Genomic DNA, 56,405 nt, shown 5'->3' with positions numbered 1-56,405 from the left:
ACCACCAGTACGCTCGTCGGTCCCCCGGCGGAGGCCGACGACGCTCCCCACACCACCAGGGCCAGCGCCGCTGTGAACGCGCCCATGCCCGCCGTCAGTTGTCGAATCCTGCCCTTCCACCCGCGCATCCGGACCCCCACTCGGCCGGTCGATCCCCCTGCGACCCGCCCACGAGCCGCCTGTCACTTCTGGTACACCGGCCGCCCCGCCGGGGTTCCCAGTCGGCGCACCACGAATTTCACGACGCGGGGGCACCGGGCTACCGGCCCGCCTCCTCGACCGCCTCCGCGATCTCCAGCGCCCGCGCCTTCGACGCCACCCCTTCCAGCCGCAGCGTCACCCCCTCACCGGCCCCGCCGCCGTGCGGCCACAGCAGCGTCGGCCCCGCCGTGCGCTCCTCCCGGGTGAACCGGTGACCGTCCGTGTCCACCAGCCAGAAGCTCAGCACGTGCGGCCGGGGGAACCACAGGACCGGCTCCGGCACCCCGTCCTCCTCGCCCAGCGACAGCCACTCCGGCTGCTCGCGCACGCTCTTGACGAAGGTGACGTCCAGGCGGGCCGGGAACTCGTCGAGACGGATCGTCCGCCCCTGCTCCCGCCAGCACAGACTCACCAGGAACCGCCCCCGCGGCAGCCCGCTCACCGTCACCGCGTCCGGAGCGCCCAGGGCCTTGGGCACCAGCGGCGCGAACCCGGCCCGCCGCTCCGCCTCGCCGAGCGACAGCGACCGCCCGCAGCCCGGCACCTCCGCGCCCGGCGAGGGCACCGCCGACGGGTCGTACCGCACCTCGACCCCGCCGAAGCCGAACCAGTCGATCACCGCCGCCCGCACCGGAGGCGTCAGCGTCAGCACCGTCAGCAGCCCGCACAGGGCCGCGACCAGCGACCGCCACCGCGCCCGCGTCCAGCGCCGGGCCGCCCGCAGCCGCGCGCCGGGGCCCGTCGGCCCGGCGGCCGGCACCGGCAGCTCCTCGGCGAGTATCCGCCCCAGCACCCGCTCGACCATCGACTCGGACTGCTCGGGCCCGCCCGGCCCGTCCAGGGACCGGCCGAAGGCCCGCAGCTCCTCCCGCAGCCGCTCGGCCTCGTCGTCGTACCGCTCACCCACGCCTCTCACCCCCTTCCCGGGGCCGGAAGTCCGGCAGCAGGCGCTCCAGCTTGCGCAGGGCGCGGTTCAGCCGCGACTTCACCGTGCCCCGGGGCCAGCCCAGGGCCTGGGCGGTCTCCCGCTCGTCCATCTCGAGCAGATAGCGGTAGGTGACGACCAGACGGTGCTCCTCGCTCAGCTTCTCCAGGGCGGACACCAGCGCCCCGCGGCGCTCCGTCTCCAGCGTCGCGACCGCCGGGTCCGTCGACTCCGGTATCACCGGTTCCGCCTCCATGAACGCCGCCTCCCGGTCGGCGAGGCCGTTCCGGCGCACGGCGGCGCGCACTGTGTTCCTCGTCTCATTGGCCACGATCGACAGCAGCCACGGCCGGAACGCCATGCCGTCCCGGAACCGGCCCAGCGCGCAGTACGCCTTGACGAAGGCCTGCTGCACCACGTCCTCCGCGTCCGCCCCCGCCCCGAGCGCGGCGGCCGCCCTGAGCGCGATGCCCGTATGGGCCCGCACCAGCTCCGCGTACGCCTCCGGCTCCCCGGCGCGTACGCGTGCGATCACCGCGGCCTCATCGACGATGCGGCCCCCCTCCCGCGTCCTCACGTCTTTGTTACACCGCCGGGGACGGATCGGTTCCCACCTGTTTCCGGTCGGTTCCGGACCGCCCCGCGGGACCTGAGAGAATAAGGAGCATGGCGACTGACCGACCCCGCGTGCTCTCCGGAATCCAGCCCACCGCAGGCTCGTTCCACCTCGGCAACTACCTCGGCGCCGTCCGTCAGTGGGTGGCCCTGCAGGAGACCCACGACGCGTTCTACATGGTCGTCGACCTGCACGCGATCACGGTCCCGCAGGACCCGAAGGAGCTGCGCGCCAACACCCGGCTGGCCACCGCCCAGCTGCTGGCCGCCGGCCTCGACCCGGACCGCTGCACGCTCTTCGTGCAGAGCCACGTGCCCGAGCACGCCCAGCTCGCCTGGGTCATGAACTGCCTCACCGGCTTCGGCGAGGCCTCCCGCATGACCCAGTTCAAGGACAAGTCCGCCAAGCAGGGCGCCGACCGCGCCTCCGTCGGCCTGTTCACGTACCCGGTCCTGCAGGTCGCGGACATCCTGCTCTACCAGGCCGACGAAGTGCCGGTGGGCGAGGACCAGCGCCAGCACATCGAGCTCACCCGCGACCTCGCCGATCGTTTCAACGGCCGGTTCGGCGAGACGTTCACGATGCCGAAGCCGTACATCCTCAAGGAGACGGCGAAGATCTACGACCTCCAGGACCCGGCGGTCAAGATGAGCAAGTCGGCGTCCACGCCGAAGGGCCTCATCAACCTCCTGGACGAGCCGAAGGCCACCGCCAAGAAGGTGAAGAGCGCGGTCACCGACACCGACACGGTCATCCGCTACGACGTCGTGGAGAAGCCCGGTGTGAGCAATCTCCTCACGATCTACTCGACCCTCACCGGAGCGGACATCCCCGAACTGGAGGAGAAGTACGCCGGCAAGGGCTACGGTGCGCTCAAGACGGACCTCGCCGAGGTCATGGTCGAATTCGTGACCCCCTTCAAGGAGCGCACCCAGCAGTACCTGGACGACCCCGAGACGCTGGACTCGATCCTGGCCAAGGGCGCGGAGAAGGCGCGTGCCGTCGCCGCGGAGACCCTCTCCCAGGCGTACGACCGGGTCGGCTTCCTGCCCGCCAAGCACTGACCCGCCGAGCACCGACCCGCCGAGTACCGGCCGCCGAGCACTGAACCGGCGCTGAACCGGCCCGCGGCGGCGATCCGCACCACCGCACAGCGCTGCACATCACTCCGGTTGCGCCTGCCCGCATCCGGGTCGTGGTCGTACAGTCGATAACCGGGTGACCGTTTCCGCGGTCACCCGGTGCTCACCGCAGCTTCACCGTCACGCTTCACCACAACGACAGGAGACGACGTGGGGACCGTAACGATCGGCGTGTCGATCGCGGTCCCGGAGCCTCACGGCAGCCGGCTTCAGCAGCTGCGCGCGGGTTTCGGCGACGCCGCGGCTCACGGTATCCCCACGCACGTCACCCTGCTGCCGCCGACCGGGATAGACGACGCCGACCTGCCGGCCGTCGAGGCGCATCTCGGCGAGGTCGCCGCGGCCGGCCGCCCGTTCCCGATGCGGCTGTCCGGCACCGGCACCTTCCGGCCGCTGTCGCCGGTGGTGTACGTGCGGGTCGTCGACGGCGGCGAGGCCTGCACCTGGCTGCAGAAGCAGGTCCGTGACGCCTCCGGCCCGGTCGCCCGCGAGCTGCAGTTCCCGTACCACCCGCACGTCACCGTGGCGCACGGCATCGGGGAGGCGGCCATGGACCGCGCCTTCGAGGAGCTCGCCGACTACGAGGCGGAGTGGCCCTGCACCGGCTTCGCGCTCTACGAGCAGGGCGCCGACGGGGTGTGGCGCAAGCTGCGCGAGTTCCCCTTCGGCACCGCGGTGGTGCCCCCGCAGTCCGGGAGCGTGGACCGGGGATCCGTCTCCGCCCGCTGAACACCTCCCGGCCGGAGCTCAGACCGGCAGCCGGCGGAACACTCCGCGCGGCAGGTGCCGTAGCGCCGACATCACCATCCGCAGCGTGCCCGGCACCCACACGGTCTCCGCGCGGCGCCGCAGCCCCAGCTCGACGGCCGCCGCGACCGCCTCCGGGGTGGTGGCCAGCGGCGCCTCGGGGAGCCCGGCGGTCATCCGCGTACGGACGAATCCGGGGCGTACGACCATGACGTGCACGCCCGTGCCGTACAGCGCGTCGCCGAGGCCCTGGGCGAAGGCGTCCAGGCCGGCCTTGCTGGAGCCGTAGATGAAGTTCGCGCGGCGGGCCCGCTCGCCCGCGACGGAGGACAGCACCACCAGGGAGCCGTGGCCCTGCGCCTGGAGGGCGCTCGCGCACACCAGGCCCGCCGAGACCGCACCGGTGTAGTTGGTCTGCGCGACCCGCACCGCGGCCCGGGGGTCCCGTTCGTCGTGGGCCTGGTCGCCCAGGGTGCCGAAGGCGAGCAGCACCATGTCGACGTCGCCCTCGGCGAAGACCTTGCCGAGCGTGTCCTCGTGGGCGGCCGGGTCGAGCGCGTCGAAGGCGACGGTGCGCACCTCGGCGCCGAGGCCGCGCAGCTTCTCGGCGGCCTCGTCCAGGCCGGGGGAGGGACGGCCGGCCAGCCACACCGTGCGGGTGCGGCGGGCGATCAGCCGCCGCGCGGTGGCCAGCGCGATTTCGGACGTGCCGCCGAGGACGAGCAGGGACTGGGGGAGGCCGAAGGCGTCCTTCATGACAGCTCCTAGCTAGAGGGTGCCTGGAGATGCAGGCGGCGGGCCAGGTCGGAGACGAACACCCCGCGCGGGTCCAGTTCGGCGCGCAGCGCGCGGAAGTCGTCCAGGCGGGGGTACATGGCCGCGAGCAGCTCCGGGCGCAGCCGGGAGTCCTTGGCGAGGTAGACGCGCCCGCCGGCGCCGGCGACCTCCTCGTCGAGTTCGTCGAGGAAGCCGCCGAGGCCGGGCAGCGAGGCCGGGATGTCCAGGGCCAGGGTCCAGCCCGGCACCGGGAAGGAGAGCCAGCCCGGGTCGGCCTCCCCGAACCGCTTGAGGACGGCGAGGAAGGACGGGCAGCGGCGCTCGGAGATCCGGCGCACGATCCGGCGCAGGGTGTCCTCCCGGCCGTGCCCGACGACGAACTGGTACTGCACGAAGCCGCCCCGGCCGTAGACGCGGTTCCAGTGCGGTACGCCGTCCAGGGGGTGGAAGAACGCGGGGATCCGCTGGAGGCGCCCCATCCGCGCGCGGGGCGCCTTGCGGTACCAGAGCTCGTTGAACAGCCCCACGGTGGTGCGGCTGAGCAGGCCCTCGGGGACGAAGGAGGGGGCGGCCGGGAGCCGGGAGGTGCGGAAGGAAAGGGGCTCCCCGCGCGCGCGGGCGCCCCGGGGCAGCGCGTCCAGGGGGGCGTGGTCGCCGCGCGTGAGCACCGCGCGGCCGGTGGCGGCGCCGCGGGCCAGCAGATCGATCCAGGCGACCGAGTAGCGGTAGCGGTGGTCGGTGTCGGCGAGGCGGGCCATCAGGTCGTCGAGGTCGCTCGCGCGCTCGGTGTCGACGGACATCAGCGAGGTCTCGACCGGCTGGAGCCGGATCGTCGCGGTGAGGATCACCCCGGTCAGGCCCATGCCGCCCGCGGTCGCCTCGAACAGCGGCGTGCCCGGCACGACCGTACGGACCCGGCCGTCGGCGGTGAGCAGCTCCAGGGAGAGCACATGGCGGGAGAAGGAGCCGGAGACGTGGTGGTTCTTGCCGTGGATGTCGGCGCCGACCGCCCCGCCGACGGTCACGTAGCGCGTGCCGGGAGTGACCGGCACGAACCAGCCGAGCGGCAGCAGCACCTCCATCAGCCGGTGCAGGGAGACGCCCGCGTCGCACAGCACGGTGCCGCCGTCGGCGTCGATCGCGTGCACGCGGTCCAGGCCCGTCATGTCGAGCACGGCACCGCCCGCGTTCTGGGCCGCGTCGCCGTACGCCCGTCCCAGCCCCCGCGCGATGCCTCCGCGGGCCCCGCACTCCCGCACGGCCCGGGCGGCCTCCTCGTACGTCCGTGGGCGGATCAGCCGGGCGGCGGTGGGAGCGGTACGGCCCCACCCCGTGACGGGAACGGTCTCGGCAGACATGACGGTGACCGTATCGCCCTTATGTGACTGGTTGGTTTTGAAACGTCACCCCCGTCCCTGAAACGGGTGATTAATGGGATGTCGCTCCCCGGTGACGGGAATTCGGGCCCGCCGGGCGTGAACAGTGAGTCCCCATGGACGAGCTCCACGACTCCCACGAGCCCCACGACTTCCCCCGCCCCCGCGGTCTCCACGGCATGGACCACCGGATCGTCTCGGCCCTCAGAGCGTGCGGCACGGACCCGCGCGTGGCCGGTGCCGCGCGGGCGCTGTCCCTGGCGGGGGAGCACGGGGCGGTGTGGCTCGTGGCGGGGCTGGCCGGAGCCGTCGTGGACCGTCCCCGGCGCGGCGCCTGGCTGCGTGGCACCGCGCTCACCGCGGGCGCCCACGCCGCCGGTTCGGTCGTGAAACGGGTCGTGCGCCGTCCGCGCCCCACGCACGTCGAACCCCTGGTCGACACGGTCGGCCGGCACTCCTTCCCCAGCTCGCACGCCACGTCCTCGGCGGCCGCCGCCGTCGCCTTCGGCGCGCTGGGCGCCCGCGCGGTGCCCCCGCTCGCCGCCGCCGTCTGCGTGTCCCGCCTGGTGGCCGGCGTCCACTACCCGTCGGACGTGGCGGCCGGAGCCGTCCTCGGCGCGCTCACGGCCCGCCTGGGCGCCCGCTGGATGACGGGAGGCCCCGCGTGACCCTCCTGCGCGAGCACGCCGACCGACGGCAGACCGCACCACCCGACAGGGGCGGCCTCCTCAAGGGCCTGCTGCTGACCGCGCGGCCCAAGCAGTGGGTCAAGAACGTCCTGGTGATCGCCGCCCCGGCAGCCGCCGGCGAGCTGTTCTCCGTCCACGCCCTGACCCGGCTCGCCCTGGTCTTCGTCCTGTTCACCGCCTGCGCCGCCGCCGTCTACCTCGTCAACGACGCGCGCGACGCCGACGCCGACCGCGCCCACCCCGTCAAGTGCCGCCGCCCGGTCGCCGCCGGGCAGGTCCCCGTGCCGGTCGCCTACGCCGCGGGGATCGCCCTCGGCGTCCTCGCGCCCGCCGTGGCGGTCCGGCTGTGCCCCCCGGAGGCCGCCGCGCTGCTGATCGCCTACCTCGCCGTGCAACTGGCGTACTGCGTCAGCCTCAAGCACGTCCTCGTCGTCGACCTCGTCGTCGTCACCACCGGCTTCGTGATGCGCGCGGTGATCGGCGGCCTCGCCCTCGGCATCCCCCTGTCCCGCTGGTTCCTCATCACCACCGGATTCGGCGCGCTGTTCATGGTCGCCGCCAAGCGTTACTCCGAAGCCGTGCAGATGACCGGGAAGGCGGGTGCCACGCGCGCGTTGCTCACCGAGTACACCACCGGCTACCTCCGCTTCGTCTGGCAGCTCGCCGCCGGCGTCGCCGTCCTCGGCTACTGCCTGTGGGCCCTGGAGGAAGGCGGCGTGCCGCACACCAGCGTGCTGCCCTGGCGGCAGCTTTCCGTGGTGGCCTTCGTCCTCGCCGTCCTCCGCTACGCCGTCTTCGCCGACCGCGGGACCGCCGGCGAACCCGAGGACGTGGTGCTGGGCGACCGCGCGCTCGCCGTCATCGGCCTGGTCTGGGCGGCGATGTACGCCCTGGCGGTGGCCGACTGGTGAGGAACCGTCCGGTGGGAGACGGGCCGGTGCGGAACCATCCGCTCCGCGCACCGGTCGCGGAGGTCCGGTTGCGGGGTACCGGGACATGGGTCTTCCGCGATGGGGGCAGGGTCGGATCATGGACTGGCTGAAAAGGCTTCCGGTCGTCGGGCCGTGGACGGCCCGGCTGATGCTCACGCACGCGTGGCGGTCGTACGAGCGTCTGGACCGGGTGCACTGGGCGCGACTGGCCGCCGCGATGACCTTCAGGAGTTTCGTCGCGCTCTTCCCGCTGCTCACCGTGGCCGCCGCGATCGGCGCCGCCACGCTCAGCCAGGACCAGCAGGACACCCTCCAGGACAAGATCACCGACCAGGTGCCCGGCATCTCCGACCAGCTGGACATCGGGGGCCTGGTGGAGAACGCCGGCACCGTCGGACTCATCGCCGGTGCCGTGCTGCTGTTCACCGGCATCAGCTGGGCCGGTTCCATGCGCGAATGCCTCCGCGCGGTGTGGGAACTGCCCGACGAGGAGGAGAACCCCCTCCTGCGCAAGGGCAAGGACCTGGGCGTCCTCGTCGGCCTGGGCGGCGCGGTCCTGATCACCCTGGGCGCCTCCGCCGTCGCCTCCGCGATGGTCGGCCGGATCAGCGACGCCATCGGGCTGGAGAAGGGCGGCTGGGGCGGGATCGTGCTGCAGACCGCGGCGTTCGCCGTCGCCGTCGGCGCCGACTTCCTGCTCCTGCTGTACGTCCTCACCCTGCTGCCCGGCGTCGAACCCGCCCGGCGCCGTCTGATCGTCGCCGCCCTCACCGGCGCGGTCGGCTTCGAACTGCTGAAGCTGCTGCTCAGCGGCTATATGCAGGGTGTGGCCACGAAGAGCATGTACGGCGCGTTCGGCGTCCCGGTGGCCCTGCTGCTGTGGATCAACTTCACCTCGAAACTGGTCCTGTTCTGCGCCGCCTGGACGGCGACGCGGAGCAGGCGGGACGAGGTCCCCGAGGTCACGGACGCGGGCGGCGACGCACCAGGTCCGGCAGCGGCCAGCGCCGGTTGACCAGGAAGGCGCCGCCCGCGAGCAGCACGACCACTCCGCCGGCGATGCCCAGCGCGACCCCGATGCCGTCGGTGCCGCCGCCCGACGCGGCACTCGCCACCGGCTTCGAACCGGCCGCGACGGCACCGTCCCCGGCGCCCCCGGCCTCCCCCGGGGAGGCGGACGGGCCCGGCCGGGGACTGGCCTGCGTCGCGCTCCTCGGCCCCACCAGCTCACCCACCGGCTCGACCTTTCCGGCCGCCTTGAAACCCCAGTCGAAGAGCTTCGCGGTCTCCTTGTAGACCTCGTTGCTCACGTTCTTCTGCGGGTTCATCACGGTGACCAGCAGCACCTTGCCGTCCCGCTCGGCGACACCGGTGAAGGTGGCGCCCGCGTTGGTGGTGTTGCCGTTCTTCACGCCGGCTATGCCCTGGTAGACCGGCACGTCGGTGTCGCCGGCCAGCAGCCGGTTGGTGTTCTGGATCTCGAAGGACCCGCGGACCTTCTTGCCCTTCTTGTTCTTCTTCGTCTCGCCGGGGAACTGCGCCCTGACCGTCGAGGCGTACTCCCGGAAGTCCTTCTTCTGCAGCCCGGAACGGGCGATCAGCGTCAGGTCGTACGCGGACGACACCTGCTTCGGGGCGTCGTAGCCGTCGGGGCTGACCACGTGGGTGTCGAGCGCCTGGAGCTCCTCGGCGTGCGCGTTCATCTCCTCGACGGTGTTCTCGACGCCGCCGTTCATCGCCGACAGCACGTGCACCGCGTCGTTGCCGGAGCGGAGGAAGACACCCAGCCACAGGTCGTGGACGGTGTACGTCTCGTCCTCCTTGACGCCGACCATGCTGGAACCGGAGCCGATGCCGGCCAGGTCCGACGGCTCGACCTTGTGCTCCGTGGTCCTCGGCCACTTCGGCAGCAGCGTGTCGGCGAACAGCATCTTCAGCGTGCTCGCCGGGGCCAGCCGCCAGTGCGCGTTGTGCGCGGCGAGCACCTCGCCCGACTCGGCGTCGGCGACGATCCAGGAGCGGGCCGACAGGTCCTTCGGCAGCACCGGCACCCCGCTCGCGAGGTTGACCTGCGTCCCCGCCTGGCCGAGCCGGGCGCCGCCCACCTTGGACATGTTCGCCGGGGGCGTGGCCGACGGACTCGTCGACGGCTTGGGGGCCGCGAGCGCGACGGGCGCGGTCAGCGCGGTGGACAGCAGGACGGCGGAGGCGACCAGCAGCGATCGCCGGACGGTGTTCTTGGGTGCGGGCACGACCGGAAACGTACATGCCATACCTGACGAAGTCCCGGGCAGGTCCCCACCCCGGGCAAGGAACCGGACACCGCCCGGTGATACTGGAGCAATGAAGCTCAGCCGCCCCGTTTCCTGGTTCCTGCTCGCCTTCGGGGTGTGGAGCTGGGTCATCTGGGTCACTTTCGTCAAGAACCTGGTCAAGGACAGCAGCGGACTCGCGTTCGAGGACGGGCACCCGACGGCGTACTTCTTCGTTCACCTGACGCTCGCCGTCGTCTCCTTCGTACTGGGGACGGTCATCGGGGGCATCGGGTTGCGCGGACTGCGCGCACTGAGCCGGACGTCACGGACGTCCTGACCGGGAACAGGGGAACTCCGCCTCGTGGCCATCGTTTTCGTACTCATCGCGCTGCTGGTCGTGGCCGTCCTGGTGACGGGCAACTGGTATGTGTGGCGGCGCCTGTTCCGGGACACCACGGAGGGTCCGGGCGCGGTGCGCCGCGCGGGCGCCGTGGTGATCGCCGGCGGCTGGGCGCTGACCGTCGGCGCCCTCGTCGCCGAGCGTGCCGGCGCCCCCTTCTGGCTCCAGCAGGTCCTGGCCTGGCCCGGCTTCCTGTGGCTGGCCCTGGCCCTGTACCTGCTGCTGGCGGTGCTCGCGGGCGAGCTGGTACGGCCGGTGCTGCGGCGGATCCTGGAGCGGCGGGCGCGGGTGTCGGAGGCGGCGGAGGCGGCGGCACCCATATCCGCACGGCCGGAGCCGATAGCGGCCGGGCAGGGCGCGGGACGCGGTCCCGGCGGTGGGACCGGTGGGACGGACGGCGAGACGGACGGGGGCGACCCGGCGGCCGACGGCGCCGTCGTCGGCCCGCGGGAGACGCCCGCCGCCCCCTCCCGGCGTCTGTTCGTCTCCCGCGTCGTCGGCGGGGCCGCCGCCGCGGCGGCCGTGGGGACCGTCGGCTACGGGACGTACGGCGTGCTGCGCGGGCCGCGCGTGAAGCGGGTCACCGTGCCGCTCGCCAAGCTTCCCCGCGCGGCGCACGGTTACCGCATCGCGGTGGTCAGCGACATCCACCTCGGGCCGGTGCTCGGGCGGGGCTTCGCGCAGAAGGTCGTCGACACGATCAACTCGACCCAGCCGGATCTGATCGCGGTCGTCGGTGACCTGGTGGACGGGAGCGTGAAGGACCTCGGCCCGGCCGCGGCTCCCCTGGCGCAGTTGAAGGCACGTCACGGGTCGTTCTTCGTCACCGGGAACCACGAGTACTTCTCCGGTGCCGAGCAGTGGGTCGAGGAGGTGCGGCGGCTCGGGCTGAACCCGCTGGAGAACGCCCGTACGGAGCTGCCGCACTTCGATCTGGCGGGGGTCAACGACGTGGCCGGTGAGGACGAGGGGCAGGGACCGGACTACGCGAAGGCGCTCGGGGACCGGGACCGGGGGCGGGCGTGTGTGTTGCTCGCACATCAGCCGGTGCAGATCCATGATGCCGTCGACCATGGTGTCGATCTTCAGCTGTCCGGGCACACCCACGGTGGGCAGCTGTTCCCCGGCAACCTCGTGGCCGGTCTGGCCAATCCCACGCTGGCGGGGCTCGACCGGTACGGGGACACCCAGCTGTACGTCAGCCGGGGGGCCGGTGCGTGGGGGCCGCCCACGCGGGTGGGGGCGCCGTCGGACATTACGGTGATCGAGTTGGCCTCCAAGCAGGCCTGACGGTGTGTCGGGGTGGGCCGGGGGTGGGTCTGCTCACCCGCGCCTGCGGGGTGCCGCTGCGCCCACCCGTGCCGCCCCAGCGGCACGACTGCCCGCAGTGGGGGAGGGGGAGCTGATGAGTCACGTTCGTGCAGCGCTTGTGCTGGTCGATCTGCAGCGGTGGATCGTCGACATGGCGTGGGAGCCGGTCGGCGGGGACGTCGTCGAGGCGTGCGGGCGGCTGCGTGACCACTTTTCGACGGTCGTCCTGGTTCGGTACGCGCGTGCCGACGGGGCGGACGGTGGGCCGGACGCCGTACCCGACCGGTTCGTGCCCGGCTGTGCGCCCCGCCCCGGCGACCACCTCGTGACCAAGCACGGCCTCGACGCCTTCGAGGGCACCGGGCTGGGCGGCGTACTGCGCCGCGAAGGGGTCGCCGAGATCGTGGTCGCCGGGCTGTCCACCGCGCACGGCGTCGCCGCGACGGCCGCGACCGCGCTGCGGCTGGGCTACGGCGTCGTCGTGGCCGAGGACGCCACCGCGAGCCCCGACGAGGCGCGGCACCGTGAGGCCCTCGACCGGCTGACCGCGCTCGGCGCACGCACCGTCCGGGTCGCGGACCTCACGGCCCCGCCGTCCGTCACTGACAGCTGACCGCCGTCGGCTTGACCACGTACACGATCCGGTGCTCGGCGTCCGCCGGCGGGCCGTCCAGCTTCATGCCGTACCGCTCGGCGAGCCGTGCGAAGAACTCGGCCGAGGAGTCGTCGTCGATCCGCACCACCTCGCCGCGGACCTCCAGGTAGCGGTAGGGCTGTTCGGGGTCGTGGACGGACACCGCGACCATCGGGTCGGCCGTGATGTTCTTGTACTTGTGGCGGACCGTGGTGTTGGTGAAGCGGATGTACTCGCCGTCCCAGGAGAACCACATGGGGTTCACCTGCGGGCCGCCGGCCGGGCGGATCGTGGCGAGGTGGCCGAAGAGCGGCCGTTCCAGCAGATCCCGGTGGCTTTCCGGAATGAGACTCATGCCGTGGGTGCCTGCGCTTTCTTCTCCGGTCGGTCGTGCCCGTACGTGCGTGGGCGTCCCTGTCGGTGCGCCACGGTACGCACGCCGGGCACGTGTCCGGGAGGCTTTCAGCCGGACGGGGAAACCGGCCGCCCGGCTTGGTCCTCCGACGGCCGCCCCCGACCGGACGGCACCCGCACGGGCGCCTCGTCGGGTTCCGGGCACGTTCCCGGCCGGGCCGGCAGTGTCACGGTCACCGCCAGCCCCTCGCCCGGCGCCGTCCGTACCGCCACCTCACCCCCGTGCGCCCGCACCACGCCCTGCACGATCGCCATGCCGAGACCGCTCCCCGCGCCCCCGCCCGCGCGGAAGAAGCGGTCGAAGACGCGCGCCGCGTCCTCCGCCGCGAGGCCCGGCCCGTCGTCCGCCACGGACAGCCGCACCACCCCGTCCGCGCGGACCACCCCGAGCCGTACCGCGACGTCCGCCGGAGTGTGCGTCCGTACATTGCCCAGCAGGTTCCCCAGGACCTGCCGCAGCCCCGACTCGTCCGCGCGCACCAGCACCGCACCGTCCGCGTCCACGGACACCGCCCGCTCCGGCTGCTGCACCCGCAGGTCCTCCGCCGCGTCCCGCACCAGCCGGCACACGTCCACGTTCCGCAGCCGCAGTTCGGGACGCTGGTCGAGGCGGGCCAGCACCAGCAGCTCGTCGACGAGCCGCCCCATGCGGTCGGACTCGGCCAGCATCCTGTCCCAGGCCCGCCTGCGCTCCGTCGGCTCCCGCAGCATCCCCCGGTCGTAGAGCTGGAGGTAGCCGCGTATCGCGGCCAGCGGCGTCCGCAGTTCGTGCGAGGCGTCGGCGACGAACCGCCGGAGCTGGGCCGCGCTGCGCTCGCGCGTGCGGTACGCCGACTCCACCTGCTGGAGCATCGAGTTGAGGGCGAGCCGCAACTGCTCCACCTCCAGGATCGGGTCCCGGCTGGAGGGCACCCGCCGGGTCAGATCGCCCTCCGCGATCGCCGACGAGGTCTCCACCATGTCCTCCAGCGGCCGCATCCGCCGCCGCACACTGAACATGGTCAGACAGGCCAGCAGCAGCAACAGCAGCGTCCCTATGGCCAGGTCGAACTTGACGGCCTTGGTGACACCGTCGTGCACCGCCTCGGTGGAGCCGGCGATCAGGATGTACGTGCCGTCCGCGAGCCGGGTGGCGGTGACGCGGTAGGCGGCGCCGCGCACGGTGACGTCGTGCGGCTCCGGGTCCTGGAGCAGGGTGCGCGCGTCGCCCACGGCGTCCGCCAGGTCGCGCTGGGTCTTCGTCGGTTCGAAGCCGAGGATGCCGACGGGCTCGCCCCGGCCGTCCACGGCGGCGAAGATCGAGTCCGGGTCGTCCTCCCGGTTCCAGTCCGGATCCACCCGGTCGCGGAAGAAGCTCAGCACGCTCAGCGAGTCGATCTGCCGCAGCGTCAGCTCCGAGCCGCCCAGCGACTCACGGGTCCGGGTCAGCTCCGTGTCGATCTGGTCCAGCAGGTAGTAGCGCATGCCCATCACGCTCACCGCGGTGGCCGCCACGATGCCGAGGGCCAGCAGCACCACGTTGGCCAGGGTCAGCTGCCCGCGCAGCGAGTGAACGCCCCGCCCGGGGCGCGGTTTCCGGATCGGGAGCCTCACGTCAGGCCGTACCCGACCCCGCGCCGGGTGGTGATCACCGGCGGGCCCAGGGCGTCGAGTTTGCGCCGCAGATAGCTGATGTAGGTCTCGACGACGGTCGACTCGGCCGGTGTGTGCTCGTACTGCCAGACGTGGCGCAGCAGTTGTTCCTTCGGCACGATCCGGCCGCCGTTGCGCACCAGGAAGCGCAGCAGCGCGTACTCGGTGGGGGTGAGCTCCACCGAGCGGCCCGCGCGGCGCACCGAGTACGTCGTCTCGTCCAGCTCCAGGTCGCCGTGGCGCAGCGGCGCCCGCTGCGGGAGCACGTCGGCGGGGCGGGTGCGGCGCAGTACGGCGGTGACCCGGGCGACGACCTCGTCGATGTTGAACGGCTTGGTGATGTAGTCGTCGCCGAAGCCGAGCGCGCCGACGACCTCGGCGGGCGCGTCCCGCGCGGTGAGGAACACCAGCGCCAGCTCCGGCCGCCGGGAGCGCAGTTCACGGCCGAGGGCGCGGCCGTCGCCGTCCGGCAGCATCACGTCGAGCAGGGCGCAGTCGATGGGGGTCCCCCCGCGCGAGCGTGTTCGAGCGTGGGGGAGGGTGTGCTCGGCCAGCGCGAGCGCCTCGCGGACCGTGCCCGCGGTCATGACCTCGAAACGGTGGTAGCGCAGGGCGATGGCGAGGACGTCCGCGATGCTCTCCTCGTCCTCCACGACCAGCACGGTGCCGGGAGCTGTCGTCATGCCCCCAGTATCGGTAGAACCCCCGTCGGTCGTACCGGTGTTCGCTTTGGAGTTCCTTGAGAGTCCCGCCCGAGTCGTATCCCCGCGCGGGTGCCGCCGTCGATTCTGCTGCCCAGGACCTGGGGGACCGACCGAGTGACGAAGGAGCGGACAAGTGGCGGTATTGGCACGCTGGTGCTATCGGCATCGGCTGGTGGTCCTGCTGGTGTGGGTGGGGGCGCTGCTCGGACTGGGGGTTTCGGCGAGCGGCGCGGGCACGAACTACGCGGAGGTCTTCTCGCTGCCGGACACCGACTCCAAGCGGGCGTACGACCTGATGGAGCGGGCGTTCCCGGAACGCGCCGGCGACACCGACACCGTGGTGTGGAAGGTCGACGAGGGCTCCGTGCGCGACGACTCCGTACGGTCCCGGATCGAGCCGGCGCTGACGGAGATCGGGCGCATGGAGGGCGTCGGCGCCGTCACCGACCCCTACGGCGAACAGGGCGCGGCGCAGATCAGCGAGGACGGGCGGATCGCCTACGCGCAGGTCACGTTCGCCGAGCAGGCGGACGCCGTGCCGAAGGAGCTGGTCCAGGACGTCGTCGACACCGCGCAGGGCGCCGCGCGCGACGGGCTCCAGGTGGAACTGGGCGGCCAGGCCATCACGCGCGTCCAGGAACCGCCGACGGGCACCGCCGAACTGGTCGGCATCCTGGCCGCCGCGATCGTGCTGTTCGTGGCCTTCGGGTCGCTCTTCGCGATGCTGCTGCCGATCGTGGTCGCCGTCTTCGGCGTCGGCACCGGCATGTTCGGCACCCAGCTCCTCAGCCACGTCACCAACGTCCCCGAACTCGCCACGCTGCTCTCCACACTGATCGGTCTCGGCGTCGGCATCGACTACGCCCTGTTCATCGTCACCCGGCACCGGCGCGGCATCCTGCGCGGTGCCGACCCGGAGGAGGCGGCGGTCACCGCCCTCAACACCTCCGGCCGCGCGGTGCTGTTCGCGGGCGGCACGGTGTGCATCGCGCTCGCCGGGATGCTGGTGACGAACCTGCGGTTCCTGGACGGCGTGGTCATCGGCACCACCCTCACCGTCGTGCTGAGCGTGCTCGCCGCCGTCACCCTGCTGCCCGCGCTGCTCGGCCTGCTCGGCCACCGGGTGCTCAGCCGCCGCCAGCGCCGCAGGCTCGCGGCCGAGGGCCCGGAGACCGAGAAGGTGAGCGGTCTCGCCGCGCGCTGGTCCGCGGGCGTCCAGCGCCGCCCGCGGTCCGTGGCCGTCCTGGCCGTGGTCCTGATGGCGGCGCTCGCGGTCCCGCTGCTGTCGCTGCGCCTGGGCACCGTGGACCAGGGCAACGACGACGCCTCCATGACCACCAGGAAGGCCTACGACCTGCTCGCCGAGGGCTTCGGGCCCGGCTTCAACGGGCCGCTGCAGGTGGTCGTGGACGGCGAGGCGTCCGACGGCCTGGTGACGGTCCTGGAGAAGACCGAGGGCGTCGCCCAGGTCGCCGCCGTACCGCCCGCGAACGGTGTCAGCGTCATCCAGGTCGTCCCCACCACGTCCCCGCAGGACGCGGAGACGGACCGGCTCATCGACACCCTGCGCGAGGACGTCATCCCGGGCGCGGGCGTGGAGGCCCACGTCGGCGGGGTGACCGCGGTGTCCAAGGACTTCGCGACGGTGACCGGCGAACGGCTGCCGCTGTTCATCGGCACGATCATCGGCCTGGGCTTCCTGCTCCTGCTGCTCGCGTTCCGTTCCCTGGTGGTGCCGCTGACGGCCGCCGTGATGAACCTGCTCGCGGCGGCGGCCTCCTTCGGCGTCCTGGTGATGATCTTCCAGTGGGGGTACGGCCTGGACCTGCTGGGCCTCGGCAAGGAGGGCCCCATCGCGTCCTTCCTGCCGATCATCATGCTGTCGCTGCTGTTCGGGCTCTCCATGGACTACCAGGTGTTCCTGGTGAGCCGGATGCACGAGGAGTGGGTGCACACCCGGGACAACGCCCGCGCGGTGCGCGTCGGCCTCGCGGAGACCAGCCGCGTCATCAACTCCGCGGCCCTGATCATGGTCTGCGTCTTCCTCGCCTTCGTGCTCAGCGGCGACTACGGCGCCGCCATGGCGGGCGTGGGGCTGGCCGCGGCGGTCGCCCTGGACGCGTTCATCCTGCGTACGGCACTGGTGCCGGCCGTGATGCACCTGCTCGGGAAGTCCAACTGGTGGCTGCCGGCCGGTCTGGAGAAGCGGCTGCCGCACCTGGCGGTGGAGCCGAAGGAGGAGGAGGACGCCGCGGCGCCCACGCCCTCCGGCGTTCCGGGCGGCCCCGCCTCGGTCGTCCACGGCTTCGTCCGCGCCGCCGACGGCGAACCCGTCGAGGGCGCGGCCGTCACCCTGCTGACCGCCGGCGGCCGCCAACTGGACCGTGTGCTCTCCCTCGCCGACGGCGCGTACATCGTCTCCGTGCCGGCCCCGGGCACCTATCTGCTCGCGGTCACGGCGGCCCCGTATGGCTCCCGTGCGGCACACGTGACCGTGGCGGACGGCCCGCTGGTGTACGACGTGGAACTCACCCCCGGTGAGGTGGACGCCGTCAACTGACGGTGCCGGGGCGTCCGCCGTCGGCGGGCGCCCCCTTCTCCCTCCTCGCCGGGTCCGGAAGCGCCTTCGTCATGCCGGGCAGGAACTCCGTGAACAGCTCGTGCACCTCGCGCACCAGGGGCCGCAGCACCCGGAAACGGGCCAGGGCGATGCCCCGCGCGGTGATCCGGGCGCCGCGCTCGGCCAGCCGGTAGCTGCGCTCCCGGCCCTCGGTGCGGTCGAAGATCCAGTACAGGACGAGCCCCATCTGGGACAGCCACATCAGCTCGGGCAGGATGTCCCGCAGCTCTTCGGGCACCTTGCTCTTCGTCCCGGCGAGCACCGCGCGGTGGACGCTGATCGCCTCCACGCGCGCGTGCTCCGACTCGGGGGAGAAGGGGCTGAGCGGACTGTCCGGGTCGGCGGCGTTCTTGAAGAACTGCACCGCGAACTCGTGGTACGGCGTGGCGATGTCCAGCCACGCCTTCAGCACGCCCGCGAGCCGGGCCTCCAGGTCGGTCTCCCGGCGCAGGACCTCACGGACGGCCACCTGGTGCTCGGCGGCGATCCGGTCGTAGAAGCCCTGGATCAGGTGTTCCTTGCCCTCGAAGTAGTAGTACGCGTTGCCGACGGAGACCCCCGCCTCCTTGGCGATGGCCCGCATGGTCGTCTTGTCGTACCCGCGCTCCTGGAACAGCCGCATGGCGGTCTCGAGGATCAGGGCGCGGGTCTGCTCGGACTTGCTGAGGGTGGCGCCGTCGTCGGGGCCGTCGTTCTTCGCGGGCACGGAAGGAGCCTAACGCCAGGGAGGGACCGCCCTACGGGGCGGTGCAGGTGCCCGCCCCGCAGCTCGGGGCGGTGTAGCTCCAGCCGTCGCGCGGATCGTACGTCCACCCGTCGCCCCGGCGGTACACGCCGCCGCCCCACCCGGACGCCATTCCGCGCCACCTGGCGGCGGCCAGCACCGCGCCCTTGGCGAGCCGGGCGCCGGCCGGGGTGCTCAGCCGGTGGGCCAGCCGCCGGTGCTCCCGCAGCGCCCACAGGGTGACGACCCAGGCGGCGGCGCCCCGGTACACCTGCCCGGCGTCACCCACCACGGTGATCTCCTCCAGGGTGGACCCGTGGTCGAGGCTGGGGAACCGGGCCCGTGCCGCCTCCGAGGCCGCCGGGACCAGCTCCAGGGGCACCAGTTGGGGCTGGCGCACCAGCCAGTCCCGTACGAAGGCGCACAGGGAGCACTCGGCGTCGTACAGCACGGTGAGCCGGCGGACCGGGACGCGCGCGGCGCCCCGGCCCTCGTGCGTGGCCGTCACGCCGCTCACGCCCCGGCCTGAGGGGCGGCCCAGCCCTGCGGCGGCACCGGCGGGACCTGCTCCCGCTCCATCACCCCGCGGCGCCGGATCCTGTTGAGCACGTACACGTTGCCCAGGTGCATCACGCCCAGCACCAGCAGCACCACGCCGAGCTTGGTCGACAGGGCCTCGAAGATGCCGCGCGTGTCGGCGATCGTCTCGTCGCCGCTCAGGTACAGCGCGACGAACCCGAGGTTGACGAGGTAGAAGCCGACCACCAGGAGGTGGTTGACGGCGTCGGCGAGCTTCTCGTTGCCGTGCAGCACGTCGGCGAGGAAGACCCGCCCGTTGCTGCTGAGCGTGCGAGCGACCCAGACGGTCAGCCCGATGCTGACGACGAGGTAGATGACGTAGGCGATGACCGTACGGTCCATGTCCCCCAGCCCTTCTTGAACGCGTTCAAAACGCTGACGGGGAAGACTCTAGACCCTTCTTTTGAACATGTTCAACTCGGCTGTGGGTGGGCCTCGTCACGGCCGTCGCCCCGGCCCGGGACGGTGGCTGTCAGTGGTGGCCCGTACCGTCGTCGCCATGGGAATCGTGACGTTCGTCGACGAGACGACGACGGGAGAGCGGCGCGCGGCCTGGGGCCTGGAGATCGCCGAGGAGCGGCTGACCGTGCGCGAGCTGATCAGGCGCCGGGTGTTCCAGGAGGTCGCCGAGTACAACGCCCGTACGCCGGAGGTGTTCCAGGGGCTCGTACGGCCGACGGACGCGGAGCGCTTCGTCAACGGCTACGCGCTCAGGGAGCCCCGCCGCATCGACCCGGAGGAACAGGCCGGGCTGGCGCTGCGGGCCTTCGCGGGCAACGGCTTCCTGGTCCTGGTGGGGGACCGTCAGGTCACCGACCCGGACCAGGAGGTCGACCTGCCGCTGGGCACCGAGGTCACGTTCCTGAAGCTCGTGCCGCTGGTGGGTGGCTGATGCGCACCCCGACGTCGCACCTGGCGCGGCTGCGCGACCGGATCGACGACGGTGACCCGGTCCGGGCCGCCGCCGAGGTGATGAAGGCGCTCGGCTCGCGCAGCGGCGGCTGGAGCGGGCAGTGGGACTCCGTCCTCGACGTGCTGCGGGACCTCCCGGCGGAGCACCGCCGCGAGCTGGTGCACGCCGTGGCCGACCACTTCGGCTCGGTCGGCGACGACCTGGAGGAACGCGGCCGCGTCCTCGCCCTGTGCCACCGCCTCCTCGACGGCGCGGCCGGCGACCCCCTCGTCGCCGAGCGCCGTGAGGCCCTGGACGAGGTGGGCCGGTGGCACTCGTTCTGGTACACCTCCCGCTTCGACGTGCTGGCCGAGGCGGAGCTGTCCGCGGGCCGCCCTCTCACCCCGGCCGTCGTGGCCGTCGTCCGTCGTTCGGCGTTGAACGCCGCCACCTGCAAGGAGCTGGCCCTGTTGGGGAAGAGCCTCACCGACCCGGTCCTCAACGTCGGCGAGCAGTGGTCCGAGCAGGCCCTGCGCGACGCCACAGGACCCGACTGGGAGGCCCTGCTCGCCCACGCCGCCACCGCCGACTCCTCCAAGCCCACCGCGGCGTGGGACGACCGGGCCCGCGCCCTCGTCGGCGCCCTCGGCACCGACCGGGTCCGCGAGACCGTCCTGTCCTGGCTCGCGCTGGTGGGCCGCCCCCGCACCCTGCCGCTGGTCCGCCCCGCGTACGGGCCGGACCCCAACGACACCTTCGACCCCTGCAACGCCACCGCCCTGCGCGGACTGGCCTGGCTGCTCTCCCTGCTGCCGCCGCACCCCGACACCGTCCGGGCGCTGGGCGCGCTGGTCGAGACGTCCCTCAGGAAGGTGGCGGGCCTCGGCCCCCGCAGCCCCAAGGTCGCGGGCGCCGCCGTCCTCGGGCTCGCCCGGACCGACGGCGAGGCCGCCCTCGCCGAACTCGCCCGGCTCGCCACCCGCGTGACGTTCAAGACCACCGCCAAGCTCCTCGACGCGGCCCTCCAGGAGCGGGCCGCCGCCCTCGGGCTCGGCCGCGAGGAGATCGAGGAGCTGGCCGTCCCGGCGTACGGGCTGACCGGGGTCGGCCGCGCGGAGCACCGGTTCGGCGACGCCACCGCCGTGCTGGAGGTGCACGGCACCCGCGCCCGGCTGACCTGGCGCAACGCGGCCGGCAAGACGGTGCGGAGCGTGCCCGCCGCGGTGAAGCGGGACCACGCCGAGGAGCTGAAGGAGCTCAAGGCCGCGGTCAAGGACGCCGACAGGATGCTCTCGGCGCAGAGCGAGCGCCTGGACCGCCTGTTCCTGGCCCGCCGCACCTGGTCCTACGCCGCCTGGCGCGAGCGCTACCTCGACCACCCCCTGGTCGGCACCCTGGCCCGCCGCCTGCTGTGGACGGTCGACGGCACGCCGGCCGGTTACGCGGACGGCGCCCTGCGCACCCTCGCCGACGATCCCGTGACCGGGGGCACCGAGGTCGCCCTGTGGCACCCGGTCGGCCGGGAACCCGCCGAGATCGTCGCCTGGCGGGACTGGCTGGAGCGGCACGGCGTCACCCAGCCGTTCAAGCAGGCCCACCGCGAGGTGTACCTGCTCACCGACGCCGAGCGCGCCACGCGCACGTACTCCAACCGCTTCGCGGCCCACGTCCTGCGCCAGCACCAGTTCCACTCCCTGGCGGCCGTCCGGGGCTGGCGCAACCAACTGCGGCTGTGCGTCGACGGTTCGGCACCGCCGGCCACCCGCGCCCTGCCCGCCTGGGGCCTGCGCGCCGAGTACTGGATCGAGGGCGACGGCCAGGAGCACGGCGTCGACACCACCGATTCCGGCACCTACCTGCGCCTGCGCACCGACCAGGTCCGCTTCTACCCGATCGACGCGCCCGGGAACTCGGCGCACTGCTACGGCGGCGAGTACTCGATGTGGCCGCGCGACGGACAGGAGCCCGTCGACCCGATTCCGCTGGAGGACATCCCGCCCCTGGTCCTCTCCGAAGTGCTGCGCGACGTCGACCTGTTCGTCGGAGTGGCCAGCGTCGGCAACGACCCCACCTGGCAGGACGGCGGTCCCGGCGGCCGCTTCGGGGCGTACTGGACGTCGTACGGCTTCGGCGAGCTGAACCAGAGCGCCCAGACCCGGCGCGCCCTGCTGGAGCGGCTGGTCCCCAGGCTGGCGATGGCCGACCGGTGCACCGTCGAGGGCCGCTTCCTGCACGTGAAGGGCGAACGCCACACCTACAAGATCCACCTGGGCTCGGGCAACATCCTCATGACCCCGAACGACCAGTACCTGTGCATCGTCCAGAAGTCCGACCCGGCCGCCCCGCAGGCGGGTTACCTCCCCTTCGAGGGGGACCGGATGCTGGCGGTGATCCTCAGCAAGGCGATGCTGCTGGCCGACGACACGGCCATCACGGACCCGACGATCCTGAGCCAGCTCTAGCCCTGATCGGGGGTCCGCTTCGCACGGCCGGCCTCCAGGATCTCGGTCACGTCCAGGGTGACCTTGGCTCCGATGGAGTCGGGGAGGGTGACCTGCTGGCCGGGGGAGTGGAAGCGGTGGGTGGCGTACTCGCTCTCGACCGGGTCGGTCAGGACGTGGATGCGCTGATGCTTGCGGTCGACGACGACGTAGACGGGGACCTTGGCCTCGGCGTAGGCGGCGACCTTGGTCTTGAGGTCGGTCTTCCAGTTGCTGGAAGTGACCTCCAGGACGAGGCGGAAGCAGACCGGGTCGTAGGAGTTGTTCTCGATGAGGTGGTCGTGGAAGTCCGCGTCCACCACCGCGAAGTCAGGGATTGCGTAGTCTTCGGTGTCGGTCGGCAGCCAGAGACCGATGCCCTGGACCACCTTGGAGTCCGCGCCGTGCAGGCCGGCGGTTGCGAACGGCAGAATGAGGTCGGTCAGGACTACGGCGTGCGGGCCGTCCGGTGGGGGGGACACGAGGATCTGGCCTCCGAGGATCTCGACGCGGTAGCCCGGAAGTCGGTCCATGAGACGGTTCGCCTCCGCGATCAGCGGGCGCTCGTCGTGGGGCCGCTCGACGGATGCTGCGGACATCGCGTGCCTCCTAGGGGCTGGTGTCGAGACCATCATCGTAGGGCGGAGGGCGCCCTCACGTCCGTCTCAGGCCCGTTCACCCGAACGTGTGGCATATGCCAGAGGGCCCCGTCTCCAGCGGAGACGGGGCCCTCACGGACCTGAGCGGACGACGTGCCTCAGTAGCGGCGCGTGATCAGCGCGCGCTTCACTTCGGCGATCGCCTTCGTGACCTCGATGCCGCGCGGGCAGGCGTCCGTGCAGTTGAAGGTCGTGCGGCAGCGCCAGACGCCGTCGCGGTCGTTGAGGATCTCCAGGCGCTGCTCGCCGGCCTCGTCACGCGAGTCGAAGATGAAGCGGTGCGCGTTGACGATGGCCGCCGGGCCGAAGTACTGCCCGTCGTTCCAGAACACCGGGCACGAGGACGTGCACGCGGCGCACAGGATGCACTTGGTCGTGTCGTCGAAGCGCTCGCGGTCCTCGGCGGACTGCAGCCGCTCGCGCGTCGGCTCGTTGGTCTCCTTCGTGATCAGGAAGGGCATCACGTCCCGGTACGCCTGGAAGAACGGCTCCATGTCCACGACCAGGTCCTTGAGGACCGTCAGGCCCTTGATGGCCTCGACCGTGATCGGCTTCTCGGGGTTGATGTCCTTGATCAGCGTCTTGCACGCCAGGCGGTTCTTGCCGTTGATCCGCATGGCGTCGGAGCCGCAGATGCCGTGGGCGCAGGAACGGCGGAAGGTCAGCGTGCCGTCCAGATCCCACTTGATCTTGTGCAGCGCGTCGAGGACGCGCTCCTTCGGGTCGATCTCCAGCTGGAAGTCTTCCCAGACCGCCTCGGCCGCGACCTCCGGGTTGAACCGGCGGATCCGCATCGTGACGGTGATGTACGGGGAGTCGGCGAAACCGGGCTCGGGGGAACCGGCCGCGTCCGCCTTGTCCAGAACAGGGGTAGCCATCAGTACTTACGCTCCATCGGCTGGTAGCGGGTCTGGACGACCGGCTTGTAGTCCAGACGGACGGTCTCGGTGCCGTCGGCGCCGACCTCGCGGTACGCCATCGTGTGGCGCATGAAGTTGACGTCGTCGCGGTTCGGGTAGTCCTCGCGGTAGTGACCGCCGCGGGACTCCTTGCGGGCGAGGGCGGACACCGCCATGACCTCGGCGAGGTCCAGCAGGTTGCCCAGCTCGATCGCTTCCAGCAGGTCCGTGTTGAACCGCTTGCCCTTGTCCTGGATGGCGACGTTCTTGTAGCGCTCGCGCAGCTCGGCGATCTTCTCGACCGCCGTCTTGATCGTCTGCTCGGTGCGGAACACCATGACGTTGGCGTCCATGGTCTCCTGCAGCTCACGGCGGATGGTGGCCACCCGCTCGTTGCCGGTGGAGGACCGCAGCCGCTCGATCTGCTCGACGACGAAGGACTCCGGGTTCTCCGGCAGCTCGACGAAGTCGGCCTTCTGGGAGTAGTCCGCCGCCGCGATACCGGCCCGCTTGCCGAACACGTTGATGTCCAGCAGCGAGTTGGTGCCCAGCCGGTTGGCGCCGTGCACGGACACGCAGGCGACCTCGCCGGCCGCGTACAGGCCCGGCACGACGGTGGTGTTGTCCGCCAGGACCTCACCCTCGACGTTGGTCGGGATGCCGCCCATCGCGTAGTGCGCGGTGGGCTGGATCGGGATCGGGTCCGTGTACGGCTCGATGCCGAGGTACGTCCGCGCGAACTCCGTGATGTCGGGCAGCTTGGCGTCGAGCTGCTCCGGCGGGAGGTGCGTGAGGTCCAGGTAGACGTGGTCGCCCTCGGGACCGCAGCCGCGGCCCTCGCGGATCTCCGTGTAGATGGAGCGCGAGACGACGTCACGCGAGGCGAGGTCCTTCATGACCGGCGCGTACTTCTCCATGAAGCGCTCGCCGTCCTTGTTGCGGAGGATGCCGCCCTCACCGCGGGCGCCCTCCGTCAGCAGGATGCCCATGCGCCAGATGCCGGTCGGGTGGAACTGGAAGAACTCCATGTCCTCCAGCGGCAGCCCGCGCCGGTACACGGCCGCCTGGCCGTCACCGGTGAGCGTGTGCGCGTTCGACGTCACCTTGAAGAACTTGCCGGTGCCGCCGGAGGCGTAGATCACGGACTTCGCCTGGAAGACGTGGATCTCACCGGTCGCCAGCTCGTACGCGACCACACCGGCCGACTTCTTGACGCCGTCGACCTCGGTGATGAGCTGGTCCAGGACGTAGAACTCGTTGAAGAACTCCACGCCCTCCTTGACGCAGTTCTGGTACAGCGTCTGGAGGATCATGTGACCGGTGCGGTCGGCCGCGTAGCAGGAGCGGCGGACCGGGGCCTCGCCGTGGTTGCGGCTGTGACCGCCGAAGCGGCGCTGGTCGATGGTGCCGTTCGGGGTCCGGTTGAACGGCAGGCCCATCTTCTCCAGGTCGAGGACGGAGTCGATGGCCTCCTTCGCCAGGATCTCGGCGGCGTCCTGGTCGACCAGGTAGTCACCGCCCTTGACCGTGTCGAAGGTGTGCCACTCCCAGTTGTCCTCCTCCACGTTGGCCAGCGCGGCGGCCATGCCGCCCTGCGCGGCGCCCGTGTGGGAGCGGGTGGGGTAGAGCTTCGTCAGGACGGCCGTGCGGCTGCGCTTCGTCGACTCGATGGCCGCGCGCATGCCCGCGCCGCCGGCGCCGACGATGACGGTGTCGTACTTGTGTACCTTCATGAGTTTCGCAGCCCCGTGCCTAGCGGATGTTCGGGTCGAAGGTGAAGATCACCAGCGTGCCCAGCAGGATGGTGAACACCGTGGCGGTGTAGAGCAGGCCCTTGAGCCACAGCCGGGTGTTCGGCCGCTCCGCGTAGTCGTTGATGACCGTGCGCAGACCGTTGGCGCCGTGCAGCATCGCCAGCCACAGCATCAGCAGGTCCCAGACCTGCCAGAACGGCGAGGCCCAGCGGCCGGCCACGAAGGCGAAGCCGATCTTGGAGACGCCGCCGTCCAGCACGAGCTGGATCAGCAGGTGGCCGATGACGAGGACGACCAGGACGACGCCGGACAGGCGCATGAACAGCCAGGCGGCCAGCTCGAAGTTGCCCCGGGTGGACTTCGGGGTCTTCTTCGTCCGCTTGCGCGGGGGCTCGATGACCGGCGCCGGGTTGTCGACGGAGTAGAGCGAGGCGCCCTCGACGGGGCCGATGCCCGAGGCGGAGGTTTCAGTCGTGGACATGGGCGTCAGCTCCCGAACAGTTCACGAGCGGCGTGGCCGAGGACGGGGTAGATCGCCCCGAGCATCAGCACGACCCAGATGGCGACGACGGTCCAGAGCATCTGCTTCTGGTAGCGGGCGCCCTTGGCCCAGAAGTCGACGGCGATGACACGCAGGCCGTTGAGCGCGTGGAACAGGATGGCGGCGACGAGGCCGTACTCCAGCAGCGCGACGATCGGCGTCTTGTACGTGGCCACGACGGTGTCGTAGGCCTCGGGGGACACCCGCACGAGAGCGGTGTCCAGCACGTGAACGAACAGGAAGAAGAAGATGAGGACGCCGGTGACTCGGTGAGCCACCCAGGACCACATTCCTTCCCGGCCGCGGTACAGCGTTCCAGCCGGCACGGAAGTTTCCTCCGGGAGCGGGGTTCGGGGCCGCGCCGGCTTTCCTTGTCGGTCGGGCCCGGCCGGGTACGGTCCACCGGCCCCCAGCATGTTAGCGACGGATGCCTGTGGTGTTTGCAGGGGGCCTGCCGGTGTGATCAAACTGGCACGCTTACGGGCTACCGGGGTGGCATCTGGGGTGGAGTATCCGGTTGTGTGCCGGGTGCGGCGCCGTCGCGGCCGGTCGCGCCCACGCGGCGGAGCCGCAGATCGTCACGGTCCCGCGCCCCTGAGGGCGTTCACCTGAGCGTGTTCACCAGTCTGCCCCGTGCCAGTCGGCGGAGTTCTTCCGCCGCCACCGCTCGTTCCTCGTCCGGATCGTTCGCCAAACGTGACCGGATGTCCGTCAGGACCCGGTCCAGGGCCTCTTCCTCGGGGACCCCGTCCAGGCAGATGACGAAGGCGTGGCCGAACTTGGTCTCGTACGCCGTGTGGGCCGCGGTCAGGGCCGTGTGGGCGGCGGAGTAGGTGTCGTCGGGGAGGGCGGGGCGGGGTTCGGCGGCCAGGGCCTCCGCCAGTTCCTTGGAGGAGAGGTCGTACGTCGCCTCGTCGGAGGCCGCCAGGAGGGACGGCAGGTCGGGGTAGGGGCGGTGGCCGGAGAGGCGCAGGGCCCAGCGCAGGCTGCGCAGGCAGGTCAGGAGGGCGCGCTCGGCGTCCTCGGCGGGAGCGGTGTTGAACCGCTCCAGCGCGGGCGTGGTGCCGGGCGCGCCGCGGGACTGTCCGGGTATGGCGACTCGGCCGGGGAGGTCTGGGAGACGGTGCGCAGGCAGCGTGGGTCCTCGTGGGCGTCGCGTGTGTGTCGGTGGAAGATGCTGTGAGAGTTGTGACGTCACGTTATCGAGTGAGTCCGAGACGTGTCCGATCGGTACCCCGAATTCACCCGGACGGCAGAGTTTGAGAACGGCTCGTCGACACCCTTCACTCGTTCGGGTCGTACGTTGGCTGGGTGAGTCAGCACAGGCAGCACGGGCAGCACCGGCAACCCAGGCAGCACCGGCGACGGGTGCTGGTCACGGCCGTCGCCGCGGGCGCGCTGGTGGCCGCGTCCGGCGTGGGTCTCGGACTCTGGGCGGCCTCGGACGACGACGGCTCGCCCGCGGGCTCGACGGCGGCGTCCTCCGCCGGGACCCCCGCCGCCGGTTCCGACGAGGCCGCCGGGACGACACCGGGCGGGAGCCCGAGCCCCGGCCGCACGTACCCCTTGTCCGAGGCGCCGCGCACCATACCCGCCGTACGCGACCACACCGCGGAGCGCGGTCCGGGCTGGCGTCCCGCGAAGGACCACCGGGTGGTCGTGGACGACCCCGCGCTGGCCGACGAGGGGCGCCTGATAGCCGGCGAGCTGGGACTGGCGTACGCGGGGGAGAAGGACGACCGGCGGGCCGGGGACCTGCGGCTGGAGCTGAACCGGGACGGGGGCGCGAACCCGGAGTCGTACACGATGACCGTGCGGGGCGGGAGCGTGACCGTGAGCGCCCCCGGTGAGCCGGGCGTGTTCTACGGCACCCGCACGCTCAAGCAGGAGATCGAGGGGGCCAAGACCGCCCCCGAGGGCGTGGTGCGCGACGAGCCCGCCAAGCAGCGGCGCGGGCTGATGCTGGACATCGCGCGCAAGCACTACGACGCCGGCTGGATCGAGGACCGGATCCGCGAGCTGGGCGATCTGAAGTTCAACGAGATCGGCCTGCACTTCTCCGACGACCAGGGCTTCCGCATCGAGTCCGACTCGCACCCGGAGATCGTCTCGGCGGACCACCTCACCAAGGCACAGGTCGAGAGGATCGTCGACCTCGCGGAGAGCCGGCACATCACCGTCGTCCCCGAGATCGACTCGCCCGGACACCTCGGCGCGGTCCTCGCCGCCCACCCGGACCTGCAACTGCGCGACGCGAACGGCCGCGCGGTGCGCGGCGCGATCGACATCTCCGAGGCCGGGGCCGCCGAGATCGTCGACGACCTGCTGAACGAGTACGCCGGGCTCTTCCCGGGCGGGCAGTGGCACCTGGGCGGCGACGAGTACCAGGCGCTGGTGGTGTCCGACCCCGAGGCGTCGTTCCCGGGCCTCGCCGCCGCCGCGCGGGAGAAGTACGGCTCCGGCGCGACCGTGGAGGACCTGACCACCGGCTGGCTCAACGACCGGGCGGCCACGGTCCGCGCCCACGACCGCACGCCCCGCGCGTGGAACGACGGCTTCTTCCGGGGCGGCTCCGTGCGGGCGGCCGAGGACATCCGGGTCGCCTACTGGACCGGCAAGGAGATCGGCGCCCGGCAGCCCGCGGAGTACCTGAGCGAGGGCCGCGAGGTCGTCAACTACAACGACGAGTTCCTCTACTACGTGCTCGGGGAGCCCCTGACCTTCGTCTACCCGACGGGGGAGCGGATCTACGAGCAGTGGACGCCGCTGGTGCTGCGCGGCACCACCGCCGTCCCCGAGCGGTACGACGACCAGATCCTCGGCGGGTCCTTCGCCGTCTGGGGCGACATCCCCGGGGCCCAGACCCAGGACCAGGTCGCGGACGGGATCCGGCTGCCGCTGGCGGCGACCGTCCAGAAGCTGTGGGACCCGGACGAGCCGGAGCTGTCGTGGGCGGAGTTCCGGGACCTGGCGGGCGAGCTGGACTGACGGCTCCCCGTCACGGGGGCGGATTGCCGCATACGGCTGCGAACCCCCGTACGACTGTGGTGGTGTTCTGGACAGGACGGAGAACCGACACAGCGGGGGAACACCGGCACATGGGCTACTGGGGGTATTTCGTCGTGGGCCGCGGGGAGCGGCCGCTCGCCGAGCTGGACACGCTGGCCGGTGCGGCCGGGGGCATGACCCTGCACACCTCGGCGCCCGACGGCTGGCAGGTGTGGGAGTACCCGGGCGGCCAGGGCGACATCGGGAACATGAACGACCTGGCCCGGGAGACCGGGGCGCCCGCGCTGTTCGGATACGTCATGGACAGCGACTGCGTGGTGGTGGAGGCGGCGTCACCGGAGAGCGGGGCGTGGACGACCTGTCTGGCGCGGGCCCACATGGCCGGTTACCTGGAGGGCCAGCGGGAGGGGCTCACGCTGGAGGACTACTTCCTGGATCCCTCCGACGCCGCCGAACGGGCCGTCTTCTGGGCCGAGGAGGCGGGGCGCACCGCCTCCGCCGAGGACCTGGCCGAGGTGCTGACCGCCGACCCCGACCCGATGGCCGAAAACCTCTTCTTCCGTCTGCTCGACCGGCTCGGTGTGGTGCCCCTGTGACACTCCGGGCCCGTCGCACGCAGTAAGGGGAAATGCGGGCTCCGTGAGGGATGGGGCACGTGAGGGCCTCGCCGGGGCCCGCGAGCATTCCTTGAGGAGGCGTGGATGAGCCTGGTGGAACTGATCGCACGGGCCGACGAGCGCGGGCTGGCCGTGAGCGGGTTGGCTTGTTTGGATCGGTGCGTGCCGCTGCTGGGCGGCGGTGACGAGGTGCTGCGGCCGCTGTGGGCGAGCCTCGCTCAGGCCGCGCCCGCCGGTGACTGGGCGCAGCGGCTGGAGCAGGCCCGCGGCACGCTGGACGCGGCGGCCGACGGCGCGGACGAGGCCGTCGCGCTCGCGCACCGGATGCTCGCCGGCGCCCCCGCGGAGCGGTCCGCCGCCGGGCTGCGGGAGTGGGCCGACGACTGCTCCGTCGCCGCGCTGCGGATCCACCGGCTGCTGGACGGCGCCGCCGAAGACGACTCCGGCCTCGCCGACGCCCGCCGTGACGGCCGCCCCGACGGCCTGTCACCGCTGCTCGCCGCCGAACTGCGCCGCCAGCTCACGGTCCTGGAGCTCCTCGCCGCCCACGGCCCGGGGGGCCTGCGCGGAGCCCTCGAGGTCTCGACGGAGGGGCGCCGGGTATTGCGCGCCGCGGTCTCCCGCCGCAGCCGCAGGGACACCTAGGGCCGCACGCCGGTGACGAAACGGTTCGCTGAAGCGCTTACCAGGATGTGACGACTGCGACGACTGTGACCACACAGCAGGAGACCAGGCCCTCGGCCGCGACCAAGCCGGTCCGCTGGGCGGCGGACGCGGTGGCGGCGATGCGCGAAGGGGCACGGCTGCGCCTCGACTACTCGGCGCGCAGTCTGTGGAGCGTCGACCGGGTGATCGAGGACATACGCCAGGAGGAGGCCCCGTTCGCCGCCGTGGAACTGGTGCTGCGCGGATTCGGCGCCTACGCCGGCGAGGTGATAGCCCGTCAGACCGGCGGCGAGTGGTGGTCCTCCGGCGGCGACCACTGGGTCCGCACCCCCGACGGTCACCTCTGGGACCCCATCGACGAGGCCCGCCGCTGCTACACGGGCGACGGCTCCCTCCGCCTGCTGTGCCGCGACGCGTCGGACGGGACGGCACGGACCTGACGGCCGTGCCGTCCGGTACGACGACGGCCGGGGCCCCGCATGGCGCGCGGGACCCCGGCCGTCGTCGTACCGGTGATGCGGCGTTACGGCGTCAGCGTCTGCCCGATCCGCACGTCCGCCGCCAGGCCGAGGGTGCCCTTGCCGAAGAGGTACGAGTCGCCGTAGCCGAGGCCCGAGCTGTTGCTCGGCAGGTACAGGATCGTGCCGTCCGACGTGTCCTCGCCCGCGCCGCCGATCGTCAGGTCCGCGCGGCCGTAGCCGGACAGGTCCGTCAGGGACACCGCGGAACCGAACAGGTCACCGGACTCCGCGGCGCCCCCGATGCCGGGGGTGTCCTGGGAGACGCCGATCGCGCCCGAGCCGGTCAGGCCGGAGGAGCTGCCGCGGAACAGGATCGACTGGCCCGCGTCCTTGCGGTTGGTGCCGCCACTGGTGAGGTCCTCGCGGGGGGCGCCGACCAGGGCGTCCGCGTAGCCGTCGCGGTTGAAGTCGCCGGCCGACACCGAGGTGCCCAGCTCGTCACCGGACTCGTTGGCGCCGGGGACGCCGGAGGTGTCCTGGTGGATGGTCCTCATGCCGGTGGTGGTGAACCCGGCCGACGTGCCCAGCACCATGACGATCCGCCCGCCCGGCGTCGTACCGCTGGACTCGGCGGCCACCGGCTGGCCGATGACGATGTCGTCGTAGCCGTTGTTGTCGAAGTCGCCCGCGGCGACGGAGCGTCCGCCCTTGACGGAGATGACGCCGGCCTTGGTCAGGCCGGACGCGGAGCCCGCGAAGCGGAGGATGCGGCCGATGCCGCCGGTGTCGCGGTAGTTGAGGGCGATGTCCGCGTAGCCGTCCCGGTTGAAGTCGCCGCTCGCGGCGTCCAGGTAGGAGACGGCGCCCGTGGCGCTGGTGAGCGTGCCGTACTCGGTGGTGCCGTCGGTGTGACGGGCGTTCCAGTTGCCGCCCCCTCCGGTGCCGGCCGCGAACACGTCCGCCTTGCCGTCACCGTTGAAGTCGCCGACGGCGACCGTGGTGCCGAACCTGGCGCCGGTCTCCGTGACACCCGTCGTGCCGTACGAGAAGCCGGTGTCCAGCTCCGGTCCGTACATCACCGCGACGCCGCCGCGGTCGGCGTCGCCGGTGGTGTCGTCCTCGCCGGGGATGCCGATCACGAGGTCGGCGTACCCGTCGCCGTTGACGTCGCCCCAGGCGGTGGAGGTGCCGAAGCCGTCACCGGACTCGTTGGAGCCGGGGACGCCGGCGCTGCTCTGGGTGATCGTCTTCTTCGCGGAGGTGACCGGGCCGTTCTTACCGCCCGGGACCACCGTCACGCTGCCGCCGCCCGAGGCCTTCGGAGTGCCGGCGACCAGGTCGGCGAGGCCGTCCCGGTTGTGGTCCGAGGTGGCCAGGGCGTGCGAGATGCCCGGGGTCTTGGCGAGCGAGGCGATCCGGGACAGCTTCGGGTACAGGTTCTCGCCGGGGCAGGCCGTGTAGTTGGTGTCCCGGTGGCCGAAGACCCGCGGCAGGGTGACCGACTCACCCTTGTCGATCTTGTTGCCGCTGTCGCCGGCCTCCGAACCGGAGGTCAGCGTGACCTTGCCGGTCGGGTCGATGCCGTACATGCCGAACTTCCAGGCGACGACCCGCGCGATCGAGTCCAGCGCGGCCCGGCTCGGGTGGGCGCTCTCGAAGTTGCCTATGTACGAGATGCCGAGCGTGTCGGTGTTGAAGCCGATGTCGTGCGCGCCGACCACCGGCAGGTCCATGCCGCCGCTGCGGCCCTCGAAGATCTGACCGCAGCGGTCGACGACGAAGTTGTAGCCGATGTCGTAGTAGCCGCGGGCGAAGTGCTCCTGCTGGATGGAGCGCATCCGGGCCCGCGAGTCGGCGCAGGAGACGCTGTTGTCGCTGTCGACGCCGGTGTGGTGGATGACGGCGGCCTTGATGTCGGTGCCGTAGCTCGGCGTGCCGTCGTAGTCCGTGGACGCGCCCCACTCGGCCTGCGTGATGACCGGCGGCTTCACGACCGTCGACGGGCGGGGCTCGGGGACGGTGGGCGTCGGCTCGGGGGACGTGGTGTCCGTGGCCGCCGTCTCCGGCGGGGTGCCGGTCGGTTCCGCGGACGTCGTGTCCGCGGGGGTGGCCGTCTCCGGGGCGGCCGGCTCCGTCGGCGTCCCGGTGGTCTGTGTCTCCGTCGGCGCCGGCTCCGTGGTCACCGGCGCCGTGGTCTCCGCCAGGAACGCGGCCGGCTCCATGTCCGCGACCGTCGGCGCGCCCTCGGGGTCCGTGCCCGGGTCGAGGAGCTTGACGTCCATGCCGGCAGGCTGACCGCCCACCTGGGTGCCGTCGGCGTTCACCACGCGCACCTCGACGCCGTCGGCGTCGTCGGTCCACAGCGACGCCGTGCCGCCGCGGGTCGCCGCCCGCTCGCCCTCCGCGCCGTCGGCCTGGTTCGGCTCGTCCTCCAGCTCCTGCCAGCCGGACCACTTGCCGGTCTCCAGGTCCCGGGTGCGCACCTCGGGCGTGCCCTTGGCGTCCGCCTCCGGGTTGTCCCAGGTCACCAGCACCGCGCTGAAGCGCTCCGTCTCCTGCCGGTCGAGACCCCGGCGGCCCCCGCCCCGGTTCTCCAGCTCCAGCGTGTGGACGCTCGGCTCGCGGGCCTCCTCACGCGGGTCGGCCGGCGCGGACGACGGATCGGCCACCGCGTACGTGACGACACCCGCGCCACTGAGCACGACTGCGCCGACGGTCAGCCAGGCCCGCCGTTTCAGGCCGAGCGGCTTGTACGCATGGGTCCTGCGTGGACTCAACTACCCCACCCCTAGAAAAAGCACATGGACACCACCTGTCCCACAGGTGGCACTCATCCAGCGCCGAGCGCGGGTCAAACGTCACACGTGGCGTCACCGGGCCCGTGCGTCCCCCCAGGAGCCTCGCGGACGTACGAGAAGCCGAAAGGTTGTATGCGCCCTGTGAGTTGACCGTGTGGTGATCGCCACGTCCGCGACACGTGATGATCACGGCCCGGCTTCCGCTTGGTTTCAAGGAGAATTCGAACGACTGCCCCAGTGGGGCGAGTTGAGGGGCGGTGTCGTATGGAGGCGGCAGACGAGTGGATACCGGATGCGGGGCGGATGCGGTCGTACGCGGCGGCCTTCGTCGCCCGTGCGACCGCCCGCGGCCGGCTTCCGCTGGACTACTCCGTGGCCAGCCTGCGCCTGGTCGACGCCCTGGTCGACGGGCTCCGCAAGGGCGGGGCGGACCGCGAGCGGGCGCACGACACGCTGTTCGACCTCGGCGCCTACGTCGGAGAGGTGCTCGTGCGCCGTGCGGGCGGGGCGTGGGTGGACCTCGACGAGCGGCAGCGCGCGTACTTCGGGCAGCCGGTCGGGGTCCGGATGCCCGACGGCCGGATCTGGAACCCGGTCGGCAAGGTGCACAACCGGTTCGAGGCGGGCGGCCCGCAGGAGTCGCTGGGGACCTTCTACCTGGTGTTGCACGGGCGGGCCAGGGGGACCGCCGCCTGACCATCGACACGGAAAGACATGGGGGATTCCCATCGTGGGGAAGCGCGACGGACGCGAGGAACGACATGGACGGGGGGAACGGTCCGGACGGGGGGAACGCCACGGACGCGGGGAGCGGCCCGTACGCGGGGAACGGTTTGAACGGGGGGAGCGGCACGGACACGGGGAGCGGGGGGAGCGGCACGGGCGCGGGGAGCGGTCCGGACGGGCGAGCGGTGGACCGGGGCGCCGGTCCGGCCGGGGCCGGTCCCGTGCCGGCGGGCCGCGCTGGACCCGGACCGCGCCGGCCGGGCTGGCCTTCGCCGTCGTGATGGTCGCCTCGGGCGCCGCCGTGGCCTACTACCAGGACCGGCACGCATCCGTGGCGGACGAGGCGCCCGTGGACGCGGGGGACATGCTGGAGGGCGGCACCGCGCAGCCCCGCGCGGAGCGGACTCCCCGCGCCTCCGAAAGCCCCGACCCCTCCACCTCCCCGTCCGCCGGCGCGTCCGCGTCCGCCTCCGCCTCCCCCTCGTCCACCGTCATCGACATCCCGGCCACCGGCCCCGGCACCTTCACCACCGCGCAGGCGGACGGCAGCGTCGTCGGTACGGGCGGCCGGATGCGGCGCTACAAGGTGCTGGTCGAGGACGGCATCGACGTGTCGGCGAGCGCGGCCGCGGCCGAGGTCTCCGACGTCCTCGCCGACCGCAGGGGCTGGACCCGCGACGGGGTGAACTCCTTCCAGCTCGTCAGCTCGGGCTCGTACGACTTCGTCGTGAAGATCGCCACGCCCGGCACCACGGACAAGATCTGTGGTGCCGCGGGCCTGCTGACGCGCGGTGAGGTCAACTGCAGCGTGGGCACGGACGTGGTGGTCAACCTCAAGCGGTGGGTGCTGGGCTCGCCCCAGTTCGACGGACCGATCGGCGAGTACCGCGCGCTGATCGTCAACCACGAGGTCGGCCACCGCATCGGACACGGCCACGAGACCTGCCCGGGGCCCGGACGCCCGGCCCCCGCGATGATGCAGCAGATCAAGGGACTGAAGGGCTGTGTCGCCAACGCCTGGCCGTACGACCGGGACGGCACCTATCTGGGCGGCCCCGCCGTTCCCTGACGTCGGGGCCGGGGCGGACCGGCGCGCCCGCGTGTGTGCCGCACGAGGCGTGTGACGAGCTGTGACACTTTCGTGGCGCCGGACGCTGATGACCGTGGGGGTGTGGGCGCTGCCGGACGTGCTCACATCAAGCGATAGCGGTGCGCTACGCGCTCGGTACGGACGAGGACAGTTCTTGGGCCACGGAGGGGAACCCCGCCGCGCACAGGCGTACGACGGGGAACTGGGCGCGGCCGTCGCGCGGGCCCAGAAGGGCGACGAGGCCGCCTTCGCCGTGGCCTACCGGCTCGTACAGCCCGGCCTGCTCGCCTATGTGCGCGGGCTCGTCGGGGACGACGCCGAGGACGTGATGTCGGACGCCTGGCTGGAGATAGCCCGCGACCTGGGGAGGTTCAAGGGCGACGGGGCCGGGTTCCGGGGCTGGACGGCGACCATCGCCCGGCACCGGGCGCTGGACCACCTGCGCCGGCAGCGGGTACGGCCCCGGCCCTCCACGCTGGAACAGGACGTCCTGGACCTGCCCGGACCACACAGCACCTACGACCAGGCCATGGAGGCCATGTCCACCGAGTACGCCCTCGAACTGGTCGGCGGGCTGCCGCGCGACCAGGCCGAGGCCGTGCTGCTGCGGGTGGTCGTCGGCCTCGACGGCCCCGCCGCCGCCCGCGTCCTCGGCAAGCGGCCGGGCGCGGTACGGACGGCCGCGTACCGGGGGCTGAAACGTTTGGCGAAGCAGCTCGGCGTCGAGAGTGTGACGGATGAGGCCTCGCGGACGCTGGGTGAGTCGACATGAACGTCGGCCGGGACGGCGGACACGGCGGGCGGCGCGACGGCGGCCGGCCCGGGCCGGCCGCACCCGGCGGCCCACGACGGCCCCCGAGGGCCGCAGGCTGAACAGGCCGGACATGCGGAACGTATCCGTCGGTCCGGGCGGTACCGCTTGTGCGGCCGGTCCACACGGGCGTGGCGGGCCGAGCGTGGGTATCAAGTGGAACGAGCAGGAACGGGAACGGACATGGGTGAACGGCAGAACGACGGCGGGCCGGCCGGCCGTCGGCGTGTGCACCCTGAGAGGGGCGCGCCGCCCGGGGCCGGCGGCTCGGACTCCGTCACGGGCGGGCGCCGGGTCGTCGACGACGCCGACCTGGAGGCGCTGCTCGCCGGCGCGCTGATCCGCCGCGGCGTGGACGCCGAGGCCGAGCAGCGGGCCGTCACCGCGTTCCTGGCCGCCCGGGAGTCGGGGGCGCACGGCGCGCGCACCCGGCGCCGGGACGACTGGCGGACCCGCCGGAGCCGGTTCGGCCGCCACTCGCTGAAGGCCACGCTCTCCGTGCTGGTCGCCGGTCTCACCCTGAGCGGGGTCGCGGTCGCCGGCATCGGCGTGACGGACTCCTCCACGGACGGCCCGGCGGAGGACGGCAAGGGCACCCACACCCCGTCGTCCGGCGCCACCGGCCCGTCCACCGACGGCTCGGCCGACCCGGACGCCGGACGTGACCGGCCGGACCCGGACCGTCCGGGGACCGCCCGGGACACCGAGGCCCACTGCCGCGCCTACGAGCAGGTGCGGGGGCGCGGCAAGGCGCTGGACTCGGCGACCTGGAAACGGCTGACACAGGCGGCGGGCGGCGCGGCGAACGTCGACGCCTACTGCGCCGGGCAGTCGGCGGGGACCGGGGCCGGGGCGCCGTCCGTCAACACCGGGGCGCCCGAGAAGAAGGACAACAATTCGGCCGACCGGTCCGGAAACGGCTCCTCGGGCAACGGGAGCGACAACGCCACGCGCGGAGCGGACAACGGCTCGGGGAGCGGTTCCGGAACTGCGGGCAACGGCTCGGGCGGCAGCACGGGGAAGCCTGGGGACCCTGGCGCCAAGCGTCCGTAATGCACTCCATGCAACCCTGTGACCAGGGGAGACGAAGAATCCGCGCACCTCGGCGCGCTCGCGCCGCTGCCGCCGAGGCAACGGCCGGAGCCGCCACCCCCCACAGGAGAGGCCCCGGCCGTCGCGCGGCACGGGCCGCGCGGCGACCCGTACTTCCTACAGCGCCATGGGTGCGTTTTCTGTCACACCCCCTGTGTCACGGGTTAATTGCATCTTGGGCGGACATGGACGGGCAGAGGATTCAGGCCGTAACGTGCCTTTCGCGCCAGGCCGCGACGGACACATGACCACGAACCGCCCGCGGCTCTGAGGCCGCAACCACTGATTGATCAACCACGACGGCGAGAACCCGGTCCGCGAGAGCGGCGCCGGTTTAGGCGCAGAAGGGCGCGCGCGTTTGCTGGGGGACGACGCGGAGCTGACCGCCGCGGTGCGTGCGGCACAGGACGGGGACGAGACCGCGTTCCGGACTGTGTACCGCGTCGTGCACCCGCGGCTGCTGGGATACGTACGGACGTTGGTCGGCGAGCCCGACGCCGAGGACGTGACGTCCGAGGCGTGGCTGCAGATCGCCCGTGACCTGGAACGCTTCACCGGCGACGCGGACCGGTTCCGCGGCTGGGCCGCCCGTATCGCCCGCAACCGCGCGCTGGACCACATACGCATGCGCGGACGCCGCCCCGCGATCGGCGGCGACGAGACCGAGCTCACCGGGCGGGCCGCCGAGTCCGACACCGCGGGCGAGGCCATCGAGGCGCTGGCCACCGACGGTGCGTTCTCCCTCATATCCAGGCTGCCGCAGGACCAGGCCGAGGCCGTCGTGCTGCGCGTGGTCGTGGGCCTCGACGCCAAGTCCGCCGCCGAGACACTGGGCAAACGACCGGGTGCCGTACGGACGGCCGCGCACCGGGGTCTGAGGCGTCTGGCCGAGCTGATCGGCGGCGATCCGGAAGCCCAACCGGAATCCGCCGGGGTGCTCGACGCCCTTCCTCCCCAGAGAGAACCACGCCGTCGTACGGTGACGTCCGCGAGTGTGACGCAGATGCGAACGCGGACACAGAAGGACATGTGATGGCCGATGAGCAGCACAGGTGGCTGGACCGCGGGACCGCGGAGCGCTTACTGAGCGGAGAGCCCCTGGAAACTGCCGATCCCGTCGCCCGTGACCAGGCCGGACGGCTCGCCGGAACACTGCGCGCACTCTCCGTGCCACCCCCTTCGGACGGCGGGGAACTCCCCGGAGAGGCGGCCGCCCTGGCCGCCTTCCGCAAGGCGCGCGAGGAGCGGGAGGGGCGGACCGAGGCGGCCCATGGTGGGGACCGGCCCGCCGGAACGCGCCCCTCCGACATCGGGGCGGTCCGTATCGGCGTCCCGCACGGTGATCGTTCCGGAACCGCGGACGAACCCCGACGGGGGCGTCCCCTGAGCCTCGGGCTGGCCGCCGCGCTGGTCGCCGGCATGGCCGGGGGCGTCGCGGTCCTGGCCGGAACCGGAGTCCTCTCCCCGCCCGACGGCTCCCGCTCCGACCCGGCCGCCTCCGTCACGGCCACCGCCACGCACCCCGAACGCCCCCTGGTGTCCCCTCCGCCCGAGGGCGCCGCACCGGGCGGAGCCACGCCCGAGGGCCGGCATCCCGGGAGTGCCGCCGGTACGGCCGAGGACGGCGGGGACGCCGACGGGTCCCGTGCGCCGGGGAAGCCCGATGCGGACACCGGTGACGGCGCGGTCCGTTCCGGCCGCGGGGGCAAGCAGATCGCCGCGGCCTGTCGCGCGTGGCGCGACGGCAAGGCGCTGAACGGCGAGCGCGAGCACCTCCTCGAGGAGGCGGCGGGCGGCTCCTCCCGCGTCGGCACGTACTGCGAGGACGTGCTGTCCACGTCGGACACCTCCGGCGCGTCCGGTACGACCGGCGCCGACGGGGGAGCCCGCAGCGGCAACGGGAACGGCAACGGGAACGGGAAGACCAACGGTCGGAGCGATGGCCAGGGCCAGGGCCAGGGCCAGGGCCAGGGACACGGGCAGGGGCAGGGACACGGGCAGGGCAACGGTGCCGACAACGGCAACGGCGGCAACAACGCCAAGAAGGACGACAACGGAAACGGTGGCGACAACGGCGACAACGGAAACGGCGGCGAGAAGAACCCGTGACACCGCCCCTGACCTGCCCGTTTATTGAGCGCTGAACTTTCCTCCCCGGCAGGTGTGACACTTTCGACCCTCGTGGCGCAGTAATGAGTGAGCCGACTGGTCATCGGCTGTCGCACGGAGCCGGGGTTCCCCCCGTACCCACGGCTCGTGCACCTCGGCGCGGGCGGGACACGTTCCCCCGGTCCCGCCCGCGCCCCGTCTCACCAGTGCACGACGACCTTGTCGCCGTCGCGCACCTGGTCGTACAGCCGCGCGATCGCCGCCTCGTCCCGTACGTTGACGCAGCCGTGCGAGGCTCCGGCGTATCCCCGCGCGGCGAAGTCGGCCGAGAAGTGCACGGCCTGGCCGCCGCTGAAGAACATGGCGTACGGCATGGGCGAGTCGTAGAGCGTGGACACATGGTGCCGGGACTTCCAGTAGACCTGGAAGACACCCTCACGGGTCGGCGTGTACTCGGAGCCGAAGCGCACCGGCATCGTCGACACCGTCCGCCCGTCGATCATCCAGCGCAGGGTGCGACTGGTCTTGCTGATGCACAGCACCCGCCCGGTCCGGCAGCGCGCGTCGGGGGCGTCGGCCGGCTGGCCGCCCATCAGATACAGCTCCCACTTGCCCGGCTCGCGCGTCATGCCGAGCAGCCGCTGCCAGGTGACGGAGTCGGTCACCCCGGTCCTCGGCAGTCCGCGCTTGCCCTGGAAGCCCCGGACCGCCTCCGCCGTCAGGTCGTCGTACGTCCCCGTCGGCCCGTGGAAGATCCAGGCGACCTGCCGCAGCCGGGCCTGGAGTTCGCGTACGTCGCGCCCGGAGTCACCGGGGGACCACAGCACGCGCGGTGCCGGGGCGCCGGGAGAAGGAGAGGACTTCCCGCCGTCGCCGTCCGGAGTCCGCGACGGGGATGGCGGCGCGGACGGCGACGCGGACGGCGTCCGGCCCGGCACCTCTATCCGCACCGGCGACCTGTGCTCCCCGCCCGCCCCGGCGGGCTGCACCGTACAGCCGGCCGTACCGCCCGCCGACGCGGCCAGGGCCGTCAGCGCCGCGACGGCCGTGATTCCCTTCCTCCCCATGCCCGTACTACGCACATCAGCCCCCCGTCGTCTCACCGGCCGCGCCCGGCCGTCACCGGAGATGTTCCCCGGACGTGACCCCCGACGAACAAAGGGGCATGGTGGTGATTGACCGGAAGGCGACCGCCGAGGTGGTGCTGTGAGCGGGGTCCCACCGCGGCTGTGAGGAAGGTCCCAGCGTGTGCCCCTCCACCGGGCCGCACGCGCACCGCTACAGTCCGTTGAAGGATCGGCCTGTACTGGCTAGTAACTTATGGGTACCGGGCGAGCGAATCGAGCAACGCTGCTCAGCGGGAGGCATCACACCATGGCGCGCGAGTCGGAGTCCGGTCTGCCCATCGAGCCGGTCTACGGGCCGGAGGCTCTCGAGGGCTGGGATCCGGCGGAGAGGCTGGGCGAGCCGGGGGCGTACCCCTTCACCCGGGGCGTGTACCCGACGATGTACACGGGCCGGCCCTGGACGATGCGCCAGTACGCCGGTTTCGGCACGGCGACGGAGTCCAACGCCCGCTACCAGCAGCTGATCGCCAACGGCACGATGGGCCTGTCGGTCGCCTTCGACCTGCCCACCCAGATGGGCCACGACTCCGACGCCCCCATCGCGCACGGCGAGGTCGGCAAGGTGGGGGTGGCCATCGACTCGGTGGACGACATGCGGGTGCTGTTCGGCGGCATCCCGCTGGACAAGGTCTCCACGTCGATGACGATCAACGCCCCCGCCGCCCTGCTCCTGCTCCTCTACCAACTGGTCGCCGAGGAGCAGGGCGTCCCGGCCGACAAGCTCACCGGCACGATCCAGAACGACGTGCTGAAGGAGTACATCGCGCGGGGCACCTACATCTTCCCGCCCAAGCCGTCGCTGCGGCTGATCGCCGACATCTTCAAGTACTGCCGGGCCGAGATCCCGAAGTGGAACACGATCTCGATCTCCGGCTACCACATGGCCGAGGCGGGCGCCTCACCCGCGCAGGAGATCGCCTTCACCCTCGCGGACGGCATCGAGTACGTCCGCACGGCGGTCGCGGCCGGCATGGACGTGGACGACTTCGCCCCGCGCCTGTCGTTCTTCTTCGTGGCCCGCACCACGATCCTGGAGGAGGTCGCCAAGTTCCGCGCGGCGCGCAGGATCTGGGCGCGGGTGATGAAGGAGGAGTTCGGCGCGAAGAACCCCAAGTCGCTGATGCTGCGCTTCCACACCCAGACGGCCGGGGTGCAGCTGACCGCCCAGCAGCCGGAGGTGAACCTGGTGCGCGTCGCCGTGCAGGGCCTGGGCGCGGTGCTCGGCGGCACCCAGTCGCTGCACACCAACTCCTTCGACGAGGCCATCGCGCTGCCCACCGACAAGTCCGCCCGGCTGGCGCTGCGCACCCAGCAGGTCCTCGCCTACGAGACGGACGTGACCGCGACCGTCGACCCGTTCGCCGGCTCCTACGTCGTCGAGAGGATGACCGACGACGTCGAGGCGGCGGCGCTGGAACTGATGGGCAAGGTCGAGGACCTCGGCGGCGCCGTCAACGCCATCGAACACGGCTTCCAGAAGAACGAGATCGAACGCTCCGCCTACCGCATCGCCCAGGAGACCGACTCCGGCGAGCGCGTCGTCGTCGGCGTCAACCGCTTCCAGCTCGACGCGGAGGAACCCTACGAGCCGCTGCGCGTCGACCCGGCCATCGAGGCCCAGCAGGCCGAACGCCTGGCGAAACTCCGCGCGGAACGCGACCAGCAGGCGGTCGACGCCGCCCTGACCGCCCTGAAGAAGGCGGCCGAAGGCGAGGACAACGTCCTCTACCCGATGAAGGACGCCCTCAAGGCCCGCGCCACCATCGGCGAAGTCTGCAACGCCCTGCGCGAGGTCTGGGGCACCTACGTGCCGAGCGACGCCTTCTGAACACCCGTTCTCGCCGGCTGAGACCCCTTGGAGGGAGTGTCGTACCCCCGTGCGACACTCCCTCCATGTTCGGCGTCATCGACCTCCCCACCTACCTGGCAGGACTGGTCCTCATCGTCCTGCTGCCCGGTCCCAACTCCCTGTACGTCCTCTCCGTCGCCGCCCGCAAGGGTGTCCGCACCGGCTATGCGGCGGCGGCCGGTGTCTTCACCGGGGACGCCGTCCTGATGACGCTGGCGGCGCTCGGCGCGGCCTCGGTGCTCACCACGACGCCGCTGCTGTTCCTGGTGGTGAAGTACGCCGGTGCCGCGTACCTGGCGTGGATGGCGTACGGCATGCTGCGCTCGGCGTGGAGCATGTGGAAGGCGCGGGGCGAGTCGACGGACCCGGCCGAGGCGCCCGCCGCCCCGTCCGCCGACGAGCGCCCCTACCGCCGCGCGCTGGTCGTGTCGCTGCTCAACCCGAAGGCGATCCTCTTCCTGATCTCCTTCTTCGTACAGTTCGTCGACCCCGGTTACGCCTACCCCGCGCTCTCCTTCGTCGTCCTCGGCGCCCTGCTCCAGACGGCCAGCTTCCTCTACCTGTCGCTGCTGATATTCGGCGGCACCCGCCTGGCCGACGCGTTCCGGCGCAGGCGGCGGCTGGCGGCCGGTGCCACCTCGGCGGCCGGCGCCCTGTTCCTGGGCTTCGCGGCGAAGCTGTCCCTGGCGAGCGCGTAGCGGTCAGCGCCCGCCGAACCGGGCCAGGTACTCCGGGAGCCCGGCCGGCGTGTCCCCCGCCCAGCCCACATAGCCGTCCGGACGGACGAGGAACAGCCCGGCCCCGTAGGTCTCGTGCGCCGGGCCGTGCACCAGTCGTACGGCGGCGGGCGGCGCGGGGGCGTCCGTGCCCAGCGCCAGCAGGGTCCAGTGGGGCCCCCGGAACGCGTCGAAGAGGCGCACGCCGTTCACCGTGGCGTCCGGGGCCCGGTCGCCCGCGCGCACCGGTCCGGGCGCCATCCGCGTCTCCTCGGTGAGCGTCGACGCGGGGTAGCCGAGGTCCAGTTGCCGGGTGGCCCCGCCCCGCCGTGTCTCACCCCGGTGGACGCTGGTGGACAGGTCCAGCATCTGCGCGGCGATCGGGCGCCGCTCCTCCTCGTACGTGTCCAGCAGCGCCGCCTCCGCCCCGCCGCCCAGGACCGCGCCCAGCTTCCAGCCCAGGTTGTAGGCGTCCTGGACGCTGGTGTTGAGGCCCTGGCCGCCGGCCGGGGAGTGCACGTGCGCCGCGTCGCCCGCGAGGAAGACCCGGCCCACCCGGAACCGGTCGGCGAGCGCGGTCCGCGGACGGAAGTCCGAGGCCCAGCGGACCTCCGTGACGTCCTCGGCGGCGAGGTGCGAACGGGCGGCGACGACCTGCCGTACGCCCTCCAGGGAGAGGTCCACCTCCGTGCCCTCCGCGAACCGGGCCATCAGCTGGAAGTCCTCCGTCCCGGCCAGCGGGCAGATCGCCAGGAGGTCCTCGGGTCCCTCGCCCTGGGGGAAGAAGTGCCAGTTGTCCCGGTCCAGGCCGGTGATCCGCACGTCCGCCACCAGCGTGGGGAACGGATCCACCTCCTCCCCGGTCATGCCGACGCCCACCGCCCGGCGCACCACCGAACGGCCCCCGTCCGCCGCGACGAGACACCGGGCGCGCACCGGCCCACCGGAGGCGAAGTGCGCGGTCACGCCCTCCGGGTCCTGGACCACGCCGGTGACCTCCCGGCCGAAGGCGACCTTGCCGCCGAGCTCCTCCAGGCGCTCCAGCAGGATCCGCTGGGTGCGCCACTGCGGGACCATCCACGGCTCGTTGTACGGCGAGTCCTCGCTCGGCTCGGCCGGTTCGGACATGTGGTGCTCGCCGAGCCGCTCGCCGTTCCGCCAGATCATGCCGACCGGGTAGCCGCCGCCCACCGCGTGGATCGCGTCCAGCACGCCCAGGTCGTCGAAGACCTCCATGGTGCGCGGCTGGAACCCCTTGCCGCGCGAGCCGGGGAACAGCCCGTCCGCCCGCTCCACCACCAGCGCGGGGATCCCGCGCCGGGCCAGGTCGATGCCGAGGGTGAGGCCGGTCGGTCCGGCGCCCACGATCAGCACATGGGTGTCGCTCATGATCAAGTCTCCTTAACGGTGTTAAGTGGCCTGCCCTGTGAGCGTGTCCCTAACGGTGTTAAGTTGTCAAGCGTGAGTTCGGAACGACGTGCCCCCCTGGACCGCCGACGGGTCGCCGACACGGCGCTGAGACTGCTGAACGAGGTCGGCCTGGACGGCCTGACGCTGCGCGCGATCGCCAGGGAACTGGACGTCAAGGCGCCCGCCCTCTACTGGCACTTCAAGGACAAGCAGGCGCTGCTCGACGAGATGGCGACGGAGATGTACCGCCGGATGGTCGCCCAGGGTTCACCCGCCCCGGACGACACCTGGCAGGAGCGGCTGCTCAAGGCCAACCGGAGCCTGCGCGCGGCGCTGCTCGCCTACCGCGACGGCGCGAAGGTGTTCAGCGGCTCACGCTTCACGGGGACCGAGCACGCCGAGCAGATGGAGGACATGCTGCGCCTGCTCACATCCGCCGGTTTCACCCTCGCCCGGGCCACCCGCGCGTTCAACACGACATATCTCTACACCCTCGGCTTCGTCACCGAGGAACAGGGCGTCCAGCCGCTGCCCGGCGAACGCCGGGAGGGCTTCGACCTGGCGGAACGCGCCCGCCTGATGGCCGACCACCCTCTCGCGGCCCAGGCGGGCAGGGAACTCTTCGAGAACTACGACCAGCGCTTCGAAGAGGGCCTCGCCCTGCTGATCGCGGGGATCGAGGCCCGGTACGGGACGCCTTGAGGTCAGGACGCCTTGAGGTCGGGACGCCCGCAGGAACGCCGAGCGCGCCGCCTCGCCGAGGCGGGCGAAGCGGGTGCCGCCCGTGAGGTGCTTGTCCAGCGCCTCCTCGATGCCCGGCCGTCCGGGGTCGCCGAAGTCGTTCGGGACGACGATTCCGCCCGGGGCGGTGATCTCCTCGGAGAAGTCCCGCCGGATCCGGGCGGCCACGCCCGCCGGACCGGCGAGGGCGAGGCCGGTGCGCACGGCGTGCTCGTCGGCCAAGGGCCCGGAGAGGCCGGCGCGCTGCGGGTCGCCGGGCTGGAACCGCACACCGGCGATCGGGTCGGCGGTCGTCATGCGCGGGCTGCGGCCGTCCCGCTCCGTCATCCGGGTCGGTCCGGTGGAGAACGGCAGCGTCATGACCGTGACCGGCAGGCCTGCCGGCGACCGTGGCGCCCCGCCCGGAGGCCGGCCGTCTCTCCCCGCGACCGGGCTCGACCGGACCGGTGACCACGAGGGAATGCCGCACGCCCGCAGCGGAACCGCCACCGGTGGACGGGTGCGCGGCACGCCGGAGCACGTCGGCGACTCCGCGGGCTTCTCGGCGGTCAGCGCTGCTTCGACAGTTGGGTCCGCAGGACCGGTGTCAGGGTTCTCTCCACGTACCGGTGCAGCAGCCACGCCAGCAGCAGCATCGCGGCCAGCGTCAGCGCGAAGGTGGGTGCCGACGGCACGTGCAGCGAGCGGTGCAGGGCATGGATCACCACCCAGCCCAGGTGCTCGTGAACCAGGTAGAAGGGATACGTCAGCGCCCCGGCCACAGTGAGCCAGCGCCAGTCCGCCCGGCTCAGCCACCCCAGTGCGATCGCCGCCACCGCCGCGAAGCCGAGGGCGACGACCAGGACGATGCCGAACGTGGTGCGGTGGGCGAAGGCGTCCGGGTCCGAGGCGTTCCACAGCTCGCCCACCGCGTAGTGCTGCCCGATCAGGAAGCTCACGACCGTGACGGCCCACGCGTGGGTGTCCCGCCGGTCGCGGTGGACGAGGTACAGGCCGATCCCGCCGATGAAGAACGGGGCGTACTCCGGCATCAGCACCAGGTCGAGGAGCGGCTCGTGCGCGGCCCGGGCGAGCACCGACGCCAGCAGCCAGCCGCCGCAGAACAGCAGGACCCGCCGACGGTTCGCGCCGGGCATGACGACGAACAGCGCGAAGAGCGCGTAGAAGCGGAGCTCCACCCACAGCGTCCAGCACACGCCCAGCACCCGGTCCGCGCCCAGCGGCTGCTGGAGCATCGTCAGGTTGACGAGGGCGTCGCTCGGCGACACGGCGTCATAGGTGACCACCGGCAGCGCGAACACAGCCGTGACCAGGACGACCGCCACCCAGTAGGCGGGCATCAGCCGGGACACGCGGGAGGCGAGGAACGACGTCAGGGTCCGTCCCCAGCCGCTCATGCAGATCACGAACCCGCTGATCACGAAGAAGACCTGGACCCCGAGGCAGCCGTACGAGAACAGCGTGTGCAGGGTCGGGAACTGGTGCTTGGGGGAGCTGCCCCAGGCGTCGGTGACGTAGCCGCCGCGTCCGCCGTAGTGGTACGCCGCCACCATCAGCGCGGCCACCAGCCGCAGCCCGTCCAGGGCGCGCAGCCGCCCCGGGGCGGCCTTCCCCGCCGTGGGGACCGGCGGGGGAGCGGCCGTGTCCGGCCGCGCTGTCGACATGCTCACGACCGTCTCGGTCATGCTCGTACCACTCCTCGGATCGCAGGGCGGCCGGTGCCGGTGCTCAGGACGCCCGCAGATACGCCGAGTGGGCGGCCTTGCCCAGGTAGGTGAAGCGGGTCTCGCCCTTCAGGTGGTCGTCCAGGGCCTCCTTGATGCCCGGCCAGTGGGGGTCGCCGTAGTCGTCCAGGACGACGACCCCGCCCGGCGCGGCGATCTCCTCGGCCCACTGCAGGTCCTGCGCGACGCCCTGGGCCGAGTGGTCGCCGTCCACGACGATCACGCCGTAGCGGCGGTCCGACACGGCCGCCCGGGTCTCGGGGTCCTCGGAGAACCCCCGCTGGATGCGGGCCGCCGCGCCCGCCGGACCGGCGAGGCCGAGGTTGGTGCGTACGGCCTGCTCGTCGACCGGGGCGCCGGTGGGGTCCGGGCGCTGGTCGGTGCCGGGCTGGAGCTGTACGCCGGCGAAGGGGTCGACGATGGTCAGGCTCGGGCTGCGGCCGTCGCGTTCCATCATGCGGACCAGCCCGGCGGAGAACATGCCGTACAGCGTGCCGATCTCGAGGATCTCGTCGTTCGGCGGGTCGAGCAGCGGGATCGTGCCGAGCTTGCCGCAGATGTTCATGGTGCCGCCCGCGATGCGGCCCACGCCCAGCGACTCCAGCGCGACGAGCAGACGGAAGGCGGCGGTGACGTTGCGCACGGCCGCGTCACGGTCCCCGGCCAGGTCCGCGACCTGGGCGTACAGGCGCTCCAGCGGGGCGTCGGCCACCATGCGGGAGATGCCGCGCCCGCGGGGGCCGAGGAGCAGCTCGAAGGTGAGCTGGCGGCGCCTGAGCTGCTCGACGTCCCGCACCAGCCGCTCGATGTCCGGTGCGGCGGCCGGTGCCCCCTGGCCGTCCGGGCGGCGGGCCGCCGAGCGGACCTGCCGCTCGATGCGCTGGTCGATGAGGTCGGCGACCGGGCGCAGCAGACGCCGGGAGACCGAACTGCGGAGCATGGAGCGGCTGTTCATGGACCAACGACCTCAATTCGTCGCGGAGTTCAGAGGCGTGTGATGTGTGCGGAAGACGCACGGGCGAATGCCGGTGCACAGGCTAGGCACTGGCCCGGCCGGCGGGCGCATGGCCGAGCGGGCCGTCAGGAGAACATCTGCGGAACGCGAGGTGTCGGGTCGACGGCACCTGTGCGTGCCCCGCCGTTCAGTCCGTCTTGCGCAGCCGCGCCGAGTGGTGGGACACCTGTGCCCTGATCGACTCCTTGCGGGCGATCTGGCGGATGGCACGTCCGCGTGCGCCGAGCAGGGCCGACACCCGGGCGATCTCCGCCCACACCCGGCCGCGGTCGCCGCCGGCGATCGCCGCCGCGGCCAGCAGCCGGCACGCCTCCTTGGTCTCGTTCCGGGCGGCGCGCAGTTCGGCCATGCCGATCAGCACGTCCACCGGCTGCCGGCGGCGCAGGATCTCGGTGCCCACCCGCAGCGCGTCCTCGACGTTGCCGGCGGTGGCGTGGCGCTTGAAGTCGTCGATGATGTGCCGGAGTTGCTGGGGGATCACCGCCCGCGGATCGCCGTACGCGTCGTCGTCCGCCGTGCCGGTGCTCTCCGCGTCCCCGGCGGCCCGCGGGCGCGGCACGTCTCCCGGTCCGGGAAGTCCCAGCGCGGCCGTCATCCGCGCGGTGAACGCGGGGATGTCGAACAGCTCCTCGACCTCCCGGTAGTCGTCCTCCGAGACCCGCTCGCCGAGCACCGCCCGCAGGGCCTCGAACGCCGCCTGAGGGGTGTAGTCGGCGAAGGACCGGTAGCCCGGCACCGAATCGAGCACCTCGTGCGAGCCCACCCGCCGGTAGGTGACCACCCGCAGCCGCTGCTGGACGGCCTCGACCACCGACAGCGGCATCGGGTCGTCGACGGAGGAGAGCAGGAAGACGTCGGAGGCGGCGAGTTCCTCCCGGACCCGGGCCCGTGACAGCGCGCCCGCCCAGGTCACCCGGTCGGAGATCAGGGTCGAGGAGGCGATCCGCGGGGTGCGGTGGCCGATCCACGCGAACCGCCACGGCAGCCCCTCGGTGTGGGCGAGTTCCGCGACCCGGGAGAAGAGGTCCAGGCCCTTGCGGTCCTGCATGGAGCCGACCATCACGATCCGGGGCTGCTCGTCCGGTACGGTCCGGGCCCGCGTCCGGTGGGCGTCCTGCGGAACGGTGTTGTAGACGACGACGGGGTCGGTCACTCCGAGCCCGCGGAACATGTCGGCCTGGGCGGTGGAGACGCACAACACCTGGACCTGTGGCAGGAGCCGGAGCATCTCCTTGTGGCGCAGGGTGTGGTGCTCCGCCTCGTAGGCCATGACGTGCTCGGTCTCATGGGCGTAGAGGAAGACTCTTCGGCCGTCGGACACCAGTTCGTCGACCAGTTCGTTGCCGATGGCGGAACGCCACAGCGGGGCCAGGCTGTTGATGAGGACGACATCGATGTCCCGCAGTGCTTCGAGGACGTCCTCGGTACGGCAGTAGGCGCTGAGGTCGATGTAGCGGACGTCCACGGGGGAGCGGGCGAGCAGTGCCTGGGTGTACGTCAGCACGGGGATCGCCACCCCGGTGACATAGCCGAAACCGAGGCCGAGCACGGCCAGCGAACGCGGCGGTGCCTGCCGGTCCCGTACGGCGCGCAGCGCCCGCTCGGCGCGGGTGCCGACCGGAGTGAGGGGGGCCGGGTCCGGAGCGGAGCCGGAACGCGGCCCGCGCACCTTCGCCTCCTTGACCACGGTGATGATCCGCTCGGCGACGTCGTCACGGAAGGTGAGGTAGTGGGTCAGCGGCTCGCCGGTGTTGTTGCCGGCGAACTTGCCGGTGGTGTGCAACTGCCCCACCACGTCCACCAGTTCGCCGACGCTGCCGACGTTGCGCAGCAGTGCGTGGTTGACGGCCGGGAAGACGATGTTCAGCGGTGGCGGGCTGAACAGCACCAGCGGGACACCGGCCCGCAAGGTTTGCAGATAGGTCGTGGAGAAGAAGGTGACGGCCAGGTCGAAGGCTTCCAGGCCGGTCGCGTCCACGAGCGTCGATTCGTCCAGGACGGTGACCCCGGGGAGCGTGCCCAGCCACTCCAGGTGCCCGGAGAGGGTCGAGGGGTGCGGTTTGATCGCGACCTCGCCGAACTCGGTGAGCGCCTCGCAGGCCGACTTCAGGTACTCGCGGTGCCGGCCGGCCGGCAGTTTGCGCTGATCGCCCAGCGGCTGGTCGAGGACGATGATCCGCAGCGGCTCCCGGGCGGGGCGCGCGGGTCGGGGCGCGGGATTGTGCGCGGCCCGCACCAGGTCGGGATCGTCGCTGTGGCCGAGCGCGCCGGTGATGTGGACGACCGGGTCCGCGTCCGCCGTGCGGTACAGCAGGTGGTGGGCGGTCGCCGGGCCCCACACGCACACGGCGGCCGGGTCGGTGGAGCCGTAGTACCAGTTCTGGTCCCGGAGGCCGGGGCCGAGCTTCTTGTAGTGGAAGTCGAGGTGGCCGTCCTGTACGAGGACCACCGGCAGGGTCCCGTTGAGGGCGTCGGCGACCCTGCTGCCGCGCTGCGACCGGTCGTTGAAGAGGATCAGCCGGTCGATGGACTCGGTCCGCACGAACTCGGAGACCCGGGGGCCTATGTCCTCCAGGAACTGCGCGTGCCCGAGGCTCTCCTCCTCCCGGAACAGATTGCGGACCCGTGTGCCGTCGAGCCGGGCCGAGGCCTCCTCGTCGATCCACCGCCCCACGTCTCCGTCGAGGTCGGCGGTGACCAGCAGGAAGGAGCAGTCCTCCGAGCCCGGGGCGCTCAGCAGCCGTGAGGTCAGACCGACTCCGTTGCGGTTCTCGATGAAGACGGCGATACGCATAGACAACCAGCCCAGTCCGCAGGGTCTGTGGTGCACAGAAAGTGCACAAAGATGTGTGATTTTCCGATGGAATTCCTGAGGAGATCATGGCACGAGGCGCGGCGACCAAAGGGTGAAGGGAGAATGAACGAAAGGCGGTTCCGGGGGCGGTTAACCGTCCGTTCATGTACTCCATGCCGGGCATTGGTTCACCGTTTGATCGAGCGCCGGATGGCCCGGGCCCGCCGCACCACTTTACGGGCCGTGGAACTGCGCGGCAGGAACGCCAGCCGCTCCGGAATTCCACCGGGCAGTCCCAGCGACGTCAGCCGCCGCTTCCTGAAATACCGCCAGGTGCGGGCGTTCAGCCGGTCACGCAGATACTCCTCGGCCGCAGGCCGCAGCTCCGCCAGGATTTTCGGCTGCATCACGAAACCGACCGTCCGCACCAGCGCGGCGAGCGCGTCGGTGTCCAAGCCCGGCCGCCCCTCGGCGGCGTCGGCCGGCTCCGGCAGCAGCGCGTCGACGATCGTGACGGGGACACGGTTGCTGTTCTCGTACGGCGCCAGCCGGTCCAGCAGCGTCTCCGTGCCCACCCGGGCCACCGGCAGACCGTACAGCCGGGACGCGGTGAGCAGGGCCGTGGAGAAGCAGCCGACGACCAGCGCCGGGCGCATCCGCTGGTACAACACCTCCGCCAGGACCGGCGTGTCGAGGACGGTGAGGCCGACGCCGAGCTTCTCCGCCTCCTGCTCCAGGGTGCGGGCGAACCGGGCCGGGGCCGTGGGATGCGGCTTGAAGACCACCCGGTCGTGACCGAGGCCGACGACACTCCTCAGCATCCGCACATGCAGGTCCTCCTCCTCTTCCGCGGAGAGGATGCCCAGCGCCGACAGGTACTGGCCCAGCAGCAGTGCGGGACTCTCCACCTCGGGCAGCCCGGCACCGGTCTTGACGAGTTCGGCCAGCACCCGCGTGAACGCCTCCGTCGGCACCAGCTCCGGCTCCACCCCGAACTCGGTCAGGAGCAGTGGCCTCAGGCCCGGCACCAGATCGAGGTGGAGCAGCCGCTCCACGCGCGTGCCCACCAGTGGATCGATCTTGTTGCGGGTGGGGCCGTAGCTCATCAGCCCGTCCGCGTAGACGGTGACGGGCGCGTCGGTGAAGATCTGTGCCACGCCGAGCGCCGGGTTGACCTGGATCGACTCCACGGCGAGCGTCACATCGTCGTCGCCCAGACTCCAGGCCAGCCGCAGATACCGCTCCCACATCGGGACGTCGTCCGGGCGTGGCGCCCAGGCTCCCGGGTGATACGGGAAGATCGCCTCGTTCCACGAGACCACGTCGTCGAACCGGGCGCGCAGCCGCTCGAACCCCGGCATTCCGTCCACCGCCGGTGTCGTCTCCGGCGTCGCCGCGTTGTTGGACACCAGCAGGACGCGCCGCTCGGCCGGCGCGAAGCACCCCGCGTCCAGGGCGGCGGCCAGCGTGGCGGTGCCGTACAACGTCGACACCATGAAGATCTGCGTGGTCACGCGGCCACCTCCGGGGCCGGCGCGGGACGGCGGCGCAGCCGGCGCAGCCGGGTCGCCCGCGCGGTGTCCATCGACGCCAGCGCGTCGTCGAGCACGTCCTGAGGCATCCGCCGCAGCGCGGCCGTGCTCATCGCCTTCAGTTTCCGGGCCACGGGTGCCTCGAACCTTTCGATGGAACCGAGATGGTGGGAGATGATCGCGCAGTACGTGCGCACCGCCTTCGGCAGCAGGCGCGCCGCCTCGGGGTCGGCGGCGGTCTCCTCCACCACCTGGTCGAAGGCGCGGATGAAGTCGAGCTGCCGGGCGTCCCCGATCTGCGTCAGCGACGAGGAGACCCCGCGCCGGTAGAAGACGCCGAGCAGGCCGGTCACCGCGAAGGACTCTGCCTCCCGGTGCAGCCTCCAGATCCACGGACGGTCCTCGGCGGTGCGCAGTCCGTCGGTGAAGTGCAGCAGGCCGCGATCGGCCAGCCGACGGTGGTAGACGCCGGCCCAGGCGTACGCGTAGTCGACGGAGGTGGTGCGGTGGGCGGGCAGGATGGCCTCGCGCGGGGACAGCACCACGTTCCGGCGGCCGTGCGGCACCCGGTGCACGGAACGCTCCCGCGCCGTGCACTGCACATGATCCGTGCGCACGAAGTCGCAGCCCAGCCGTTCGATCACGCCGACCAGCCGGTCGTAGTGGCCGGGCGCCAGCCAGTCGTCGCCGTCCAGGAACGTCAGGTACTCCCCGCGGGCGGCGTCGATGCCGGTGTTGCGGGCGGTCGCCAGCCCGCCGTTCCGTTCGTGTCTCACCAGCACGGCCCCCGGCAGTTCGGGCTCCGCGCGCGCGAGGAGATCGGCGGTCCCGTCGGTGGAGCAGTCGTCGACGAGAATGAATTCGAAGTCGTCGCGCGCGTTCGCACGCAGACTCCGCAGGGCATCGGGGACGTATCGCCGGACGTTGTAGAACGGCACGATGACGGAGAGCTTGGGCACGCGACGGACGTTAGGCGACGGCCCGGCATGCGGATTTACCCGCATCTTGATCCCGGGTGAACGACGCGTGACGAAGCCGTGAAGCGCATTCTTTTCCGGGCGCCGGGCGGCCCGATTCGTCATTCGGCGGTGTGCTGTTAACCGTTTGTTGCATTCGGGTTGGGCGGTTCCTAGGAATCGATTCCTAGCGTCTTCGACGTGCCAGCAAGTGCAACGAAGCCTCTCAGGGTCGCGGTCCTCGCGGATTCCGACACCCGGTGGAAATGGGGCGCGCTCACCGCGGACCGCGTCGCGCCGCGGGACGTCCGCCTCGACGGATTCCTGCTGCGGGGCCGCGCCACCCCCACCGCCCGCCAGCTCGGCGAGGTCGGCGTCACCGCGGACTCGCTCCGCGAGGTCACCGCCGTCGAGTTCCTGCGCGCGATGCGCGAGGAGTCGTACGACCTCCTCGTGCTCGCCCTGGTCGGCGGCGGTGTGCAGGCGATGCTGCACGGACTCAAGCGCGCCTGGGAGGACCGGCCGAGGCGGCCCGTCGTCGTCACCGGATACGTCGGCGTCGTCTACGAGAAGCTCGCCGACGGCCTGCTGCTGCGCCACGGCGCCGACCTGGTGCTCGCCAACTCCCGCCAGGACGCGGACCGTTTCCGCGCCGTGTACGAAGGGGTGGGCGCCGACGCCTCGTCGGTGACCGAGGTCGCGCTGCCGTTCCTCGGCGGAGCCGCGTACGAGGGCGAACACGACCCCTCCGCGAAGCAAGGGCGCAGGCCCTACACGGTCGTGTTCGCCGCCCAGCCCTCCGTCCCGGACAGCCGCAGGGACCGTACGTACCTGCTGGACCGGCTGGTGCGGCACGCCCGCCGGCACCCCGAGCGCGAGGTGCTGCTGAAGCTGCGCTCCAAGCCCGGCGAACACACCACGCACATCGAGGAACTGCCCTACCAGAAGCTCGCCCAGCGGCAGGACCTGCCGCCCAACTTCCGCCTGGTCTACGGGCACATGGGCGAGGTCCTCGACCGGACCGACCTCCTCGTCACGGTCAGCTCCACGGCCGCCCTGGAGTCGCTGCACCGCCGCGTCCCCACCGTGGTCCTCACCGACCTCGGCATCCGGGAAGCCCTCGGCAACCACCACTTCGTCGGCTCCGGCTGCCTCGCCTCCTGGGACCAGCTCGACGCGGGACACCGCCCGGAGCCGGACCCGGAGTGGGTGGCCCGGCAGGGGGTCGCGGTGGGCGGCTCGTACGAGACGGCCTTCGACGCGGCCCGCGAACGCATCGCCGAACTGCTCGGCCGGCCCGGCGGACTGCCGCCCCTCACCCCGTACTACACGCCCGTCACCGCGCCCGGCTATCTGCCCGGCATCCTCGCCCGTCACCACCTCGGCCCGGACGGCACCCCGCTGCCCGGCGCGCCCGCCGCCGACCGGGAGCCCGGACCGGTCCGGCAGATCGTGCGCCGGGCGGCGCGCGGCGCCTACCGGCACGGAGTGCAGCGCGTGGCCCCGGTGATCCGACGGATGGGCGAACTGTGACCGGACCGACCCCCGCTCGAGGAGCTGATCCCATGCCCACCTCCCCTGCCGTACGCCGGGTACTCGCCGTGATCCCCGCGCGCGGCGGCTCCAAGGGCGTACCCGCGAAGAACCTCGCCCCCGTCGGGGGCGTCCCCCTGGTGGCACGCGCCGTGCGCGAGTGCCTCGCCTCCCGGTACGTCACGGACGTCGTCGTCTCCACCGACGACCAGGCCATCGCGGCCGCCGCCCGGCAGGCCGGCGCCGAGGTCGTGCTGCGGCCCGCCGCCATCGCCGGCGACACCGCCACCTCCGAGGCCGCCGTCCTGCACGCCATGGACACCCACGAGACCCTGCACGGCGCCCCCGTGGACGTCGTCCTGCTCGTACAGTGCACCAGCCCCTTCCTGCTCCGCGAGGACATCGACGGGGTGGCCGCCGCGATCACCGACCAGGGCGCCGACACAGCGGTGACGGTCGCCCCGTTCCACGGCTTCGTCTGGCGCGACGGGGCGGACGGGGCGGCCCCGTCCACCCCGGCCGGCGAGGCGACCGCTCACGGCACCGACCGGGCCCCCTCCGCCGACGCGGCCGCCGCCGGGGGCCACGGCGTCAACCACGACAAGTCCTTCCGCCCCCGCCGCCAGGACCGCCCCCAGGACCTCCTGGAGACCGGTGCCGCCTACGCCATGGACGCGGCCGGTTTCCGCGCGCACAAGCACCGCTTCTTCGGCCGCACCGAACTCGTCCGCACCGACCCGGCCCGCGTGCTGGAGATCGACGACCCGCACGATCTCGCACGGGCCCGCGCCCTCGCCCCGCTCTTCGACGCGGAGCGGCCCGGCGCCCTCCCGACCGCCGACGACATCGACGCGGTCGTCCTCGACTTCGACGGCACCCAGACCGACGACCGGGTGCTGATCGACTCCGACGGACGGGAGTTCGTCTCCGTGCACCGCGGGGACGGACTCGGCATCGCGGCCCTGCGCCGCAGCGGCCTCAAGCTGCTCATCCTGTCCACGGAACAGAACCCGGTCGTCGCCGCCCGCGCACGCAAGCTCAAGATCCCCGTGCTGCACGGCATCGACCGCAAGGACCTCGCACTCAAGCAGTGGTGCGAGGAACAGGGCACCGCGCCCGAGCGCGTGCTCTACGTCGGCAACGACGTCAACGACCTCCCGTGCTTCGCCCTCGTCGGCTGGCCCGTGGCGGTCGCGAGCGCCCACGACGTCGTACGCGGCGCCGCACGCGCGGTCACCACCCTCCCCGGCGGTGACGGCGCGATCCGGGAGATCGCCGGCTGGATCCTCGGTCCCTCTCTCGATTCCCTCCCCAAGTAAGGAAACGCCAGGTCATGAGCACCAACTCCCGCATCCGCACCTTCGGTACCCGCGAGGCCGGCCCCGGCCGCCCCGTCTACGTCACCGGCGAGATCGGCATCAACCACAACGGTGACATCGAGAACGCCTTCAAGCTGATCGACGCCGCCGCCGAGGCCGGCTGCGACGCGGTCAAGTTCCAGAAGCGCACCCCCGAGATCTGCACCCCGCGCGACCAGTGGGACATCGAGCGCGACACCCCCTGGGGCCGGATGACGTACATCGACTACCGCCACCGCGTGGAGTTCGGCGAGGACGAGTACCGCCAGATCGACGAGTACTGCAAGGAGAAGGGGATCGACTGGTTCGCCTCCCCGTGGGACACCGAGGCCGTCGCCTTCCTGGAGAAGTTCGACGTCCCCGCCCAC

53 protein-coding genes (2 of these 53 running past the window's edge) are annotated in these 56,405 nt (G+C 72.2%); 27 read left to right on the top strand and 26 right to left on the bottom strand.

The window, feature by feature from the left end; all coding sequences use genetic code 11:
• The 3 genes from ACZ62B_RS06780 to ACZ62B_RS06770 form a co-directional block, all read right to left on the bottom strand.
• A protein-coding gene (locus ACZ62B_RS06780; protein WP_469689373.1) for a hypothetical protein crosses the window boundary here: on the bottom strand, positions 1–86 show its start. It extends 625 nt beyond the left edge of the window; only the first 86 of its 711 coding nucleotides appear in the window; the start codon lies at positions 84–86; its stop codon lies beyond the left edge, outside the window.
• Between the two features lie 173 nt (positions 87–259).
• Entirely contained in the window at positions 260–1,108 is an 849-nt protein-coding gene (locus ACZ62B_RS06775) for a hypothetical protein (protein ID WP_469689372.1), read from the bottom strand.
• Complete coding sequence (locus ACZ62B_RS06770) at positions 1,101–1,661, bottom strand: RNA polymerase sigma factor (protein WP_468726374.1); 561 nt, start codon at positions 1,659–1,661, stop codon at positions 1,101–1,103. The genes ACZ62B_RS06775 and ACZ62B_RS06770 overlap by 8 nt, the downstream gene beginning before the upstream one ends.
• A 152-nt stretch (positions 1,662–1,813) precedes the next feature.
• Here ACZ62B_RS06770 and trpS point away from each other — a divergent pair, with 152 nt between their 5' ends.
• Positions 1,814–2,806 carry a tryptophan--tRNA ligase gene (gene trpS / locus ACZ62B_RS06765; RefSeq protein ID WP_382052954.1) on the top strand — a complete coding sequence of 331 codons (993 nt, stop codon included), beginning with the start codon at positions 1,814–1,816 and terminating at the stop codon, positions 2,804–2,806.
• A 228-nt stretch (positions 2,807–3,034) separates the two neighbouring features.
• On the top strand, positions 3,035–3,613 hold the full coding sequence (locus ACZ62B_RS06760) for a 2'-5' RNA ligase family protein (protein ID WP_469689371.1): 579 nt from the start codon (positions 3,035–3,037) through the stop codon (positions 3,611–3,613).
• Positions 3,614–3,631: 18 nt separating this feature from the next.
• Here ACZ62B_RS06760 and ACZ62B_RS06755 read toward each other — a convergent pair whose 3' ends face one another.
• Together ACZ62B_RS06755 and ACZ62B_RS06750 are read right to left on the bottom strand one after the other, a co-directional pair.
• Positions 3,632–4,387 (bottom strand): decaprenylphospho-beta-D-erythro-pentofuranosid-2-ulose 2-reductase, encoded by a 756-nt coding sequence (locus tag ACZ62B_RS06755; protein WP_344557694.1) that lies wholly within the window; start codon positions 4,385–4,387, stop codon positions 3,632–3,634.
• Positions 4,388–4,395: 8 nt separating this feature from the next.
• Positions 4,396–5,766, bottom strand: coding sequence for an FAD-binding protein (locus ACZ62B_RS06750; protein ID WP_468882831.1), 1,371 nt, complete (start codon positions 5,764–5,766; stop codon positions 4,396–4,398).
• Positions 5,767–5,900: 134 nt separating this feature from the next.
• Here ACZ62B_RS06750 and ACZ62B_RS06745 point away from each other — a divergent pair, with 134 nt between their 5' ends.
• The 3 genes from ACZ62B_RS06745 to ACZ62B_RS06735 all read left to right on the top strand — a co-directional run bounded on the left by ACZ62B_RS06745 (position 5,901) and on the right by ACZ62B_RS06735 (position 8,420).
• Positions 5,901–6,452 carry a phosphatase PAP2 family protein gene (locus ACZ62B_RS06745; RefSeq protein ID WP_344557690.1) on the top strand — a complete coding sequence of 184 codons (552 nt, stop codon included), beginning with the start codon at positions 5,901–5,903 and terminating at the stop codon, positions 6,450–6,452.
• Positions 6,449–7,384 (top strand): decaprenyl-phosphate phosphoribosyltransferase, encoded by a 936-nt coding sequence (locus tag ACZ62B_RS06740; RefSeq protein ID WP_344557688.1) that lies wholly within the window; start codon positions 6,449–6,451, stop codon positions 7,382–7,384. Before ACZ62B_RS06745 ends, ACZ62B_RS06740 begins: the two co-directional genes overlap by 4 nt.
• 118 nt (positions 7,385–7,502) lie before the next feature.
• Positions 7,503–8,420, top strand: coding sequence for a YihY/virulence factor BrkB family protein (locus tag ACZ62B_RS06735; RefSeq protein WP_468882835.1), 918 nt, complete (start codon positions 7,503–7,505; stop codon positions 8,418–8,420).
• Here the strand turns inward: ACZ62B_RS06735 and ACZ62B_RS06730 are convergent.
• Positions 8,368–9,657: a D-alanyl-D-alanine carboxypeptidase family protein gene (locus ACZ62B_RS06730; protein ID WP_468882836.1), complete on the bottom strand. Its 1,290-nt coding sequence runs from the start codon at positions 9,655–9,657 to the stop codon at positions 8,368–8,370. The genes ACZ62B_RS06735 and ACZ62B_RS06730 overlap by 53 nt on opposite strands.
• Positions 9,658–9,748: 91 nt before the next feature.
• Between ACZ62B_RS06730 and ACZ62B_RS06725 the strand changes: the two genes are divergently transcribed.
• From ACZ62B_RS06725 to ACZ62B_RS06715, 3 genes are all read left to right on the top strand, one after another.
• Positions 9,749–9,997, top strand: coding sequence for an SCO4848 family membrane protein (locus ACZ62B_RS06725; RefSeq protein ID WP_030829790.1), 249 nt, complete (start codon positions 9,749–9,751; stop codon positions 9,995–9,997).
• A gap of 24 nt (positions 9,998–10,021) precedes the next feature.
• A complete protein-coding gene (locus ACZ62B_RS06720) occupies positions 10,022–11,350 on the top strand; it encodes a metallophosphoesterase (protein WP_468882839.1) in 1,329 nt (442 codons plus the stop codon).
• Positions 11,351–11,465: 115 nt separating this feature from the next.
• Positions 11,466–11,984: a cysteine hydrolase family protein gene (locus tag ACZ62B_RS06715; protein WP_468882841.1), complete on the top strand. Its 519-nt coding sequence runs from the start codon at positions 11,466–11,468 to the stop codon at positions 11,982–11,984.
• On the opposite strand, the gene ACZ62B_RS06710 is transcribed toward ACZ62B_RS06715, so the two are convergent.
• The 3 genes from ACZ62B_RS06710 to ACZ62B_RS06700 all read right to left on the bottom strand — a co-directional run bounded on the left by ACZ62B_RS06710 (position 11,971) and on the right by ACZ62B_RS06700 (position 14,734).
• Positions 11,971–12,360 carry a PPOX class F420-dependent oxidoreductase gene (locus ACZ62B_RS06710; protein ID WP_344557678.1) on the bottom strand — a complete coding sequence of 130 codons (390 nt, stop codon included), beginning with the start codon at positions 12,358–12,360 and terminating at the stop codon, positions 11,971–11,973. The two genes, ACZ62B_RS06715 and ACZ62B_RS06710, sit on opposite strands and share 14 nt — an antisense overlap.
• Before the next feature lie 107 nt (positions 12,361–12,467).
• The gene (locus ACZ62B_RS06705; RefSeq protein WP_344557676.1) at positions 12,468–14,012 is read right to left on the bottom strand and encodes a sensor histidine kinase; all 1,545 of its coding nucleotides are present in this window, start codon (positions 14,010–14,012) and stop codon (positions 12,468–12,470) included.
• Complete coding sequence (locus tag ACZ62B_RS06700) at positions 14,009–14,734, bottom strand: response regulator transcription factor (RefSeq protein ID WP_468882844.1); 726 nt, start codon at positions 14,732–14,734, stop codon at positions 14,009–14,011. Before ACZ62B_RS06700 ends, ACZ62B_RS06705 begins: the two co-directional genes overlap by 4 nt.
• A gap of 163 nt (positions 14,735–14,897) precedes the next feature.
• Between ACZ62B_RS06700 and ACZ62B_RS06695 the strand changes: the two genes are divergently transcribed.
• The gene (locus ACZ62B_RS06695) at positions 14,898–17,315 is read left to right on the top strand and encodes an MMPL family transporter (RefSeq protein WP_344558057.1); all 2,418 of its coding nucleotides are present in this window, start codon (positions 14,898–14,900) and stop codon (positions 17,313–17,315) included.
• Here the strand turns inward: ACZ62B_RS06695 and ACZ62B_RS06690 are convergent.
• From ACZ62B_RS06690 to ACZ62B_RS06680, 3 genes are read right to left on the bottom strand one after another with little or no spacing between them, the layout of a single operon-like run.
• Entirely contained in the window at positions 17,308–18,081 is a 774-nt protein-coding gene (locus ACZ62B_RS06690) for a TetR/AcrR family transcriptional regulator (RefSeq protein ID WP_344557672.1), read from the bottom strand. The genes ACZ62B_RS06695 and ACZ62B_RS06690 overlap by 8 nt on opposite strands.
• 31 nt (positions 18,082–18,112) lie before the next feature.
• Positions 18,113–18,616: a thiol-disulfide oxidoreductase DCC family protein gene (locus ACZ62B_RS06685; RefSeq protein WP_469689370.1), complete on the bottom strand. Its 504-nt coding sequence runs from the start codon at positions 18,614–18,616 to the stop codon at positions 18,113–18,115.
• The gene (locus tag ACZ62B_RS06680; RefSeq protein ID WP_344557668.1) at positions 18,613–19,020 is read right to left on the bottom strand and encodes a hypothetical protein; all 408 of its coding nucleotides are present in this window, start codon (positions 19,018–19,020) and stop codon (positions 18,613–18,615) included. Before ACZ62B_RS06680 ends, ACZ62B_RS06685 begins: the two co-directional genes overlap by 4 nt.
• 157 nt (positions 19,021–19,177) lie before the next feature.
• Here ACZ62B_RS06680 and ACZ62B_RS06675 point away from each other — a divergent pair, with 157 nt between their 5' ends.
• Positions 19,178–19,570 carry a hypothetical protein gene (locus ACZ62B_RS06675; RefSeq protein WP_469689369.1) on the top strand — a complete coding sequence of 131 codons (393 nt, stop codon included), beginning with the start codon at positions 19,178–19,180 and terminating at the stop codon, positions 19,568–19,570.
• Positions 19,570–22,032, top strand: a complete 2,463-nt coding sequence (locus ACZ62B_RS06670; RefSeq protein ID WP_469689368.1) for a DUF4132 domain-containing protein — start codon at positions 19,570–19,572, stop codon at positions 22,030–22,032. Before ACZ62B_RS06675 ends, ACZ62B_RS06670 begins: the two co-directional genes overlap by 1 nt.
• Here the strand turns inward: ACZ62B_RS06670 and ACZ62B_RS06665 are convergent.
• The 6 genes from ACZ62B_RS06665 to ACZ62B_RS06640 all read right to left on the bottom strand — a co-directional run bounded on the left by ACZ62B_RS06665 (position 22,029) and on the right by ACZ62B_RS06640 (position 27,101).
• Positions 22,029–22,649 carry a Uma2 family endonuclease gene (locus ACZ62B_RS06665; RefSeq protein WP_469689367.1) on the bottom strand — a complete coding sequence of 207 codons (621 nt, stop codon included), beginning with the start codon at positions 22,647–22,649 and terminating at the stop codon, positions 22,029–22,031. The genes ACZ62B_RS06670 and ACZ62B_RS06665 overlap by 4 nt on opposite strands.
• A 158-nt stretch (positions 22,650–22,807) precedes the next feature.
• Positions 22,808–23,587 (bottom strand): succinate dehydrogenase iron-sulfur subunit, encoded by a 780-nt coding sequence (locus ACZ62B_RS06660; RefSeq protein ID WP_344557652.1) that lies wholly within the window; start codon positions 23,585–23,587, stop codon positions 22,808–22,810.
• Complete coding sequence (sdhA, locus tag ACZ62B_RS06655; protein WP_344557650.1) at positions 23,587–25,341, bottom strand: succinate dehydrogenase flavoprotein subunit; 1,755 nt, start codon at positions 25,339–25,341, stop codon at positions 23,587–23,589. The genes ACZ62B_RS06660 and sdhA overlap by 1 nt, the downstream gene beginning before the upstream one ends.
• A 19-nt stretch (positions 25,342–25,360) precedes the next feature.
• A complete protein-coding gene (locus ACZ62B_RS06650; RefSeq protein ID WP_344557640.1) occupies positions 25,361–25,843 on the bottom strand; it encodes a succinate dehydrogenase hydrophobic membrane anchor subunit in 483 nt (160 codons plus the stop codon).
• Between the two features lie 5 nt (positions 25,844–25,848).
• The gene (gene sdhC / locus ACZ62B_RS06645; protein WP_073932619.1) at positions 25,849–26,229 is read right to left on the bottom strand and encodes a succinate dehydrogenase, cytochrome b556 subunit; all 381 of its coding nucleotides are present in this window, start codon (positions 26,227–26,229) and stop codon (positions 25,849–25,851) included.
• 278 nt (positions 26,230–26,507) lie between these two features.
• A complete protein-coding gene (locus tag ACZ62B_RS06640) occupies positions 26,508–27,101 on the bottom strand; it encodes a 2-oxo-4-hydroxy-4-carboxy-5-ureidoimidazoline decarboxylase (RefSeq protein WP_344557637.1) in 594 nt (197 codons plus the stop codon).
• A gap of 173 nt (positions 27,102–27,274) precedes the next feature.
• Here ACZ62B_RS06640 and ACZ62B_RS06635 point away from each other — a divergent pair, with 173 nt between their 5' ends.
• The 4 genes from ACZ62B_RS06635 (at position 27,275) to ACZ62B_RS06620 (ending at position 30,635) form a co-directional block, all read left to right on the top strand.
• Positions 27,275–28,891 carry a beta-N-acetylhexosaminidase gene (locus ACZ62B_RS06635; protein ID WP_469689390.1) on the top strand — a complete coding sequence of 539 codons (1,617 nt, stop codon included), beginning with the start codon at positions 27,275–27,277 and terminating at the stop codon, positions 28,889–28,891.
• A gap of 110 nt (positions 28,892–29,001) precedes the next feature.
• On the top strand, positions 29,002–29,508 hold the full coding sequence (locus ACZ62B_RS06630) for a hypothetical protein (protein WP_344557636.1): 507 nt from the start codon (positions 29,002–29,004) through the stop codon (positions 29,506–29,508).
• A 105-nt stretch (positions 29,509–29,613) separates the two neighbouring features.
• Positions 29,614–30,174, top strand: a complete 561-nt coding sequence (locus tag ACZ62B_RS06625) for a hypothetical protein (protein ID WP_344557634.1) — start codon at positions 29,614–29,616, stop codon at positions 30,172–30,174.
• 65 nt (positions 30,175–30,239) lie between these two features.
• On the top strand, positions 30,240–30,635 hold the full coding sequence (locus ACZ62B_RS06620) for a hypothetical protein (protein ID WP_344557632.1): 396 nt from the start codon (positions 30,240–30,242) through the stop codon (positions 30,633–30,635).
• An 83-nt stretch (positions 30,636–30,718) separates the two neighbouring features.
• On the opposite strand, the gene ACZ62B_RS06615 is transcribed toward ACZ62B_RS06620, so the two are convergent.
• Entirely contained in the window at positions 30,719–33,433 is a 2,715-nt protein-coding gene (locus tag ACZ62B_RS06615) for an FG-GAP-like repeat-containing protein (protein WP_469689366.1), read from the bottom strand.
• A gap of 285 nt (positions 33,434–33,718) precedes the next feature.
• On the opposite strand from ACZ62B_RS06615, the gene ACZ62B_RS06610 reads away from it, so the two are divergent.
• From ACZ62B_RS06610 to ACZ62B_RS06585, 6 genes are all read left to right on the top strand, one after another.
• On the top strand, positions 33,719–34,150 hold the full coding sequence (locus tag ACZ62B_RS06610) for a hypothetical protein (protein ID WP_344557628.1): 432 nt from the start codon (positions 33,719–33,721) through the stop codon (positions 34,148–34,150).
• Between the two features lie 307 nt (positions 34,151–34,457).
• Complete coding sequence (locus ACZ62B_RS06605; RefSeq protein WP_468888001.1) at positions 34,458–35,249, top strand: DUF3152 domain-containing protein; 792 nt, start codon at positions 34,458–34,460, stop codon at positions 35,247–35,249.
• A 175-nt stretch (positions 35,250–35,424) separates the two neighbouring features.
• Positions 35,425–36,042 carry an RNA polymerase sigma factor gene (locus ACZ62B_RS06600; RefSeq protein WP_344557626.1) on the top strand — a complete coding sequence of 206 codons (618 nt, stop codon included), beginning with the start codon at positions 35,425–35,427 and terminating at the stop codon, positions 36,040–36,042.
• 222 nt (positions 36,043–36,264) lie between these two features.
• On the top strand, positions 36,265–37,134 hold the full coding sequence (locus tag ACZ62B_RS06595; protein WP_469689365.1) for a hypothetical protein: 870 nt from the start codon (positions 36,265–36,267) through the stop codon (positions 37,132–37,134).
• Positions 37,135–37,531: 397 nt separating this feature from the next.
• On the top strand, positions 37,532–38,206 hold the full coding sequence (locus tag ACZ62B_RS06590) for an RNA polymerase sigma factor (RefSeq protein ID WP_344557622.1): 675 nt from the start codon (positions 37,532–37,534) through the stop codon (positions 38,204–38,206).
• Positions 38,206–39,282 carry a hypothetical protein gene (locus ACZ62B_RS06585; RefSeq protein WP_468888005.1) on the top strand — a complete coding sequence of 359 codons (1,077 nt, stop codon included), beginning with the start codon at positions 38,206–38,208 and terminating at the stop codon, positions 39,280–39,282. Before ACZ62B_RS06590 ends, ACZ62B_RS06585 begins: the two co-directional genes overlap by 1 nt.
• Positions 39,283–39,482: 200 nt before the next feature.
• Here ACZ62B_RS06585 and ACZ62B_RS06580 read toward each other — a convergent pair whose 3' ends face one another.
• On the bottom strand, positions 39,483–40,349 hold the full coding sequence (locus tag ACZ62B_RS06580; RefSeq protein ID WP_344557618.1) for a L,D-transpeptidase family protein: 867 nt from the start codon (positions 40,347–40,349) through the stop codon (positions 39,483–39,485).
• A 307-nt stretch (positions 40,350–40,656) separates the two neighbouring features.
• Between ACZ62B_RS06580 and ACZ62B_RS06575 the strand changes: the two genes are divergently transcribed.
• Positions 40,657–42,237, top strand: coding sequence for an acyl-CoA mutase large subunit family protein (locus ACZ62B_RS06575; RefSeq protein WP_344557616.1), 1,581 nt, complete (start codon positions 40,657–40,659; stop codon positions 42,235–42,237).
• Positions 42,238–42,302: 65 nt separating this feature from the next.
• Positions 42,303–42,956 (top strand): leucine efflux protein LeuE, encoded by a 654-nt coding sequence (leuE, locus tag ACZ62B_RS06570; protein WP_344557614.1) that lies wholly within the window; start codon positions 42,303–42,305, stop codon positions 42,954–42,956.
• A gap of 3 nt (positions 42,957–42,959) precedes the next feature.
• On the opposite strand, the gene ACZ62B_RS06565 is transcribed toward leuE, so the two are convergent.
• A complete protein-coding gene (locus ACZ62B_RS06565) occupies positions 42,960–44,363 on the bottom strand; it encodes an FAD-dependent oxidoreductase (protein WP_469689364.1) in 1,404 nt (467 codons plus the stop codon).
• Between the two features lie 72 nt (positions 44,364–44,435).
• On the opposite strand from ACZ62B_RS06565, the gene ACZ62B_RS06560 reads away from it, so the two are divergent.
• Positions 44,436–45,086, top strand: a complete 651-nt coding sequence (locus tag ACZ62B_RS06560) for a TetR/AcrR family transcriptional regulator C-terminal domain-containing protein (protein WP_344557610.1) — start codon at positions 44,436–44,438, stop codon at positions 45,084–45,086.
• A gap of 587 nt (positions 45,087–45,673) precedes the next feature.
• On the opposite strand, the gene ACZ62B_RS06555 is transcribed toward ACZ62B_RS06560, so the two are convergent.
• The 5 genes from ACZ62B_RS06555 to ACZ62B_RS06535 form a co-directional block, all read right to left on the bottom strand.
• Entirely contained in the window at positions 45,674–46,810 is a 1,137-nt protein-coding gene (locus ACZ62B_RS06555; RefSeq protein WP_344557606.1) for an acyltransferase family protein, read from the bottom strand.
• Positions 46,811–46,853: 43 nt separating this feature from the next.
• Positions 46,854–47,804, bottom strand: a complete 951-nt coding sequence (locus ACZ62B_RS06550) for a class I SAM-dependent methyltransferase (protein WP_344557604.1) — start codon at positions 47,802–47,804, stop codon at positions 46,854–46,856.
• A 187-nt stretch (positions 47,805–47,991) separates the two neighbouring features.
• Positions 47,992–50,658 carry a glycosyltransferase family 4 protein gene (locus tag ACZ62B_RS06545; protein WP_468725207.1) on the bottom strand — a complete coding sequence of 889 codons (2,667 nt, stop codon included), beginning with the start codon at positions 50,656–50,658 and terminating at the stop codon, positions 47,992–47,994.
• Between the two features lie 188 nt (positions 50,659–50,846).
• Positions 50,847–52,172, bottom strand: coding sequence for an alpha-2,8-polysialyltransferase family protein (locus tag ACZ62B_RS06540; protein ID WP_344557596.1), 1,326 nt, complete (start codon positions 52,170–52,172; stop codon positions 50,847–50,849).
• A complete protein-coding gene (locus tag ACZ62B_RS06535) occupies positions 52,169–53,149 on the bottom strand; it encodes a glycosyltransferase family 2 protein (protein WP_344557594.1) in 981 nt (326 codons plus the stop codon). Before ACZ62B_RS06535 ends, ACZ62B_RS06540 begins: the two co-directional genes overlap by 4 nt.
• Before the next feature lie 198 nt (positions 53,150–53,347).
• On the opposite strand from ACZ62B_RS06535, the gene ACZ62B_RS06530 reads away from it, so the two are divergent.
• The 3 genes in view from ACZ62B_RS06530 to ACZ62B_RS06520 are tightly spaced (at most 32 nt apart) and all read left to right on the top strand, a layout consistent with a single transcriptional unit that may run on beyond the window.
• Entirely contained in the window at positions 53,348–54,679 is a 1,332-nt protein-coding gene (locus tag ACZ62B_RS06530; RefSeq protein ID WP_468725136.1) for a DUF6716 putative glycosyltransferase, read from the top strand.
• A gap of 32 nt (positions 54,680–54,711) precedes the next feature.
• Complete coding sequence (locus ACZ62B_RS06525) at positions 54,712–55,998, top strand: N-acylneuraminate cytidylyltransferase (protein ID WP_344557590.1); 1,287 nt, start codon at positions 54,712–54,714, stop codon at positions 55,996–55,998.
• Positions 55,999–56,012: 14 nt separating this feature from the next.
• On the top strand, positions 56,013–56,405 hold the start of the coding sequence (locus ACZ62B_RS06520) for an N-acetylneuraminate synthase family protein (protein WP_344557588.1). Its footprint extends 546 nt past the window's final position; only the first 393 of its 939 coding nucleotides appear in the window; it begins with the start codon at positions 56,013–56,015; its stop codon lies off the right edge, out of view.

Source organism: Streptomyces sp. NPDC053426, from assembly GCF_055585405.1.
This window is presented reverse-complemented; position numbering and strand designations above follow the sequence as displayed.

Bases quoted from the DNA above. Each gene is read 5' to 3' on its own strand.
- ACZ62B_RS06585 (WP_468888005.1), top strand. From the start codon at position 38,206: ATGGCCGATGAGCAGCACAGGTGGCTGGACCGCGGGACCGCGGAGCGC.
- ACZ62B_RS06630 (WP_344557636.1), top strand. From the start codon at position 29,002: ATGGGCTACTGGGGGTATTTCGTCGTGGGCCGCGGGGAGCGGCCGCTC.
- ACZ62B_RS06665 (WP_469689367.1), bottom strand. From the start codon at position 22,649: ATGTCCGCAGCATCCGTCGAGCGGCCCCACGACGAGCGCCCGCTGATC.
- ACZ62B_RS06525 (WP_344557590.1), top strand. From the start codon at position 54,712: ATGCCCACCTCCCCTGCCGTACGCCGGGTACTCGCCGTGATCCCCGCG.
- ACZ62B_RS06550 (WP_344557604.1), bottom strand. From the start codon at position 47,804: ATGAACAGCCGCTCCATGCTCCGCAGTTCGGTCTCCCGGCGTCTGCTG.
- ACZ62B_RS06725 (WP_030829790.1), top strand. From the start codon at position 9,749: ATGAAGCTCAGCCGCCCCGTTTCCTGGTTCCTGCTCGCCTTCGGGGTG.
- ACZ62B_RS06750 (WP_468882831.1), bottom strand. From the start codon at position 5,766: ATGTCTGCCGAGACCGTTCCCGTCACGGGGTGGGGCCGTACCGCTCCC.
- ACZ62B_RS06700 (WP_468882844.1), bottom strand. From the start codon at position 14,734: ATGACGACAGCTCCCGGCACCGTGCTGGTCGTGGAGGACGAGGAGAGC.
- ACZ62B_RS06680 (WP_344557668.1), bottom strand. From the start codon at position 19,020: ATGGACCGTACGGTCATCGCCTACGTCATCTACCTCGTCGTCAGCATC.
- ACZ62B_RS06675 (WP_469689369.1), top strand. From the start codon at position 19,178: ATGGGAATCGTGACGTTCGTCGACGAGACGACGACGGGAGAGCGGCGC.
- ACZ62B_RS06745 (WP_344557690.1), top strand. From the start codon at position 5,901: ATGGACGAGCTCCACGACTCCCACGAGCCCCACGACTTCCCCCGCCCC.
- ACZ62B_RS06565 (WP_469689364.1), bottom strand. From the start codon at position 44,363: ATGAGCGACACCCATGTGCTGATCGTGGGCGCCGGACCGACCGGCCTC.
- ACZ62B_RS06580 (WP_344557618.1), bottom strand. From the start codon at position 40,349: ATGGGGAGGAAGGGAATCACGGCCGTCGCGGCGCTGACGGCCCTGGCC.
- ACZ62B_RS06610 (WP_344557628.1), top strand. From the start codon at position 33,719: ATGGAGGCGGCAGACGAGTGGATACCGGATGCGGGGCGGATGCGGTCG.
- sdhA (WP_344557650.1), bottom strand. From the start codon at position 25,341: ATGAAGGTACACAAGTACGACACCGTCATCGTCGGCGCCGGCGGCGCG.
- ACZ62B_RS06735 (WP_468882835.1), top strand. From the start codon at position 7,503: ATGGACTGGCTGAAAAGGCTTCCGGTCGTCGGGCCGTGGACGGCCCGG.
- ACZ62B_RS06755 (WP_344557694.1), bottom strand. From the start codon at position 4,387: ATGAAGGACGCCTTCGGCCTCCCCCAGTCCCTGCTCGTCCTCGGCGGC.
- ACZ62B_RS06625 (WP_344557634.1), top strand. From the start codon at position 29,614: ATGAGCCTGGTGGAACTGATCGCACGGGCCGACGAGCGCGGGCTGGCC.
- leuE (WP_344557614.1), top strand. From the start codon at position 42,303: ATGTTCGGCGTCATCGACCTCCCCACCTACCTGGCAGGACTGGTCCTC.
- ACZ62B_RS06715 (WP_468882841.1), top strand. From the start codon at position 11,466: ATGAGTCACGTTCGTGCAGCGCTTGTGCTGGTCGATCTGCAGCGGTGG.
- ACZ62B_RS06650 (WP_344557640.1), bottom strand. From the start codon at position 25,843: ATGTCCACGACTGAAACCTCCGCCTCGGGCATCGGCCCCGTCGAGGGC.
- ACZ62B_RS06660 (WP_344557652.1), bottom strand. From the start codon at position 23,587: ATGGCTACCCCTGTTCTGGACAAGGCGGACGCGGCCGGTTCCCCCGAG.
- ACZ62B_RS06710 (WP_344557678.1), bottom strand. From the start codon at position 12,360: ATGAGTCTCATTCCGGAAAGCCACCGGGATCTGCTGGAACGGCCGCTC.
- ACZ62B_RS06595 (WP_469689365.1), top strand. From the start codon at position 36,265: ATGGGTGAACGGCAGAACGACGGCGGGCCGGCCGGCCGTCGGCGTGTG.
- ACZ62B_RS06670 (WP_469689368.1), top strand. From the start codon at position 19,570: ATGCGCACCCCGACGTCGCACCTGGCGCGGCTGCGCGACCGGATCGAC.
- ACZ62B_RS06575 (WP_344557616.1), top strand. From the start codon at position 40,657: ATGGCGCGCGAGTCGGAGTCCGGTCTGCCCATCGAGCCGGTCTACGGG.
- ACZ62B_RS06545 (WP_468725207.1), bottom strand. From the start codon at position 50,658: ATGCGTATCGCCGTCTTCATCGAGAACCGCAACGGAGTCGGTCTGACC.
- ACZ62B_RS06555 (WP_344557606.1), bottom strand. From the start codon at position 46,810: ATGACCGAGACGGTCGTGAGCATGTCGACAGCGCGGCCGGACACGGCC.